Here is a 46798-nt window from a genome sequence, read left to right on the forward strand (position 1 = left end):
GTGCTGGCCGGTCCCCGCGAGGTGAAGATCAGCATGCAGCGCTCCTCGGTGCTGTTCACCGTGCTGAAGGTGAAGGGCACGCTGACCGAGCGCCTCGCGCCGCTCGGCTTCACGCCGAGCTGGCACCTGTTCACCAGCGTGATCGAGCCGATGACGGCCGGCGCCGTCGACATCCACGCCGACGTCGCCGACGCGGTGCCGATCTTCACGCAATCGGCCAAGGCGCCGCTGACCTTCTACGCCCGCGAGCGCGGCGCGCCGGCCGCCGAGGCGATCATCGTGCCGGCGGACTCGCCGATCCGCACGATCGCGGACCTGAAGGGCCGCACGGTCGGCGTCTCCCGGGGCTCGGGCAGCCACTACGTGCTCGCCGCCGCCCTGAAGCGCGTGGGCCTGAGCTTTTCTGACATCAAGCCGGCCTACCTGCAGGCGCCGGAGGGCGCGGCCGCCTTCGAGCAGGGCAGCCTCGACGCGTGGTCGATCTGGGACCCGTTCCTCGCCTTCGCGCAGGCCAAGCGCCCGGTGCGGGTCGTCGCCGACGCCACCGGCCTGACGAGCTATCACCGCTACTACCTCGTCAACGACAGCTTCGTCGCCGCGCAGCCGGAGGTCGTCGCTGTCGTCTACCGGGCGCTGGTCGAGGCCGGCACCTGGATGCGGGCAAACCCGGAGGAGGCGGTGGCGCTGCTGGCCCCGATCTGGGGTGACTTGCCGCCCGCGGTGGTGGCCGCCGCCAACAGCCGCCGCACCTACGCGGTCGAACCGGTGGACCGCGCCCAGTTCGGCGAGCAGCAGGCCATCGCCGACGTGTTCTACGAGGCCAAGCTCATTCCCCGCCGGATCGCCGCCACCGACGTGCCGATCTGGCAGGCGCCGGCGGAGCGGGGCTGAGGCCATGGCCGGACCCACCCACGCGCCCCGCTTCGGCATCTGGGCGGCCGTTCACGGCTCCCGGGCCTCCCACCACGATCCCGACGAGCCGGACGACGCCAGCTGGGAGCGCAACCGCGCCCTGGTCCTGGAGGCGGAGGCCCTGGGCTTCGATTCCGTGCTGGTCGCCCAGCACACGATGAACCCCTACGACCCGACGCGCGACCAGCTCGAGGCCTGGACGGGGGCGGCGGCGCTCGCGGCGCTCACCCGCCGCATCGAGATCATCGCGGCGATCAAGCCCGGGCTCTACCATCCGGTGGTGCTCGCCAAGATGGCGCTCCAGATCGAGCATATCAGCGGCGGCCGCTTCGCCCTGAACCTCGTGAATGCCTGGAACAAGGCCGAGTTCGAGCGGGCCGGCCTGCCCTTCCCGGCCCACGACGACCGCTACGCCTACGGCCGCGAGTGGATCGGCCTCGTGGACCGGCTGATGCGCGGCGAGCGGGTCACGTTCGCGGGGGCGCATTTCCGGGTCGAGGATTACCAGCTCCGCCCCGCTGGCACGTTCCGGAAGCGGCCGACCATCTATCTCGGCGGCGAGTCGGAGCCCGCCCGGGCGCTGGCGGCCGACCACGCGGATGTCTGGTTCATCAACGGCCAGCCGCTGGAGGACGTCGCCGCCCTGATCGCCGACGTCGCCCGCCGGCCCGCCGCCAACGGCCCGATGCGCTACGGCCTCTCGGCCTTCGTGATCGCCCGGGAGACCGACGCGGAGGCGGAGGCCGAGCACGCGCGGCTCCTCGCCCTGGCGCAGCGCGACGCCGACCTGCGCGCCGGCACCCGCGCCCGGACCGACACGGCCAGCGTGATGTTCGCCAAGACCGACGCGGCCGCCGCCCGCCACGTCGGCACCAACGGCGGCACGGCCGCCGGGCTGGTGGGCAGCTACGCCACCGTGGCGGAGCGGATCCGGGCGTTCCACGCGGCCGGCATCGACCTGTTCATGCTGCAGTTCCAGCCGTTCGAGGCGGAGATGCGCCGCTTCGCCGAGCAGGTGCTGCCGCGCGTCCGCTGACCCGGAGATCCACGATGAGCAGACGCACGCTGCATCTCAACGTCAACCTGCTGCACTCGGGCGTCTACCCGTCCGCGTGGCGGCTGCCTGACAGCCGGCCTGACGCCTTCGTCGACATCGACCACTTCGTGCGCGTCGCCCGCGTCGCGGAGCGGGGCAAGCTCGACGCGATCTTCCTGGCCGACACGCCGGCGATCAACGACCGGATCGACTACCGTCCGTTCAATGCTCTCGAACCGACCATCGTCCTGGCCGCCGTGGCGGCAGCGACCAGCCATGTCGGCCTCGTGGCCACGGCCTCCACCACCTACAACGAGCCGTACAATCTGGCCCGCCGCTTCGCGAGCCTCGACCTCATCAGCCGTGGCCGGGCCGGCTGGAACGTGGTGACGACGGCGGACGCCGCCGCGGGCCGCAATTTCGGCTTCAGCGGCGCCTCGGAGCACGGTGCCCGCTACGCCAGGGCCCGGGAGTTCACCGATCTCGTCCACGCCCTGTGGGACAGCTGGGAAGACGATGCCTTCCTTGGCGACAAGGCGAGCGGCCGGTTCGTGGATCCGGCCAAGGTCCACGCCGTCGACCATCGGGGAGCGCACTACGCTGTCGCGGGGCCGCTCACCGTGCCGCGCAGCGCGCAGGGACGCCCCGTCACCTTCCAGGCGGGTGGCTCGGAGGACGGGCGGGAACTCGCCGCCGCCACCGCGGACGCGGTGTTCTCCCTGGCTCAGACGATCGAGGACGGCACCGCCTATGCCCGTGACCTGCGGGCTCGCGCCGCGCGATACGGACGCGCGCCGGACGCACTCGTCATCCTGCCAGGGCTCGCCACCGTGATCGGCTCCACCGAAGCCGAGGCGCGCCGCCGCCAGGACGCGCTCTGGGATCTCGTGCCAGTCGAGTACAGCCTGGCCCGGCTCGCCGGCACGCTGCGGATCGACCCGGCCCGGCTCGATCTAGACAAGCCGCTCCCAGACCCGCTGCCCCTGCCGCCCGACGCCAACCACACGATGTTCCTCGGCACTGTCGCCCTCGCGCGCCGGGATAAGCTGACCGTACGCCAGCTCCTGCGGGCACTAGGCGGCGGCGTCGGCCACCGCATCGTGGTCGGCACGCCGGAGACCATCGCGGACGACATCGAGGCGTGGTTCCGCGCCGGCGCGGCGGACGGCTTCAATCTGATGCCGGACGTGCTGCCGGAGGGCCTCGAGACCTTCGTGGACGCGGTCGTGCCGATCCTGCAGCGCCGCGGCCTGTACCGGTACGACTATTCCGGAGCGACCCTGCGGGATCACCTGGGCCTGGCTCGGCCCGCGAGCCGCCACGCCGTGACCGGGCACTCACTCTCAGCGTGATCGGGCTTGTTCCGGCCTGACCGCGACCATCATCCGGCCTCAACGCGCGTGGAGTTCCTGCGTAGCCATGCCGAGGAGCATCGCCGCCACAGAGACGAGGAAGGGGGCAGCGCCGGTCGAGAGGGCGGCTACGGCCGGGCCGGCGCAGAAGCCCGAGAGGCCCCAGCCGATCCGAAGCCGCTTCCAGGTGAATGATGGCCGGGTGCTATCCGCCGCGGCGATGGCAGGCCACTGCATCGTCCTGCAACCTGAAGCCGTCTTACGGGACGCCATGGAGCGAGGGGCTCTCGTGCCTGTGCTCACAGACTATCGAGTCTCTGAGCGATCGATGTTCCTGATGTTCACGGCCGGCCGCCCTCAGCCCCCCAAGCTGCAAGCTCTCGTCAATGAGGTTATCAAAGCATTTCCCTCACCGACGACACGTCTAAGCTTTGATAAGGCCCAGCATGGCCGGTGCGGCCAAGCTCGTTCGTTGGAGATCCGTCCGTTCTGCCGGTGTACCTGCTCTGAAGCGGACCAGCTGCTTCCGGCCAGCTCCAGCCGTGTGAGCGGGCGCCCTCGAATAGCTGGGTTGGGTGGTTTCCCGCCTGTCCGGTTTTGTGCAGCAACCCAATGGGAGCGGACGTCGCTACACCCAGCAGCTCGCGACTAGACCACTCCAGCCACGCTCCGCTTGACAGCGGCTCCAGCCGACGTTTTTCTGGCTGCGGTCAGTGCAGCCTGCCGCTCGCGCCGCAAGGTCTGGTGAATGCACTCATGCGCTCGAACAGGTCTGACCTTCTGGGCGGTCCCGTCGGCAATGCGAGCCCCGATATTCGCGATCGCCCGGTTCAAGGATCGGACGCATGCATACCCCCCGTGACCCGAAGGCGATGGCGAAGAACCTCCGCCAGGCGCTTGCCGAACGGCGTATCGAGATAACCCACAGTGACAGCTTGGAATGCGTGGCACGCCAGTTCGGTTGGCGTGACTGGAACACGCTCGCGGCCCAGCTCGACCGTCCGCCTCTGCGGTTACCAGAGGGGTGGAACATCGGTGGCTCGCGCAGCGACGACTACGAGATGGGGTTCGATCCCAAGGAGAGCTGCGCGCTCATCCGCTACAGCGTCGCTTATGCGGAGCCGATACCGGGCCACCGTGGATCCGGCTTTGGGACGCTGATGCAGAATTTTCGGGCGGATGCCTACCTCGGCAAGCGCCTTCAGCTCCAAGCCGAGCTTAAGGCAGAAGCGGTGACGGGGGCAGCCACGATTTGGCTTCGAGTCGACGGCGACAAGACCCGAGCCCTCGCCTTCGACAACATGGAGGGGCGCGCAAGCGAAGGCCCGCTTACCGGCACCGTCGATTGGCAGGGGAGGTCCATCGTTCTCGATGTCCCGTCCGACGCTCGGTCGATCCACTTCGGGTTTTATCTTCGAGGCGGCGGAAGCGTCTGGGCTCGGCGGTTCCGCTTCGCGGAAGTGGATGCATCCGTGGACGTGACCGATGATCTCACGCCACGAAGGGTCGCCCCGATGAACCTCGATTTCGCGGTCGTGGCGTAGAACTCGCGCTGTCGGCTTGGCGGATGCAGCGCCAAGCCGATCCGGCCGCGCTGAGGGCCTGTCTCGGGAAGCGCTCATGACAGCCAGGACGACTGGCATGGGTGGATCTGCGACGGTCTGCTTTCGGGCGCAGAATTTGTGAAGCGGACGCTTGGCGGCCGTCCAAAGCTGACCGTGACTTCAGCCGTTCGGTCTACAGTTGACAGTCCTCATCAACAGTCGCTGCTCACTGGCGGTCTATGCGGAGTAGGCGATACGGCTCAAGCGAACCGCGTGCAGTTCGACGGGCTTACATCGGCACCGAATGGTCTGCCCCCGGACCTGCGGCGTCGTATAGGCGCGTCGCGCAGCCGGCGTAGAACAGGTTCAAGGCTGTGTTGACGACGCGCTCCACCTCTTCGCGAGCCGGCCGCGCCCTTACGCCCAGGCTGAGGTCGCGCACGTAGGGGCTGACCACCATGCAGGCCAGCATGTCTGCGGCCAGCCCCGGGTCATCGACCCTCAGCCGGCCGAGTTCGTTCTGCCGACCGATCCAGGCGGCCAGGGGCTCGATGACGTAGGCGTTCAGGGCGTGCTTGTAGACTTGCGCCATGTTCGGGAACTGACGCGCCTCTCCGATAGCAAGCCTATGGGCGGTCACCCCGTCCTCGGAGGTCGAGAGCAGGCAGAACTCTATCAGGCAGCGCGCTATCTCCGGCCGGGCCAAGTCGGCGCCACCCGACCTGAAGATCGGGCTGAAGAGTTCCTGACAGGCGTCCGAGATGACCTCGTACATGAGCGCCTCCTTGGAGGCGGCGTACTGGTAGACAGTCTTCTTCGAGATGCCCGCGCTCGCTGCGATGGAAGCTACGGTCGCACCGGCAAAACCCTGACTCAGGAATTCTGCGCGGGCCGCGGCGACGAGCCGGGCATAGGTCCGGTCGTTCCTGTCCGCGCGGGCAACGGCAACGCTGACGTTCGGACCGGACATCAAATCGCTCACCTGCAGGTCCTTCACCGGCCTCTCTGCCTCACCCAAATCACCACCTCGTGAAACCGTTTGGTTTCCAGACACACGCTTCCGAGTGGGCTGCGGGCAGACCCGCGCGACCAGAACCGTTCCTGTCAAGCGACAGCCAGCCAAGTATATAGGTGGCTAGCTCGCGACCATCAATTTCTGGCGCCACGGCGGGGGTTCACGCCAAAAGGATTTCATGCCGACCGCGCTTGCCATTCCGCGTTAGGAAACCATATGGTTTCCATCATCACCGGCGGCGGAGCTGCCCGAATCCGGGCACCGACGTCTTCGCATCGCCCCACGAAAGGTCCCTCGACAATGCCGACCGCCACCAAACTCGCGTCCGCACATCTTTTCGGGGCGGCGGCCTTGGTCGCCGCCCACATGACCCTGATCCCCGCGGCAGCCTTGGCCGGCGATGACGACCCGCATCGCGAGACGATGCAGGAGAGGCAGGCTTGCACGCCTGACGTGCTGCGTCTCTGCCGCGCCCTCGTCCCGAACCGGAAGGCGATCACGGACTGCCTCGTCGCGAACGTCGAGCGCCTGAGCCCCGCCTGCCACGAGGTCATGGCCCATCGCCCGTAAGCCACCCCGAGCGCGCGTCCCACCTTTGAACGAGACATGCCATGAGTTCCTTCGTCCTGCCCGACACTTCACGCCCGACCGCCGTGATCGGCAGCGGCACCCTGGGACAGCGCATCGCCCTCATGCTGGCGAGCGCGGGCAGTGAGGTCCGCCTGTACGACCCGAAGGCTGAGCAGGCCGAGGCTGGCCGCCTGTACGTCGAGCGTGAGCTCGGGAACGTCGTCGGCGCGCGCCAAGGCGCGACGGCTGGCCGTGTCAGGGTCGCGGCTTCGCTCGAAGACGCGTTGGCCGATGTCTGGATGGCCGTCGAGGCGGTGCCCGAGCGACTCGACCTGAAGACGAAGCTGTTCGGCGACCTCGACCGGCTCGCGCCCGCCGACGCGGTGCTGGCCAGCAACTCGTCGTCCTACCCGTCCAGCCAGTTCATTGGGGAAGTCACGCGGCCGGAGCGGGTGGTCAACACGCACTACTACATGCCGCCCGAGCAGGCCGCCGTGGAGATCATGTCCTGCGGCCGGACCGACGACTCCGTGATCGCGCTGCTGATGAAGCGGCTGCCCGCCTACGGGCTCGTGCCGTTCCACGTCCGCTCCGAGAGCGTCGGCTTCATTTTCAACCGGATCTGGGCGGCGGTGAAGCGTGAGGCGCTCGCCGTCGTCGCCGAGGGTGCCTCGACCCCCGAGGACGTCGACCGCATCGCGCATGTCCTCACCGGCGCGCCCGGCGGGCCGTTCCGGATGATGGACAAGGTCGGCCTCGACGTCGTGCTCGACATCGAAGAGCACTACGCCGCGACCCGACCGGGGATCCCTGCCGGACCACGCGAGCTGCTCAAGACTTACGTCGGGCAGGGCCGCCTCGGGGTTAAGTCCGGCCGGGGCTTCTACGACGATTACCGCTGAACGCGGACCGCCTTCGGAGCCCTGACAGGCCGCCGCACAAGACGCTGGATCCTGGGTTTCGCCTCTCTCCAGGAATCCAGCCAGCAGGCCGCGTGGAAACCAAGCTCGATCACCCGCGCGGCCTGCGCCTGAAATCGAAGCGAGGACGGCTGGCCGAGCCACCCACCGGAACCGAGAGCCTGGCATGACAATCAAGCGTTCCACCCGCCAACCACCCGTGGTCATCGTGACGGGGGCGCCGTCCGGCCTTGGCAAGGCGACTGCCTTGCTGTTTGCCCGCCATGGCTGGTCGGTTGGCCTGATCGCGCGCGGCATCAACGGCCTTCGCGCGACCCATGATGAAATCCGGCGGCACGGCGGCCGCGCGGCCATCGGCGTCGCGGACGTCGGCGACCGGGATGCCCTGGAACGCGCGGCGGCCTCGGTCGAGGCTGAACTGGGCGAGATGGATGTCTGGGTCAACGTCGCGGGCTCTGGCACCTACGCCTTCTTCGACGAGGGCAGCGCTGAAGACTTCGACCGCGTCCTCCTCACCAATCTCACGGGCAGCGTCAACGGCACGCGGATCGCGTTGCGGCGCATGGTGCCGCGCGACCGGGGCACGGTGGTGCAGGTCGGATCGGCCATCGCCTACCGCGGCATCCCCCTGCAGTCGGCCTACGCCACGACGAAATGGGGGCTGCGCGGCCTGCACGAGTCTGTCAGGGCCGAACTGGCCCATAAGGGGTCGGCCGTGGTGCTGAGCCTGGTGAGCCCGCCGGGCATGGACACGCCCTTCTTCTCGCATGCCCAGTCCGAGCTCCGGGGCGCGGTGCCTCACGTCCCGAGCGGGGCCTACGCGCCGGACGACACGGCGGAAGCCATCCTGCTCGCCGCGACCAGCCGTCGGCGCGAATGGAACGTCGGCGCCGCCAGCGTGGCGCTGCTGCTGGCAGACCACTTCCTACCCAAGACGCCGATGGACTGGATCGTGGGCAAGCTCGGCGTCACGGGGCAGCGCACCACCAGTCCGAAAGCCGTCGCCGCGCGCGATCCGACGCTCCACGCCCCGAGCGAGCATAGGTCCGGCACCCGAGGCGTGTTCGGGGACGAGGCCATAGCCACGAGCCTCGTGTGGCAGGCGACGAAGCGACCCGCACTGACGGTGGCGGTGTTCCTGGCCGCGGCCGTCGGCGTCAGCGCCCTCGTCGCACGCCGTCAATCTCCCCCGAGAATTCACTGAACTCCCAGCGCCCTGCGACCCGCGCGGCGGACGCTACGAAGCGCCGGACCAATCCACGCAATCTTTCTCGGAACTCGCCATGACCGCCGAACGCACTGCTCCCGATACGGCGCCATCCTCCGACGGAGACCGCCTGTACGCCCTGCAGGCTTTCCCGCAGCGCCTACTCGTGATGAACGCCGACGGCTCGGACGTGCGGACGCTGGTGGACAACCTCGGCGGGACCCCGGACGGCATCACCGCCGACTTGGAGCGCGGTCATCTCTACTGGACGAACATGGGGGCGAAGTTCGGCGAGAACGACGGCTTCATCGAGCGTTGCGACCTGGATGGGGGCAACCGCACGGTCATCGTCCCGAAAGGCGGGACGTTCACTCCGAAGCAGATCGAGTACGACCCCGTCACGGACCGCCTGTACTGGTGCGACCGGGAGGGCATGCGCGTGATGCGGGCCCGCCGGGACGGAAGCGAGGTCACCGTGCTCGTCCAGACCGGGGCCGGCGACAGGCAGCGCCGGGACCAGCGCCGTCACTGCGTCGGCATCGCCGTCGATCCGTACAACCGCTACCTCTACTGGACCCAGAAGGGGCCGAACAACGGCGGCGTCGGGTGCATCATGCGCACCTCCCTCGACCTCGGACCGCGGGATGATCCGGCGGAGCGCGCCGACGTCGAGGTGCTGCTCGATAGGCTGCCCGAGCCCATCGACCTGATGTTCGATGACCGGACCGACACGCTCTACTGGACGGACCGTGGCAAGGGCCCACGAGGCAACACCTTGAACGCCGCACGGGTCGAGGCGCAGGGGCTGACCGAGCACCGCATCCTGATGAAGGGGCTGTGGGAGGGCATCGGGGTTTGCGCGAACGCGCGCCGCGACACGCTGTGGGTCACTGACCTTTTCCTGGGACACGTCCGCAGGTTCGATCTTGCGAATGGCGAGGCGCGCACGATCCGCCGCGGATGGCCGCTGACCGGCATCGTCTGCACTCCCGCCATCACCTTTGGAGGCCGGTGAACTCATGGCGAGCCTAGCCGCACGTCTACTTGCAACAGCAATCCGTCTGTCGGGACAGCGCAAAGCGCTTGCGAGCGCGTCTATCGCTCCCGAAGACGTCATTGCCTCCAGAGCCCCCACCGCTCGTCCGACGGTTTCGATGCGCCGGCGTCTGCAGGTCGGCTGGGACACGACAGAGGGTTGCGAGGTCTACCGGATCGCGCCGCGCAATCGGACGTCGGCGGGACAGGTCCTCTATCTCCACGGTGGGGCATACGTTCATGACATCACCGCCCCTCACTGGCGGTTTATCACCCGAATGGCCGAGGCGACCGGGCTGACCTTCACCGTGCCCCTCTATCCCCTTGCACCGGTCCACACCTGCGCCGATGCCAGTCGGGCCGTGACCGCGGTCTATCGGCGCCTGCTCGACAAGCATCCCGGATCGCCGGTGGCAGTGATGGGCGATTCCGCTGGCGGTGGGCTCAGCCTGTCGCTCGCGATGCAGCTCCGTGACGCTGGCTTGCCGCCCCCGCGTTGCTTGGTCCTACTCTCGCCCTGGCTCGACGTGACGATGTGCGACCCGCCGCAGGCCTCCATCGAGCGCTCGGACGTCATGCTGATGCGCCCAGGCCTTGAGGCGGCCGGGCGCTGGTACGCCGGGGCTTGGTCTCCCCGGGATGCGCGCGTCAGCCCCCTCTTCGGTAATCTTGCCGGGCTGCCGCCTATCCTGATGTTCTGCGGGTCGCACGACATCCTGGTCGCGGATGCGCGCCGGCTTGCCGAACGAGTCGTTCATGAGGGCCCAGGCCGAGGCCTTCATGGGCGGCTCGACCTCGCCTACCACGAGGAGCCCGGCCTCATGCACGTCTACGCGATCCTGCCGCTGCCCGAGGCGCGCCGAGCCCAGGCGAAGATCGCGACGTTCCTGCGCGAGCGCATGGCCAAGCCATCCGCCGGTACCGCCATCTAGTGCTCAGCGCGTCCGCTTTAAGGCAATGAACGACGCGGCCTCTACGACCGCGTTGGGTCGGTAGGAGGCCGTCCGCTTTTTCGGTCGCACTGCTCCGAAGCGGACCGACAGCTTTCGGCCATTTCCTGCCCGTCCGCTTCCGGCTTGCAGATGCGTCGAAGCAGCCAAAGCTCCGTGGACAGCGCGCGACCCAAAGCAAACCCGGCAAGGCCTGTTTTCTGCCGCTCGGCACAGCTGGTCTACAGCCTGACCGTTGGTTCGCCGTTCAACCGTTGCCGGAGCGCCGCATCTTGGCGTGCTCCAGCTTCCCGGCGTGATCTTGGACCGTCCGAGGGCCTCTAACGGAGGGACACCACTGACTCCTCCGCTCGGAGTGCTCGCTCCAACAACGGCTTGCCTGGGCCAGAAATCCACTCGTCAAAGCTTGTCAGCGCGCCGAACTCCTGCCGCAGCGCGCCGACGTCGGCGTTGCCCGCAAGACGTCCGTCATCGACTAGGGACGCTAGTCGGCCGAGGAACGCGTCCCCTTCGAGGACGACGTCGGGAAAGCGCAGGTAACTGATTGCCTGACCTGCCGCGTTGCTCAGCCTCTCGCCAAGTTTTGCGCCCGTCATTTCGTCGCCGGCGATCTCGAGGGTTCGTCCGGCGAAGCGGTCCGGCGCGGCAAATACGGCCGCGACGATCGTCCCGATGTCCTGCACGGCGATGATCTGCGCGGCTTGGTCCGGCCGAAGGAAGAAGCTGAAGTATCCTTGGTCGAGCCCCATGCCCGGGAGCATGAGCAGTTCCATGAAGGCTGCGGGCCGGATGATCGTGCTGCGCAGGTCGAGGCTACGAATATACTCCTCGATCTCGAACTTGCTGTCGAAATGACCCATTCCGGTGGGACCTCTGCCGACCGCGTTGACCGACGTGTAGACGAGGTGCCGGACCCCTGCGGCCAGGGCGGCGTCAGCGATGTCCTTGCCCCAGCGGATCTCCTGCTCGTCGGTGACACCGTGGGCAGGGCCTTGGCCTGAGCTTGGCTGCACACTGAAGACGCCGTGGACACCCGCCATTGCCGCCCGGATCGAAATGGGGTCGTCGAGGTCCCCTCGGACTACGTCCACGCCCCCTAAGGAAAGCCCCCGGGCCTTCTCGCCACCTGGGTTGCGCACGAGTGCCCTGACCGGCCAGCCGGATGCACGAAGGGCGTCTGCGACGGCGCCGCCCTGCTGCCCAGTGGCCCCGAGCACGAGCACGGTCTTCTTCTCGTCCGTTCGGTCGTTGGTTGTCGGTCGGATCTCGGGTGACGTGAACGGCACGGCGGCCTCCTGTGTCTGAGGAGGCGACATCGGTATAGTAATTATACCTGTATGCAATTAGGTACCATGAGGCGACCTGGTAGCCTGGAGTATCCCGCTGATGGCGGCATCGTCCCCCGACGACCTTGAACTGAACCGCGTGATTTTAGAGCACATCACGAGCAAATGGACGTTGCTGGTGCTGGCCAGCCTCTGCGACGGCCCCATGCGATTCAACGCGCTGCGCCGGGCGCAGAAGGGCATCACTCAGAAGGCGCTCACGCAGTGCCTTCGCAGGCTAGAGGCGAATGGGTTCATCAAGCGGTCCATCGTCAGCACAGCTCCGGTCGCCGTCACCTACGAGATCTCGCCGCTGGGGCGGTCGTTGGAACCCCATCTCCAAGCTATCCTGTCGTGGGCGGCGGAACACGGAGATGAGGTCAGGGCGGCGCAACAGGCATTCTCCGCTGCCAGCGTGTGAAGCCGCGGCTGGGTCTGGTCTCACGACCTTTTTGCCAAGCGCCACGACCGGCAAAGGAACGCCCACTCCCGGCCGCCATTCCAACTGCTACGCCCTACCCTGACCTGAAGATGCGGGCCGGATAAAGACCGTCCATTTTGGAGAAACGCGGACAGCCTTCCTGACAGCTAAGTTGGGTCGCAAGCCGTAGGACCGCTTGGGGTGGATTTCCGCCGTTCCGGTTTCTGGAGCGGATCCGACGGAAGCGGACGCTTGGCCATTGGCTGGAACCGGCCGAAAGCAGCCAGCTTTAAGAGATTGCTCGGGAAGCTGACGCGCCCCTATCGACAGAACCTCGACACCCGAATTGTGGCCGGCGTCTGTGGCCTTCGGTCGTTGGATGTCACGAAAGTGGCCGCATTAGACGCACGCGGTAGTACAGGTGGCAGGCGAAATTTAAACATCCACAAACAGATGCTCTCAATCGTGAAGGTCCATCGACTTCTGCGACTGGTCGCCCTCTGTCAGGGACGTCGAGGGACGTCCATCAGGCCAAGTCGGATCGCCAGCACCAAGACCACAGAGCCGCTGACCGCGTCACGGCCATCGATGCAGTAGCGATCCGCAACGCCAGGCACCTCCTCGACGCGGTGGCCGGCCGAGCGCAGGGCTGCGACGGCCTTGGTAATGCGCTCAGCTATCATGGTGGTGTGCCATCCCCGGGGCTGAAGACAAGGCCTTGTCTTCCAAGCAATTACAGCACGCGCTGCGACCGACTGTTCTTATATGGTGTACGACGACCATGCCTGTTCCCCCGCGCTCTTGGCGCGATAGATCCAGATTGTTGTCGGGGTGGCGGCGGCACGGTCATCGCGAGAGGGCGTGGGAGTTGGTCACGCTTCCCATGGCGAAAGCCAGCGTGGCGGCAGCGATCTGCGCCGTGCCGTGGGCCTGGCCCCGCGCGTTCCGGGCCGCCAGGAGGGCCCTCTGCGCCTCCAGTGCCGCCGTGATCGTCCCGGCGCCGCTGCGATAGGCTGACAGGGTCGCGTCGTAACTGACAGCGGAAGCCGCCACGAGCGTGGTAGCGGCGCGGAACGCGGCGAGCGCACTCTTCAGCGCGTCGGCCGACACCACCACCTCCCGCGCCGCGTCCTGCTGGAGGCGGATGAACGTGTCCTCGGCCTGAGCGGTCCGGGACTTCGCCTCCTCAAGGCGGGCGGCACGTATGCCTCCGTCGAAGATTGGCACGGAGACGCCGCCGAGCACGGTGATGTTGCTGTTGCCCGGCGACGTGCCGAGGGCGGAGCTCCCGACGTTCCCCACGATGGGCAACGACGTCACGCTGAGCCGGCCGTTCACGGAGTTCCCCGAGACCGACGTGAAGACTTTCGGCAGGAAGTCGGCTTCCGCCGCGGCGACGCCGGCGCGGCTGGCCTGTGCGGTCGCGACCGCGACCTGCAGGTCCGGCCTTCGCCTGAGCGCCGTTCCGACGAGCGTTTCCAGCGGGGCGCCGACCAGTGGGGGCAGCGGGTGGACGGACGCGTCCTCGACGCGGATCTGCGTGACCGGCGACACGCCCATCGCGCCGATGAGGCCGTTGTAGGAATCCCGCTCCGCGTTCCGGCCCTGGACCAGGTCGAAGTCGGCCTGGGCGAGCATCTGCTTGGCCTGCGCGACCTCGACGGTGGTCCCGACGCCCTGGTGCAGGCGGCTCTCGGCGGCGTCGAGGACGGCCCGCGCGTCGCGCTGCGACGCCCCCGCGATGCGGACGCGCTCGCGGGCGGCTCCGAACTCGTAGAACTGCCGCCCGACGTCGTAGATGATCTTCTGGTGGACGGCGTTGAACGAGATGTTCGAGGCGAGCGACAGCTTGCCGGCCGCCTTCGCAAACGCGTCACGCTGACCGAAGTCGAACAGGAGCCACTGCAAGGCGGCCGTCGAGACCGTGCCGGTGGCCTCGGTCCCGAGGTTGCCGGACTGGCCGGTGAGCGGCAGCGTCTGGCTCGACGAGGTGCGTTGGTACCCGCCGAGGACCGTCGCGGTGACGACCGGCAGGTAGCTCGCCTTGACGATGCCGACCGCCAGCGCCGCCTGCCGTGCCTGCTCCCATGCGATGCGGGTCGTCGGGTTCGTGGTCTGCGCGATGTCGATGAGTTCCGGCAAGGTATGGACCCGGATGGGGTCTGTGGGCGGCGGCGGTTGAACGACCGCGAGTCCAGGCCGGGCCGGGAGCCCGAAATCGACTTCGGTCATCTCGATGGGCGCTGGTTCGCCCGGCGGCACGAAGGGCGTGCCGGGCGTGGCCGGGGCGAGGTCCAGGGACGACGTCGCGCATCCCGCCGTGAGGAGGACGGTCGCCAGACCGGAGGCGCGACGGAGTATCCTAAGCATGTGCGTGACGCCTCGCTGCGTCCGAACGGAGCGTCCGCCACGCCTCGGCGAACCCGGCCACATCCGTTCCCCCCCTTGCGGGCGCCTCGGGGTCGTCCGCCTCGTGCATCGCCTCGTCGACGGCGGCCGCCATGGCGCGGGCATCGGCCACGGCGGGGGGGCGGTGCTCCGCGGCGAGCGATCCGATGCGGGCCGCGCGCTCGTAGAGACGCTCCCCGGCGTCGAGTATGTCGGTGGCGGCCCGCGTCCGTTCGGGGCCGTCGCCCGGCTCGTAGGCCAGGGCGTCGATCTGGTCCCGCAGGCGCTCCAAGGCTTCCACCGCGCCGGGGTCGGGGTGCTGGCCGACGGGACCGGTCTCCTCCCTCGCCACGAGGCCGCGGATGCCGGCGAGGAAGCGGTGCACCGTCGCCTCCAGCTCCGGCAGGATCGGAACGGGGTAGAGCCGGGTCGCCACCAGGAAGATCACGAGGTCGCCGAAGACGATGCCGATGATCCTGTCGCGGGCGACGGTGAGATCCGTCTTCAGCGCGAAGCCCTGCAACACGCACAGGCAGAACGCGAAGGCGATCTGGATGCCCATGTACGAGATCCGCTCGCTGCCGACGACGACCCAAGCGCTAGGCAGAACGACGGCGGCGACGACGACGAGCAGGCCGGTGATGCCGTCGATGTGCGGCAGGACGTACACGAGGGTCGCGAGGCCGAGCGTCGCGCCGATCAGGCAGCCGGACAGGCGCAGGACCAGCTTCCGGTTGGTCTCGCCGACCGTGAGCAGAGACCCCACGAAGCACGTGATCATGCAGGTGTGGATGCCCGGCCAGTCGAGGATGGCGTAGATGAGGTAGCAGGCCATCGCCGCGAAAGTCGTCTTCAGCGCGTAGCGGACGTGGTCGGGGTTCGAGAACGCGTCGGGTTTGAGGAACCCCGATTTCGCAGTCTTCGGCTTCGGTGCGGCCCGGCCGCTCGCGAAAGCGTCCTCCGCCTCCGTGACCAGATCCCCGAGGGCGTCTCCCGGCTGGGCGGCCGGCCCTGCGACCCCTATCGTCGGTCGCCCGTGCTCGACAGCCTGCGCCAGGTCCCGGCACCGGGCGCCGAGGTCGGCACGGTCCACGGTCTGTTGGGCATCCCCACCGGCGGCAAGCCTGATCAGGAGCGCCCGACTGACGGGCGTCAGGGCGCCCAGCCGCGCCGCCGACGTCCGCTGCAGGCGGCCCAGGAGACCGGCCAACCGTACCAGCTTCCGGATCGCGCCATCGTCCAGGTCCACGACGCGAATGTCATCCGCGCGGCTAGGATTCTCGAAACACGCGGCGGCGAGCCTGAGGCGGTCCGCCAGCGCCTTCCTCGCGAGACGCTCCGGGTGCCGGCCGAAGGGCAGGTTGAAGGCGACCAGCACCGCGAGCGGCATCATCGAGAACTGCAGGGCATAGAGCAGGCCCCGGGTCACGAGCTCGCCGTTGTTGCCCTTGCCGAGCAGGTCGAGGCCGTAGGCGAGGACGAGGCCGATCGTATTTCCCAGGGCGCCGAGCTTGCTCGCCGAGGCCAACCAGAGGATGCCGAACGACAGCAGGACCATCGCGGCGACCCGCGCCTGGGGAAAGTCGAGAGTCAGGATCGCGGCGGCGAAAATGATCCCCACGATGGTGGGCAGCAGCACCGACAGGGCGATGGACATCAGGACGGTGGTCGCGCTGTCGGGCTTCTGCAGGAAGAGCACGAGGAAGACGCTGACTGCGGTCTCGGGGACCTTGAAGGTCATCGATGTCAGAACGACGAGCACGGACACCGCAGTCATCCGCAGCGCCATTCCGGTGCGGCCCGGGAAGGGTGCCAGCTCGGCGAAAAGGGGCGCTAGGCTACGTGCTTCAGCAGTCGCCATCGCGGGGTATCCTCACGATGGCGCTGGCGCCCAGCCGGGCGAGATCCTCCGGCGGGTTCTCCAGCTTCACGCGTACGGGGAACCGCTGGGCGACGTGGACCCAGTCGACGGAACGGACGACGATGGGGACCGAACGCGGCAGGTTCACCCTGTCCTGTCCCGAGACGCCGTAGCCGATGCTGTCGACGCGTCCCTTGATGGGCACCGTCCGGTCGATCATCGAGTACACGACCGCGCACCCGCCACTCGGGATGTGGTCGAGTTCGGTCTCGCGGAAGTTGGCAACGGCGAACCACTCGTCGGTGACGATCAGGGTGAAGAGCGACTGGCCGGGGGCGACGAACTCCCCCGACTTGACGGTCAGGCCAGTGACGCGGCCTTCGTGGGGCGCCTTGACGACCGTGTTCGCGAGGTCACGCGCCGCCAGGGCCGCCGTGGCCTTGCGGGTCTCCAGGTTGGCCTTCGCCGATTCCGTGTCACCGACCGCGCCGCGGGCGGCGGCGGCCTGCTGCATCGCCTGGGTCAGGCTCGTCTCGGCGTTGCGCTTGGCCGTGGCGGCGTCGTCCACCTGCTGGTCCGACACGTACCCCTTCGGATGCAGCGGCCTGATCCGCGCCAGGGTGTTCGTGGCCAGTTCGAGGTTGGAACGGGCGCGCACGACCTGCTGGTCGGCGATCTCCACGTTCGCGCGCTCGGTGGCGACGGCCCGGGTCTGGCTCGCGAGCAGGCCCTCGCCAGCCTTCACCTCGGCCAGGGCCGCCTCCAGGCGCAAGCGGTAGGGCTCCGGGTCGATGCGGAACACCACCTCGTCCTTCCGGACCAGTTGGTTCTCCTGCACCGGCAAGTCGACGATCCGTCCGCCGACCGAGGCGGCCATATGGACCACGTCCGCATCGATGGAGGCATCGTCGGAGGTCGGGTTGCGCTGCGTCGCGCGGTAATAGCTCCAGCCCAGGCCGACCGCCGTGAGGATGATCGCGAGGGCGACGAGCCTGCCGAGAAGTGCCTTAACCATGCGGCCGCATATCGCTCACGGGCCGAACAGCAGCAGCCAGAGGCCGCAGTCGATGGCCAGGGCCGCACAAGTGTAGGTCAGCAGCTTGAACGGGATGCGGTCGTCGAGGTGGATGACGGCGAATGCCACCCTGAGCACCAACGCGCCGACGATCCCCGCGACTGCACAGACGAGCCATGCAGGGAAGAAGGCCCCGAAGAGGCTGAAGGTCGGTGCCGCGGCCTGCGTCACTGCCGTCGTCCGGGAAGCCGGCACATTCACTGAGCCCCCCGGCCGATGGTGCTTCGGTCCTCGGACCGGAGCGGAGACGCTAGGGGCTGGCGGCACTGAACGCTTGAACGATACGACTGAGTTGCCGTCGCTGGCGGCAACCGGGACGAGGTTCTCCACCGCGATATGAAGCGATGGGTTCGAGATGCTTCGAACCGATGACGGCCCGGGCACGCGGTTAGCCGATAATCTTGCCGTGGCTGGGTTTTGGTTCGCCGGCACCGGGGAGGGCATTCCTTGCCGTAGGCCGGCCCCCGGAAGTGAGCGAGGTCGCAGGCCGCACGGGGATCGGGTTCATTGCCCGCGCGGCCTGCTGGCTGGACTTCCGGCGAGGGGGCAAAGCCGAAGGCCCAGCGTCCGATGCGGAGGCGTGGTCGGCCTCCGTGAAGGGATTGACGTCGATCAAAGATGAGCGGCATGGCGGCTCTCTTCATTTTCACCGTCGGGCTCGGGACGGCTGGGGCTGCGGGCGTCCCGTCCAGCACAGGGGCGCCCCCCTAGGCCGCCCCCCTGGGCCGCATCGCTTGGTCCGGCGCCGTCGACGTCGTGACGTGGCTCGTTGGGTCAGGCGGGCCGGTGAAGCAGCGATGCGACCACGGTCTCGGCCATGCGCCTGCGCGCCTCCTTGACGTCGATGTCGGGCGCGAGCCGGTTCAGCATCGCTGGGAAAGCGGGCGGCTGGCCCACGGCGCCGTTGAGCAGAGAGAAGAACAGGGCCGGATGGCTGCTGCGCACGATCCCGGCCTCGATGCCGGCGGCGAACAGAGGACGGCAGGCCTCGTAGGCCGGCCTGAGGAGGCGCTCCGTGACCATCACCGCTCGCTCGGGGGCGTCCGACCCGTGGTGGAAGACGAAATCCCTTACCTCCGGATGGACCGCGTAGAAGTTCGCGACCGTGGTGATGAGATCGCCCAGACGGTCGTAAAGAGGTCTATCCAATTGCGTGGCAAGCTTCCTGACCTCGTTGATGACGGGCGTCGTCGCCGTCACGATCAAGTCGAGGCAGGCTTCCCAGAGCTCCGCCTTGCTGCCGAAATGCACGCGAACGAGGTTCGGGCTGACCCCCGCCGCCACCGAGATGCTTCGGATGTCGGCCCGGTCGAACCCGTCATTGGCGAACGCGAGGGTGGCGGCACGGAGAAGGGTCTGCCGACCGTTCGGCATGTCCTTGGTCCTGCGGCCGCGGGGACGGTTTCCCGCCTCGGCCGGCCCTTTCGCTTCGGAAGCCATCTCACCCGATGGATATATGATTTCTCGTACATATAAAGGCGGATGACGACGCTGCAAGGAGATGCGGCGGCCCACCGTGGACGAACGATCGTGACGGTCATGGCCTTTCAGGGATGGCTTCGCGTGGGGGCTCATGGATGGAAGCGCATCGCTCACCGCTTCATCCCTCATGGGCCGGTCGAGTGAGGCCATGGTCATCGACGGCTTGCGATCACGGTGCGGCAGGCCGGGCTGAGGTGATCGATGTTCTCGACCAGGCAGTTGGTGATGGCGGTCCGGTTCGGGATGAAGGCCCGGCAGAGATGCATGACGTCCGGGGTGCATGCCTGACGGTCGTGGATCGTCTCCGACCGGGTGTCAGGAAGATCCTGTGCCTGGGCCTGCATGACTGAACCGACGAGGCAGCCCAGCACCAGCCCGGCGAGCGCGGTGCAATCGTTCCTTCTACGGTGGCCTACGACTCTCATGGATTATCTCCGTGTTGCCGCAAGAGCTCCGCGTACATGCGGACACCGGACGTAGGGGCTTTCGCTCCCGACCCGGTCTTGCGCTGGAAGCCCTACATCTGGGCTGGGTGACGGGAATTCCTTGAACGATACGACGGTCTTGCGTGACCGGGCCGCGTCCTAGTTCGGCCGGGGCCGCGGCGAGATCGGGTGGGTTTCATTCGCGACGATCCTCATGTTCGCGAGCGACGAGGGCTTGCATCCGAAGGTCGCCCGGAAGACCCGGCTGAAATGCGCGCCGTCGGCGAAGCCGGCCTCGACCGCGGCCGACGTCACCGAAGCTCCGTTGCCGAGGCGCCGAATACCGAAGAGCAGGCGTCGCCACAGGAGGTACTTCCTGAGCGGCATGCCGACTTGTTGGGTGAAGATCGCCGAGAACCAACTGGGGGAGAGGGCGACCTGGCCGGCGGCCTCGTAACGATTGGCCAGTGGTACCGGCGCGGAATCGATCAGGTCGAGAACCTCCGTCACGCGTCGGTCCACCCGGGGCAACTGCGGCAGTCCTTCAAGCCAGATCGAGCGCCAGAGATCGAGCAGCCCCCATGCCTCGTCGTGGGTCGGTTCCGAACGGTCCATCTCGCGCAGCAGGGACACCAACCGCTCGTGCCGCTTCGCGTCCACGGAGGGGCGGACTTGCGCCCAGGCGCGGGCTGAACGGGTTTCCGGGTCCACCCAGAGAAAGGCGGTCCTTCCGTTCGCGACGATGCGATGGTGTTCAAGGGGTGCGAGGACGCATGCCTCGGGACCGATGCCCGGGGCGCGCGCGGTCTCGATGCGCAGATGGCCGTCGAGTGGGATGGCGATCTCGAACGCCCGGTGGCTATGCAGCCGCTGGTCGCTGGCCCGACCGAGGAACAACGCGGCTCCGGGGAAAAGGAAAGCCTGTCGCGACGTCTGTCGAGCGACGATTGACCCTTCAGCCAGCATCTTCCTCGTCCAATATATGCTCACTCGTACATATACGGGTTGCCGCAGGTTTCAAGGTCCTTATTGCGGCGCAGCGGCCCGTATGGGTTCCTGATGCGGGAAGGCAGAGCTCAGTCACCAGCGCACTTTCGCAGGCGGATCGAGCGTCGACCGTCGGTTGCAGCGGCCGCATCGGTCCGGGGAGCAGATGCCCGCGGATGGCTGCAACACAACCTCCCGAACGAATGGCGGCCACGAAGAGTGGGCACTGAGACGTGCCTGTGAAGCGATCTCACAGCATCATGCGCCAGTGCCTCCCCCAATCGAGCAATGGAAGCTGTCGCGGCGAAGCTGCGTGCATGCATGTCCGCTTCCGTCAGCCGCGCGGTCGCACGGATACGGCTGCGTTGGGTCGTTAGGAGGCCGTCCGCTTTTCCGGCCGACCTTCTCCGAAGCGGCCGTTCTGCTTACGGCCAAACTACGTCATGCCGGACCACTCCCGCGCGCAGAAACGGACGTTCGGTTTAGCGCCCATCTCGGTCATGCGGCACGGTTTGAACATATCTCCGAAGCGGACATCACGGGAGCTGGATCGATGTCGGAGTTAACAACGCTATGGGACCTTCGACAAAACGGCCCGGGCTTACATCTTATCCTTTGAATGTGACTCTTGACCGGCGTCCGGCATTGCCCTGTGCCGTAGGAGAGCAGAGGCAACCCGCCTCCGTTCGTGTTCTCAAAACTTCGATCGCGTATTGGATCGCGCCGGCGCCGAGCCCCACACCGTCGCCAGGAAGGTGGTGAAAGCTTCAAGACTGGTGGATCGGGCCGGCTTCATCCAAGTGGCGTAGGTTGCGATGGTATCGGGGACATCGTCGAGGGAGCGGATCACGATCCCACGCCGCTGCACGTTGCGCACACAGCTCGCATAGGTGCTCACGCCGGTTCCCGCCGCGACGAGGCCAAAGATACCCTCGCTCGACGAGGCCTCCTGGCCGATGGTCGGGTGAAAGCCGCGCCGATGACAGATCGTGAAGAAGGCCTCGCGATAGGCGCTCCAGCTCCCGCCAGACCCCAGCACGAACGGCTCGTCGGCGAGATCCTTGAGGGTCAGGCTGCGCGCGTTCGAGAGTGGATGGGTTACCGGCAGCAGGGCCACATAGGAGTCGCGGTCGAACAGCAGGCTCTCAAAATGCTCGTTCTCGACCGCGCTGAGGGTGAAGCCGACGTCGATGCGGTCGTTGAGTAGGGCTTCGCGCTGGGATTGCGAGGGCACGTGCGACAGCTCCAGCCGGATCGCCGGTCGCAATTCGCTGAACGCGCGGACCAGCTCCGGCAACCGGCCGTTGATCGCGAAATCCATGTAGCCGACGCGCAGGACGCCGGCCATGCCGGTCGCCGTGCGCCGCGCAAGCGTCACGGCCCGCTCCAGATGGTCGATCCCGATCCGGCACTCGGCCAGGAAGGCACGCCCGGCCTCCGTCACCTCGACCGTTCGGGTCGTACGGCGGAACAGCTTCACACCGACCTCGGCCTCGAGTTCCGCAACGAGCCGGCTGAGGCCCGGCTGCGTCGTCGCAAGGCGCTGCGCGGCCCGGCCGAAATGAAGCTCCTGCGCCAGCACGAGGCAGCTCGAGACGTGCCTGACGTCAAACCGCATTGATGTCGAGTCCTGCATTAATCACGCCAAATTCATCATTTCACACTGGAGGCGGTCTGCAACATCCTCTCCCCGTCCCCGCTGCGGCGGGCTGGAACGAACGATGCAAGGGACGAGACAGATGGCCTTCAACACCGAACTCGACAGCGCCCTCGAAGCCGCCTTCGCCGAGGCGCGCGCGCTGTACAAGGAGCGCGGTTTTCAGCGTCGGGTCGGGTTCGGCCGGCGTCCCGCCCTGATCAATGTCGACCTCGCCAACGCCTGGACGCGGCCAGGCAATCCCTTCACCTGCGAGAACATCGACGAGCAGATCATCCCCGGAGTCCAGGCGCTTCTGGCTGCCTGCCGCCGCAACAATCACCCGGTAGTGCACGTCACCACCTGCTACCAGGTCACCGACGTCGACAGTCCCAAGACCGACATGGGCCTGTGGCACCGTAAGATCCCGGTCGAGGTCGTGGATCAGAACAAGCCCGAGCTCTGGGCGATCGACAGCCGCATTGAGCCGGTGCCGGGCGAGCAGGTCCTGGTGAAGAAGCGGGCGAGCGCCTTTCACGGGACCTACCTCGCCGGGTTCCTGCGCGCCAACAACGTCGACACGATTCTGGTCACGGGCGTGACCGCCTCGGCCTGCGTGCGCACGACGCTCTGCGATGGTCTCGCCGAGGGCTTCCGGACCATCGCGGTGCAGGAGTGCATCGGCGACCGTGTGCCGGGCGCCGTCGCCTGGAACCTCTTCGACATCGACGCGAAGTTCGCCGACGTCGAGCCGCTGGAGCGCTGCGTCGCCTACCTCGACGAGGTCGGCCTGCGCAACGCCGCCTGATGACCTGAGCCATCGCCCGACGCGATCCGATCTTCGACCCGCCGCCCCTCCAGGAGTCTGAGCCGATGCGTGCTGTCCGGTCCCTCGATCGATTCTCGCCGACGCGCCGGCAGGCGCTTCTCGGCAGTGCGGCGGCCATCCTCACGGCGGGGGCGGGACGCGAGGCGCACGCGGCTGCCGGAACGGTCGTCGTCTCCAACTGGGGCGGCGACTGGAACCAGCGGACGGTGCGCTTCGTCGAGGCTCCCCTGGTGGAGGCGCAGGGCCTGACCGTCGTGCGCGATCTCGGCATGGAGCCGGAGCGCAAGGCCAAGCTTCTCGCCGAGCGCCGCCTGCGCCGGGGCAGCATCGACGTGATTCATCTGAACGACTCGGATGGGTTCGAGATGATGAACCAGGACGTGCTGGCAGATCTCGATCGGGCGCGCATCCCGAACTACGGCGACGTGGTTCCGGCCCTGCGCAAGGATTATTTCGTCCCGTGGCTCTACAGCGGCGTAGTAATCATCTACAACAAGGATAAGATCAAAGATCCTCCGAAATCCTACGCGGAGCTCTGGGACAAAAAGTGGGCCGGCCGCCTCGGTCTGACCAATCAGCTCTACTTCAATTACATGATGATGTCCGGCCTGATCCAGGGCGGCAACATGACGAGCGTCGAGACCGGCCGCGAGCGGCTCGTCGCGCTCAAGGAGTTGGTCCAGCCCCGGCTTTACGCCGCACATCAGCAGCTCGGCGCGGCGCTGGCCACCGGCGAGGTCGACATCGCCCTGAACTATAAGGCCCGCGGCCTGCAATGGATCAACGAGGGCTCGCCACTGGCCATCCAGTATCCGAAGGAGGGCGCGATCGCGATCACCTTCGGCGCCGGGATGCCGAAGCGCGCGCCGAACCCGGACGGAGCCTACGTCTACCTGAACGCGATGCTCGACCGGAAGGCGATGGCCGAACTCGCCGCGGCGAGCTTCTACGCGCCGGCCAACGGCGCGGCCGAGCTGAGCCCCGAGCTGCGCGCTCGGATCGACTTCTCCCCCGAGGAGCGCGAGCACCTCAACTTCCCGGATTATGCCTACGTCTCGAAGAACACCGCCGAGTGGCTCGAGTGGTGGAACAAGACGATGGCGCGCTGAGCCGATGGCAACTTTCGCACGCTCGGAGGTCCTGGCGCCCGATCGCGCGCCCCGGGCCCGGCCGCGAATCCCCCCGGGGGTCGGCGATGTCCTGCCGGGCACGCTGTTGGTCGTCCTGGCGCTTCTCGGGCCGCTCGCCCTGATGCTCCGCTACAGCTTCAACCGGTTCGTCCCCGGTGAGCTGATGGTTGAGGGGCTTACCCTCGCCAACTACGCCAAGTTCCTGCACGATAGCTTTTATCGGGATGTCCTGCTGACGACCCTCTGGGTGGCGGCCCTCTCGACTCTGATCTGCCTCGTGCTCGGCTTCCCCGTCGCCTATGCCCTGGTGCGGCAGGTCGGGCAACGCTGGAAGTCGAAGCTCCTGATCCTCATCATCCTGCCGCTCCTTATGGGCAACGCGGTCCGCACCGCCGCCTGGATGGTCATCCTCGGCGACAAGGGCCTTCTCGCCGCCCTGCTCTCCGGGGTGGGGCTCACGCCAACCCGGCTGATGTACACCCCCACCGCCGTGGTGATCGGCCTCGTCTCGGTGACGCTGCCCTTCATGATCGTGACGCTGCAGAGCGTGCTCGAGCGGATCGATCCGGTCCTGGAGGAGGCGGCCGAGAGTCTGGGCGCCGGGCACCTCACGATCCTGCGGCGGGTCGTGCTGCCGCTCGCGCTGCCCGGGCTGCTCGCCGGCACGATGCTGTGCTTCATCCTGTCGATGAACGCCTACGCCACGCCGGTGCTGATCGGCGGCCCGCAATTCCACATGATGGCGCCCGAGGTCTACCAGCAAGTGGCCAAGGCGATGAACTGGCCATTCGGTGCAGCCCTCGCCTTCGTGCTTATGAGCGTCACCCTCGTGCTGACCACCACCGCCAACGTCCTCGTGCAGCGCCGCTACCGGCGCTGGTCGGAGTAGGGCCATGTCGCGCGCAGGCATCCGCCGGACCTACGGCGCCATCTCGGGCGCGGTCCTCGCCTTCATCGTGCTGCCGCTGGTGGTCATCGTCTGGGTGTCGTTCTTTGCCAACCGCATCCTCGCCTTCCCGGCGAGCGGCTACACCCTCGACTGGTACACGCGCGCCCTCGAAACGGACGCCTTCCGAGACGGCTTCGTCACGAGCGTGCAGACGGCGCTGTTCGCCACGGCGGCGAGCCTCGCCCTCGGCGTGCCGGCGAGCCTCGGCCTGGTGCGCGGCCGCTTTCCCGGTCGCGACGCCGTGCAGGCCCTGCTGCTCGCGCCGATGGTTGTGCCCGGCATCGTCGGCGGCGCCGCCCTGTTCATCGCTTTCATCGAGGTCGAGGCGCTGCTCGACATCCAGGTGGCCGGCACGCTCGGTGGCCTGCTCGTGGCGCATACGCTGATCGCGCTGCCTTGGACCATCCGACTGGTCAGCGCGTCCCTCGCCTCGGCCGACAGGGCCATCGAGGAGGCCGCCGCGAGCCTCGGTGCCGACCCGCTCACCGTGCTGCGGCGCGTGACTCTTCCCGCGATCCGGCCCGCCATCGTCGCGGCGGCCCTGTTCTCCTTCGTGATCTCGTTCATCGATCTGGAGAAGTCGATCTTCCTCGTCGGCCCGGGCCGCACGACACTGCAGATCGCCCTGGTCAACTACCTCGAATGGAACCTCGACGGGACGGTCGCGGCCGTCGCCGCCGTCCAGATCCTGATCGTCGGGACAGCGCTCCTCGTCAGCGACCGCTACGCGCGTCTCGCCCAAGCCTTCTGAGCCTGCCTTCTGAGCCTGCCTGCTGAGACTGCTACCTGACAGCCCGGAGATCGGACCATGTCGACGACGGTCGCCCTTCGCTCCCTGATCAAGCGCTACGGCAGCTTCACGGCCGTGGACGACATCACCCTCGATGTCCCCGAGGGCCAGCTCGTCGCACTGCTCGGACCCTCGGGCTGCGGCAAGACCACCACGCTGCGGATGATCGGCGGATTCGTCGAGGCGGATGCCGGCAGCATCCTGATCGGTGGCCGCGACGTGACCCGTCTGCCGCCGGCCAAGCGCAATATCGGCTTCGGTTTCCAGAGCTACGCCCTGTTCCCGCACATGAGTATCGCCCAGAACGTCGCCTTCGGCCTGGAGATGCGTCGTCTGCCCCGGGCCGAGATTGCGTCGCGCGTCGCCCGGGCGCTCGACCGGGTGCGCCTGTCGGCGATGGCGGACCGGCTGCCCAAGCAGCTGTCCGGCGGCCAGCAGCAGCGGGTTTCCCTGGCCCGCGCCCTAGTGATCGAGCCCTCCGTGCTGCTCCTCGACGAGCCGCTCTCCAACCTCGACGCGCAGCTGCGCGGGGAGATGAAGCTCGAGATCCGCCAGATCCAGAAGGCGATGGGCATCACCACGATCTTCGTCACGCACGATCAGGACGAGGCGCTCTCGATCGCCGACCGGATCGTCGTGATGCGCGCCGGGCGGATCGAGCAGGACGGCAGCCCGGAGGCAGTGTTCGGTGCGCCACGCTCGCGCTTCGTGGCGGAATTCATGGGCGTGACGAACCTCCTGCCGGGGACGGTCGAGGGACCGGGCACGTTCCGGCTCGACGACGGCAACGCGATCCGTGTCCCAGGCGCGGTCGCCGGCCGCGGGACGGCGGTCCTGGCGATCCGGCCCGAGCGCGTCCAGATCACGCCCTCCGGCGCGGACATGGAGCCCGGCGCGCTCGAGGCCGAAATCGAGGCGGCGACCTACCGGGGTCTCTCGGTCGAGTACCGGCTGCGCACCACCTCTGGCCTGTGCCTGACGGCGCGTCGGGCGACCCCTGCCACTGGCGGTCCGGCCATGCTCGAACCCGGCGCGCGCGTTCACGTCGCCGTCCAGCCAGACGCCTGCCACTTCGTCCCTGCCGAACTCTGAAAGGGCGCACCATGACCATCCGGCACGACGACCTGATCGTGATCGACGGGCTGATCGTCTCCGACTTCGGGCCCGAGGTCTTCGCCGACATGCGCCGCGGAGGCATCACGGCGGCCAACTGCACCTGCTCCGTCTGGGAGGATTTCGCCACGACCATGCGGACGATGGCACGCTGGCGAGGCTGGTTCCGCGAGCACGCCGACCTGATCACCCCGGTCCACGGCGTCGCCGACATCCACCGCGCGAAGGCGGAGCGGCGCACCGGCATCATTCACGGCTGGCAGAACACCAGCGCGATCGAGGACCGGATCGAATACCTGGAACTGTTCCACACGCTCGGCCTGCGGATCGTCCAGCTGACCTACAACACACAGAACCTCGTCGGCTCAGGCTGCTACGAGTCGCGCGACGGCGGGCTGTCCGATTTCGGCCACGACGTGCTGGCCGAGATGAACCGACTCGGCATCCTGTGCGACCTCTCGCATGTCGGACCGAAGACCAGCGAGGATGCGATCCGCGCCTCGCAGCGACGCGTCGCCTACTCCCACTGCCTGCCCGCCGCCCTGAAGGACCATCCGCGCAACAAGACGGACGCGCAATTGCGCTTCATCGCCGAGCACGGCGGCTTCGTGGGCGTGACCATGTTCCCGCCATTCCTGGCCCGGGGCGCGGCCTCGACGATCGAGGACTATCTCGACGCCATCGCGTACGTGATCGATCTCGTCGGCGAAGAGAACGCCGGCATCGGCACCGACTTCACGCAGGGCTACGGGCAGGCCTTCTTCGACTACATCACCCACGACAAGGGTGACGGCCGCAAGCTCACGGATTTCGGTGAGGTTCTGAACCCCGAAGGCATTCGCGTCATCGGCGACTTTCCGAACCTCACCGCGGCGATGGAGCGGCGCGGCTGGCCGGCCTCCCGCATCGAACGCGTCATGGGCGGCAACTGGCTCGCCCTGCTCGGCGACGTTTGGGCCTGAGCACCTCTCGGGCAACTCCGGAGATCTCGCGATGTCAGCGAACACCTACGACGTCATCGTCCTCGGCGTCGGCGGCATGGGCTCGGCCGCCTGCTGGCACCTCGCCCGCCGCGGTATCCGGGTGCTGGGGCTCGAACGCTTCGACATCCCGCACGCCATGGGATCCTCACACGGCTTCAACAGGATCATCCGCCTCGCCTACTTCGAGGATCCCTCCTACGTGCCGCTGCTGCGGCGCGCCTATGAGAACTGGCGGGAACTGGAGGGACGGTTCGGCGAGCAGCTCCTCTTCATCACCGGCTCGATCGATGCGGGACCTGAGGGCAGCGCCATGGTCGAGGGCTCGGTCGCGGCCTGCCGGACGCACGACCTCCCGCACCGTCTGCTCGACGGCGCCGAACTGCGGCGTGTGGCGCCCGGCTACAACCTGCCCGACACGCATCGGGCCGTCCTTCAGCCGGATGGCGGCTTCGTCTCGGCCGAGCGCGCGATCGTCGCGCACGTCATGCAGGCGCAGGCGGCCGGCGCCGAGATCCGGGCGCGGGAGCCGGCGCTGAGCTGGGAGCCGACGGCCTCGGGTGTACGCGTCCGGACGGAGCGGGGCACCTACGAGGCGGGGCACCTGATCCTGTCGGCGGGCTCGTGGATGGGCGAATTCGTACCGCAGCTCAAAACCGTCGCTGTGCCCGAGCGGCAGGTGCTCGGCTGGTTCCAGCCACGGGAGCCGGCCCTGTTCGCGCCGGACCGCTTCCCGGTGTTCAACATGGAGGTCGAAGAGGGCAAGTTCTACGGCTTCCCGGTCTGGCACGTGCCGGGCTTCAAGATCGGCCGTTGGCACCATCTCGGCGAGACGGGCGGTGCCGATACCTTGTCGCGGGAGTGCGAAGCCGAGGACGAGGCGGTGCTACGCCCCTGCGTCAGCCGCTACTTCCCCCAAGCAAACGGTCCGACCATGGCGATGCGGGCCTGCTTCTTCACCAATACGCCGGACGAGCACTTCGTGATCGATACGCTGCCGGACCTGCCGCAGGTCGTCGTCGCTTCCCCCTGCTCAGGCCACGGTTACAAGTTCTGCAGCGTCGTGGGTGAAGTTCTCGCCGACCTCGCCTTGGGCAGAAAGCCGGGATTTGACCTCAGCCTGCATGCGCTCAACCGCTTCGCACCACGTTCGTATGCGAGCACTGATTAAAGCTCCATATGATCTAATTCTAGGACCCGTTCAGCTCCAGTTCTGTTCGCCTTGGCTTGCCAGGCCACAAGATGATGGGTTGGCACTCGCTGGCGCTTTACGTCTGTTCTTACAATATGCGGGCGTACGAACAGACCGGCGGGTTTCGGCCACGTGCCGTCGGCGCCCAAAGCATTCGACAATGCACACGGCACCGGCCGCTTTCAGCGGCCGGGCCGCCGTGCCGAGGTGGTGGCCGATCTCGTCCCAGAGGACCGCCCGCTGCATGTCAACCACCGCTTGGAAGTCGACCGAGCGCATCAGGATGTCGGCCGAGCGCCAGCGGCCGAGGCGCTCGCGCACCGCCTCGTTGATCATCCGGTACTAGACCCCGGCAGCACATCATACGGTCGCGTTCACGAGATGGTCCGATACGGTCGAAATGAACGCACGAAGACGCCGAAGACGCCGCAGATCTCGGTGGTATCCCATCCAGATATCTCGGGCTGGCGGTTGCGTCGGCGTTTCCAGCCTGCGGATACCGGGGATCTGAGTGCCGACGACGCAGGGCAAGACCGCGATGCCGACGCCTTGCTTGCACATGCGCCCTTGGACGTTGCGGTTGTTCGATCGCAGGACCGGTCTTGCGTTGGGAAAACTCTCGATGAGCCACGCGATGTCCGGGAAGTGACCCGTCGATGTCTCATGGGTGATCAGCCGGAAACCCGTCCCATCGCCGTATCCGGGGTCTGGCGCCTCCTCGGCGATGTAGACGCCGTATTCGAGCCTGAAGAGCCGCCGCTGTACGACATCGGCAGTGTTGAACGGCACGATACGAAAAGCGACGTCCGCCTCCCGCTGTGCGAGGTTGAACAGGCGCGTGCCGGTCAGGATTTCAACGTCGACATTGGGGTAGGCCCTTGAGAAATCCGCCAGGATGGGAGGCAGGACATACGCCCCAAACCAGTCCGCCGATGAGATGCGCAGACTGCCCTTGAGGTTCTGCTCCTGCCCCGCGAGCCGGCGCTCCATGGCCAGCGCGCCTTCCTCCATCTGCTCCGCCAGCGCGATGATCCCGTGGCCCTCTTCGGTCAGGACCAGACCGTCCGCAGTCCGCTGAAAGAGCGTGTGACCGATCGCCTGCTCAAGCGCGCGCAGACGCCTGCCGACGGTCGGATGGCTTGTCTGAAGGGAACGCGCGGCGCCGCCGAGCGTGCCGGATCGCGCGACAGCGAGAAAGACCCTGACGTCACTCCATTCCATTGCGGCACCCGAACAAAACTGAACGCTAGGAATACAGTTTCGTCACTTCAAGAACAAATCTGATCGTATAAGTTCCTGCCGAGATTTGAAGGCGCAGGTCTCAGCCCGATGGTCGCTCAACGGCCTGCGTCCGATCCCGAGCACAGCTCTCATCCGAACGGCAGGAGATGGATCATGCAGATCGGATTCATCGGTCTAGGCAGTATGGGTTCAGCCATGGCCATGAACTTGGTGAAGGCAGGCCATGAGGTGCGGGCCTGGAACCGTAGCAGGATCGTCCAGGATCGCGTTCACGGGATAACGCTGGTCCCGCTCGTGGCGGATGCATTCCAGGCCGACGCAGTCTTCACGATGCTGTCCGACGATCCTGCCATTCGGGAGGTCATCCTCGATGCCGGCGTGCTCGCTAGGGCGCGACCGGGCCTGACTCATGTCATCACATCGACGATTTCCGTCGCTTTCGCGCGGGAACTGGAGTTGCTGCATGCAAAGGCGGCCCTCGGCTATGTGTCAGCGCCGGTGCTCGGGCGACCGAACGTAGCGGCGCGCGGCCAGCTCAACATCCTGGCAGCTGGGAAGGCCGATGCGATTGACGCGGTTGAGCCGTTGCTCGCTTCGATCAGCAAGAAGGTTTGGAAGTTGGGGGAGGATCCTGTGCGCGCGAACGCCGCCAAGATCGCCTGCAACGCGATGATTGCCATGGCTATCGAGGCGATGGCTGAGGGTGTCGTGTTGACCGAGAGCGTCGGCTTGGATCGCGCGGTCTTCTTTGAACTCATCCTGGGCACTCTTTTCTCGGGCCGCGCCTATGAGAGCTACAGCGCGCAGATCACGAACCGATCATTTGAGCCCGGTTTCAAATCCAAGCTCGCGCTCAAGGACATGCGCTTGGCGATCGAGGCCGGCAACCAGATCGGGCGCACGCTCCCGATGCTTGAGGCTGTCCACGAGGGACTCACCAGAGCTGTCTCGGCGGGCCTCGGAGAGAAGGACTGGTCGATCATGGCCGATATGACGGTTCGTAACATGGCGATCGCCGCCGCTTATAGCGAGCGCTGAGGGGTAAAGGTGAGCTTTGCTGGACCGTCACCATCGATTGGGGAGCGATCATGATCGCAACTCTGAAGGGGTTTACCCAGCAGCTGGTGCCGGTGAATGGCATCATGATCAACGCCGTTACCGGAGGCTCAGGCCCGCCGATCCTCCTCCTTCATGGTTGGCCGGAAACATGGTGGGAATGGCACCACGTGATGCCGCTGCTGGCCGAGCATTTCAGCGTGGTGGCCATGGATCTGCGCGGCGCGGGCTTTTCCGCCTGCCCGCGCGACGGCTACGACAAGGCGACGATGGCGCGCGACGCGTACGAGGTTATGGTCACCCTCGGGCACGACCGCTACGCCGTGTGCGGACACGACATCGGCGGCATGGTGGCCTTGTCGCAGGCAGCCCGTCATCGAGAGACTGTCACGCATCTCGCTGTCCTCGACGTTCCGCTTCCCGGCTGGACCGGGTGGGAGGCGACGATTGCAGGGCTCTGGCATTTCAGCTTTCATATGAACCGGGATTTGCCCGAGCGTCTGATCCATGGCCGCGAGTACGACTATGTTTCGACGTTCATGGCTGAGCGGTTCTACGATCACAGCACCTTCAATCCGGCGGACATCGAGATCTACGCGAAAGCGATGGCGCTTCCCGGCCGCACCCGCGGCGGCATGGAATGGTATCGCACCTTCGGCGCCGACCATGCGGCTGCGCTCGAGTACAAGAAGCAGCCGCTCGAAATGCCGGTCCTCGGTCTCGGCGGAGACCACCGATTCGGTGCGCAGATGGTGCCGATGCTCAAAGAATTCGCGATCAACGTGACGGGCGGCTCGATTGCGCGATGCAGCCACTATGTCGCGGATGAGCGGCCGGACGAAGTCGCGGCCGCCCTGATCGAATTCATCAAGACCAATTGAAACTCCACGCCCGTGCCGTCGTCGGCCGGGCAGATCGCGATCGATCACGAAAGGAAAGCCGACATGACCGCACCTGTCCCTCGCGGGATCAATCATATCGGCATCACGGTGCCCGACCTCGAAGCAGCAAAATCGTTCCTGGTAGAAGCTTTGGGCGGCCAAGTGATCTATCAGTCCTTCGGACCGCAGGATTCGCCGCGGCAGGGGCCCGAATTCGAGCGGGCCGTCGGCGCATTCCCTGGGACAGTTGTGCGTGGGCAGGCGATGGTCAGGATCGGAACCGGACCCGATATCGAGCTCTTCGAGATGCACGGCCCCGAGCAGGCTCAGCCGGTCCGAGCGAGCGATTTCGGCATCACCCACTTCGGTCTCTACACCGACGACATCGACGCCTCGGTCGAGCGCTTCGAAAAGGCCGGTGGTACCCCGCTCACCGCACCACGCGCCATTCCCTATGCGACTGAGAAAGGTCCGGGAAACAAGGTCTGCTACTGCCGCATGCCCTGGGGCACGACGGTGGAGTTCATCACGACGCCGGACCGCATGGCCTATCATGACCAAACTGATTTGCGCAGATGGCAGGACGAAGATTGAGCAGGCGGACGAGCGGTTTGCATCGGGAAGGCTTCCGCAATCCCAAGGTCGATGAAGCGACGCGCGCATCGATCCTGGGGTTCGCCCAGGAAGTTCGCGGCGGCCCGTGCCTCAAGCCACGGCCTGCGTGTCCCCGTTGGAAACGCGGGGGGCCCAGCCGGCGAGTTTGGCCCGCGGCAGCCCCCTACCGGTAAAGCACCGTCACTTTGTGAGCCGGTGGGCGACTCGAGTGACGGTGAGGGCAGAGAACTGCGCCGCGCAAGGGCCGTAGCCCGGGTCCGAGCTCGACGCCACGTCCTGCTCGCCCCCTCCCGACACTTTGCCCTCTGTCGGCGCGAAGGCTGAAGACTGCAGCGGGCCTCGATGTCGACCATCGGGGCCACGATGACCCGCGCCTCGCCGAGCACGCCCGTCGACTGCTCGAAGCGGCCGCTTCACGCGTAAGCGGCGCAGACGTCTCCAGAGATGGACGCGAGATCTCCGTCTCGTCTAAGCTGTCAGGATCAACGCACTGCCAATGCAGCTTTCATGCTGAACCGATGATCGTTTTATGTAAATGATCCCCTCTTAAAATTCTTTGCATATCTTTGTGCTTGACTTCGGCGCAGCAGAGAAATGTGTCGGCCATTGAATAAGCGTGACGCTATGACTGGACATGGGCGCAGAGCCATGACGAAGTACCTCCCCGACGGCCTCCACCCGTCCCGTACCCGAGCGCTGCGCGGCGCTTCCGTGCTGTCGCTCACGCTGCTGGCGGCGGGTTGCATGGCGACCGATCGTGACGTTGGGGCAATCGCCAGCGTCGCGCCGATGCACCCGAGCTCCCTCGCCATGTACAGGGCGAACCCCACCGAGCGCTTCCCGCTGCCGGCGACCGACATCAGCGAGGTCAATCCGCGCTACTTCCGCCAGGAGGTCGCATACCCGCGCAGCGAGCCGCCGGGTACCGTGGTCGTCGATCCGGGCAACAAGTTTCTCTACCTCGTACGCGAGAACGGCAGGGCCACGCGTTACGGCGTCGGCGTCGGCAAGGCCGGTCTCGCCTGGAACGGGACCGCCGAGATCAGGCGCAAAGCGGAATGGCCGCGCTGGACGCCGACCGCCGACATGATCCGGCGTGAGCCCGAGCGCAACGGCCCTTGGCGCAACGGCATGGCGCCGGGCCTGACGAACCCGCTCGGCCCACGTGCGCTTTACCTGTTCGACGGCGACCGGGACACCCTCTACCGGATTCACGGCACGACCGAGCCGCATACCATCGGCACGAACATCTCGTCCGGTTGCATCCGGATGTTCAACCAGGACGTCATCAACCTCTACGAGCGCGTGCCCGTGAACACCAAGGTCGTGGTGCTGCGGCCCGACGAGCACGTCGAGCCACTCGAGGCCGTCGCGACAGCGCGCGAAGAAGAGGAACCCGACGCGGGCTGACCAGACGAGATCATGCCAAGCGGCCAGCGCACGGCGAACTCGACTCGGCCGACATCTCACGAAGCGCCGCTTCGTGGATGCTCCAACGTCAACCTTTGTGGCAGCCTTCGATGAGCAGAGGTTTGTCGGTCTTTGCAGCCGCCCCTCTCCGAAGCAGGCTTTCCGCTTTCGGCCACCATCGGTCGCTCGTACCGCCTATCAGAATGCCCGGAAGCAGACCTTCCGAGGGTCCGGGAAGGGTCGGGAGCGGACCCTCGCAATCGGGCCACCGAGCGTCAGCTTTCGACCTCTCACACCTTCGATCGCCACTTGTGCTCATCCGGCTAGGGATAGTCGCCTAACCGCTGCTCCTGCTCTAGGTTGACCGCCTAAACGGGAGGTTTCGTTGTCGATCGCTGACATAGGTGATGAGGAATTCCGGGCGATCATCGCGGCGAACTTCACCCCATCCGAGGAGATCAAGACTCCAGAGCGCCTGTTCGGCCGAGCCCGCAACCTCATGGCGATCGACCGAGCCTTGAACTCGCCGGGCCGCCAGATCTTTATCTACGGCGACCGAGGCGTGGGGAAGACCAGTCTCGCTCGCACGGCCGCTCAGATGCACAACGCGAGCGGCGCTGCGCCGATCTACGTCCCCTGCGGTCAGGCGACGACGTTCGCCTCGGCGATCCAGGCGATCGGCCTAGATACCGTGAGCGTCATGAGCCGGATGGAGCGCGCGGCTTCAGGGCGTGGCCTGAACTTCGGCATACCAGTTCTCGGAAGCGTCGGCGTCAGCACGGGCACACCGGCCTCGGTCACCATCCCCGCGCCGGCCACAGTCACCGAGGCTCTGGACATCGTCCGCTACGTCGCGGGCAAACGCACCGGCCGGCTCGTAATCGTCATCGACGAGATGGAGCGCATCGAGTCCACGGCCGAGAGGGACAAGTTCGCCGAGTTCATCAAGAACATCCCCACGATCGAGCGGGACGTGCGCTTCATCTTCTGCGGCATCGCGTCGGACGTGACGGAGCTCTTGAACTCGCATCCCTCGGCCGGCCGCATCCTGGAGACCATCCCGCTGGAGAAGCTTCGTCACGACGATCTCTGGCGCATCATCACCGCGGCCGGCGAGAAGCTTGGGGTCGAGATCGCCCGCGAGATGCTGGTGCGCATCGGCCAGATCTCGGACGGGTTCCCGCACTTCGTGCACTTGATCGGGGACACGATGTTCTGGGAGATCCAGGATGACCCAGAGCCGGTCTCAACGGCCCATCACAGACATTACCGGGCCGGTATCAAAGGCGCTCTGGAGCGTAGCGAGGCGTTGCTCCGGGTCCAGTACGACAAGGCGACCAAGAAGACCAAGAACACCGAGGATTACGAGGAGGTCCTCTGGGCCATGGCCGACACAACCTCCGACCGCCGTCAGCTCCAGGAGATCTACGACGCCTCCTACGCCCGGATCATGCTGAAGCGCGGCAGTCGCGCCGCCTTATCCAAGGAGGTGTTCAACCAGCGCCTCCTCGCGCTGCGCAAGGAGAGCCACGGTCGCATCATCGTCGGCTTCGGCTCGGGTTGGTTCGGCTTCAGGGAGAAGATCATGCGCGGCTACGTGCGATTGAGCGCCGAGGAGAAGCATGTGGTTCTCGGTCGCGAAGGCTGACGACCTGCGAGGAACCGTTCAAAGCCACGGCAGCGAGCGGTAGAAGGCCCGGGCGATCTCGAACGTCTCATTGAAGGGAGGTAGCCCCGAAGGTAGCTCGGTGCTGAGGGTATTCCAGCGGGTGGCCGCTCGGCGGGCCACCTCGGGATCATCCATTGATGCTGCTGTGGGGTTGATCCCGCGAGCTGCGGATTTCTGGATGAGCGCGCCGAGGATGTTCTGGCGCTCCTGATCGCTCAAGGTGTCTGCCGTCATTCGGGCGAGCCAAGCAAGATCGAAGACATCCTGCCGGCGCTCCCGGTTCCGCTCGGGCTGCTGGAGCAGGGCACGGAATTTTTCCGCGACCACTTCCTCCAAAGCGTAAGTGCGGATGTTCACGGCGGGCTTCTCCAGTTGCGCCTCGCCCGCGTTGAAGATCGGCTCCTTGAACGAGAGATCGACCTGGAGCACGCCCGTGGCCTGTCCCGCCTCCAACCGCTTCACCTCGTTGGTGCCGATCCTGGCATGAGCGATCGTTATCTTGAGCGCTGGCCCTATCCCATCCTCGAACATCTCCGCTCGTGGTCGCCGCTCCACCTTCTGGATGCGGCAGAGAAGATCAGCGTAGCCCAACGTCGCTGCGGCGCTTCGCAAGGCGGGGTTCAGACGTTCAGCGAGTTCGGTCGCGAACGGTTCTGGCGAAGCCTCGACTGTGAAGTCCACGTCCTGAGTGCCGCGCGGGCTGGCGAAGGCGAGCATCATCAGCACGCCCCCCTTGAGCAGCATGGTGTCCCTCAGCGCAGGTGTCAGGCCGACCGCGGAGAGCAGGATGTGGGTCACTTGCCGGTTCCGGTGGGCGACTGGATCGGCCTTGGACGCCTCGACCCACGAGACGATCGGCAGGTTGAGGGGCACGCTAGTCGTGGAGGTCATCGGAGGATCAGACGTTGAGGGAGATCATCCAGTCCTCAGAAAACACGGGTTCATACGGACTAGAGGGGTCAAGCTTACGGGAGCCACCGCGCTGCGCGAAGCGCTTCCACGCGTCGATGCGCGGGTCTCTCAGACCGAGCCGTTCGGCAAGGATGTACCCGGCGCGGACCCTGATGATGTTGGTTGGCGCCTCCTCGACCGCGGTGATGATGAGGTCGAGGTAGTTCTCGGCATGCTCCTCCCACGTCTCCAACACGTGGGCCATGCCGCCGCAGAGTTCGGGGTCGTCGAGCATCTGGACGAACAGATCGCCCACCGTGATCAGGCGCGCGACCCCCTCGGCGAGCACCTGGGAATGGTAGGTGCGCTTGGTGTGACGAACGCGTGTGTCACGACCTCGTAGGGACGTGGGGATGTCGATCGCCTGAAGAGGCTTGAAGTACGAGAGATCGGCCTCTTTCGGATCGAAGCCGTAATCCTCTCGCATCATGGCATCCCGCCGACGTGCCCAGAGCTTCGGCTCCGGGGTCGCTAAGGTCAGCACGACGGGCTGCCGGACCGTGAGGCCATAGCGCTGCATCGCGGACAGGTAGCCGATGAAGGCGAACGGATCGGCTAGGCAGGCCACATCCTCGGCCGGCGCATCGGGAACCTCGACCACCCGGAAAACGCGAGCACGAACATCCATCGACGGAAAGTCGCCGAAATCTGCGTCGGGCCGTAGTACGCGCTCGTAGCCCAACTCCTGGATCACCCTGGCGTACTGCGTTCCGCCGGGTGCGCTCACCCTGCGGATGACCTTCACCGGGTAGCGGTCCGGGTGCTCGTAGATGTCCCAGATCAGGCGGAACAGCGCATAGCTCGTGATGATAGGTTGAGCTCGATCGCGTAAGGTCTCGGTGACCGCTAGAGACAGTCGCGAGAGCAAATCAACCTCAACCGATGTGGCGGCATCACATGTCCTCAGGACATGTGATGCCGCCACTCTCGTTTGTCAAGAGCGTATCGACTCCTGCAAACCATTGATGACACTTGACATATCGCCTTGTTTCGGGTACGGCCTACGGCTCGTCCTAAGGACGAGCCGTAGGCCGTACTGAAGCTGAGTTGACATTTCGACTGAAGCAAAGCGGCGAGGCCATCAATATGACAGCGATGACGGCGCGGGAGTTCGCCGACCTGATCGCGGTGCCGAACGTCTATGAGTTCATGGAAAAACCGTCTCAGCGGTGCGGCTACAACGCATGTCTCGCAGTCTACCACGTCGGCGACTACCTAAAACCGATCGGGCGCCGACGCGCTGATGATGTCCACCAAGCGATGGAGCAGGAACTAGGCGCGCCATTTCTGGCTCTCCAGCGGATGGCGGACGCGGTGAAACACCGCGAGAAGATCCAGGGAAAGACCGGCGCCGAGATCCTGTTGATGCAGTCTGGATCTGACACGGAGCGTCCTGCAACTGGCTTCGGCATGAGTGAGATCGATGGCAAGATGAACCCTGGGGATGGTCGTCCCGGCAACCCGCTGCGGTTCGACGATCACGGAGGGCGCTACATCGAGGACAGGGGCGTCTTCTACGACATGCTCGACCTGTGCGTGATCGTACTACGGGCCTACGCCAAGCTCTATCCCTCGGAGCTTGCTGGGTCGGCGATCGACGGGCTCCGGTACAATCCGGCTGAGTATGCGCGGTGACTCCGGCCGAGTTCATGTCCGAGATCGTGCTGCCGACCGCGCTGGAATTTCGCCGGCACCTCCACTCCCGCAGGCATGCCTATCTCACCTGCATTGCCGTCTTCCACGTGAAGGATCACCTGTCGAAGGCAGGTGTGCAGGGTATCGAGGCTGCCGTTCGTAGCCGGACGGACAACATGCTCGACGTGGTGCGGGGTGTCTGCAACGGCACAAAGCATGTTCAGACGGATGCTCGTCACCGCGTCGCCTTCCCGGCCGGCGACGACACCGATCAACCCGATTTAGGATTTGGGGCCGGCGGTTTCGGAGTTGGCCGGTACGGGGGCATCGGCGGCCGAGAGATCGAGGTTGATGGGCGGCAGGTCGATTTGTACGATGCGTGTGCTGCCGTGCTGCGGGCCTACGTGGCGCTCTACCCACAGCACTTCATTGGGTGCGATCTGTCGGGCTTGTAGGTCTGCACCGGGGTGAAGCGGCCGGGCTTGCTGCGCGGCGCCCATCCGCTCGGTCTCGGGGTCAGCCCGTCATCTCGCAAGCGCTCGATGCCGGGTGATCCCTTCGCCGAGGTGTTGGTGTAGTAGATCGTGGATCATCAGGGAGTGATCTCGGAACTTAATGTTAGCCCGTCCGGCTCGGACCCACGTAGATCGAGGCATAGACCTATCCCCCGCCCTCACCGAAAGCTTGTAGATCAGCGGTCCAATGCTGTTCGTCTTTCGATGAGGGCGGGGGTAGTCGTGTCGAGTCCCACTTGAGTCTCGGCAGGGGAACGGAGAGCGGTGTACCTGTTCTACGAGGACCGGGCGGCTCCCTGGCGGGACCCGGCTTTAACCGCCCACTACGAACCCCGAAGGGTTCAGCGGGTGCCTTGCGGCGCATCCTTGCAAGCCCGTTCCACATGACCGGCAAGGATTGACGGGTGAGGCATACTCAGAGCCGTCGCTTGTGGAGGACTTCGGCAGCATAGCTGCGGACGACCCTCCAACGTCCCGGCTGTCGTGCCGATTTCACCCCCGGTCTGAGTCCCAGTCTAAGTGTTTCGGGCCGGTCCGGCCACCGAAGTCCCCGCTGAGACTGCCCTCGACTTGATCCTATATTTAGTTATGGGCGTAGCTGCGGGTCTATTTTTTTTTGGTTCCTTCCTTAATTTTGTTCAGGGCCGCGGTCTTGCGCCGCCGATGTTCGATCACCGTAGCGGGGATGTTCGGGTACTCGTCCCGCATCTCGCGCATTTCCGAGAAGGTCGGCCGGGCCTCGGGCTCGGAGGTCTCGGCGCCGGTCGCATCCAGGTGATCCGTCGCCCTGATCAAGCGCACCTCGGCCTGGAACGGTTCGCGGGCCTCGCCGGCCACGTAGCCCGGCCGGCGGCGCATCTCGAACATCTGGCGGCGCGCGGCGGCCTCGACCCTGGCCTCGCGGGCGAGCGCCCTGCGGTCCTTCTGCGCCTTGATGCCCAGGCCCTCAGCGGCGAGGCGAGCATTGAGTTGGCGGGCCAGCAGCTCGGCGCCGGCCTTGTCGTCGGGGCTCTTGGTCATCGGGATCTCCAGCAATGCGGCCTTGTGCGCCCTTGAAATGCGCGGACGCGGCCGACACCCGGTCTGGCATACGGGGCCCGATGAAGTCCAAATTGGAATGGTCTCCTCCGTCTAAAAAAGTTCGATGGACACGGTTCGGTTTTAATTCGACTTTCCCGATCGCCGACCTGTAGACCGAGATCACCCCGCCGTTGCGGCGCGGCTCACCACCACCTTTTCAGCCCCATCATTCTTTTACCGAGACGCATCATGTCCAACGATAATCCCGTCACGACCTTCAGCGACGCTGATGGCGCCGCCGGAGCCGCGCGGGCGGCCTACTACATCTTGCAGGCGTACACGGAGTTCGGAGACCACGATCTTCTCGCGACGATCGAGGACGCGGAGGAGGAGGGTGGGTTCGCCATCCACGTCGGCCTGCCGGATCGGCCCGACAATCGCTACGCTGAGCGCTACGACACCTTCGCGGATGCCGTGGCGCGCTTGGAAGCCCTGAAGATGGAGCGCCCCTCCGCCGGCCAGTGGCTCTCGACCTTCTGGCAGCAGATCGAGATCGAGGGCGACGATGTCTGGCGCGGCGTTCTCGCTGCGCAGGCCGGCTTGGACCTGGGCGATGACGAGTGCCCGTGGGTCCAACTCTCGGAGATCGTCGCGCAGGCCGACGCCGCCGGTCAGCCGGTCAGCGCCTTCATGGGCCGCGTGCCCTCTGCCCTCACGGCCTTCGCCGCGCACCTCTGATCACACCATTGCAGCGGCGGATCGGGGCCTCTCGTGACCCCGCCTGTCCGCTTACCCCGGGCATACCGACGACCACCGCGCCGTTGCGGCGCGCCTGACCCTTTTTAAGCAATTCTTTTCTAGGAAATCTTTCCATGCCCAAGCTCAAGAACAAGAACCGCTCGACCAAACCCGTCTTCTCCGAGATCATGCACATGGATGGCGAGTCGATCCTCCACATTCGCCATATCACCGAGACTGATGAGGTGTTCTCCTCCGAGGACGGAGAGACCTTCGAGCGCGCTGACGTGTGGCTGCGTGCGATGATCACCGGCATTCCCGGCCGTGATGCGGCCACGGTCGATCCCCTGTTCCCCGTGAACGCCGATCGCGATCCGATCCTTCGGGTGGCCCATGAGGCCAAGGTCAAGGACATGATCCTCTACACTGCCGATTACTATCGGCCCGACTTGGCACGGAAAACCTCCAACCTGCCGATGCTCGCCGAGGCAATGGTCACGGTGATCCTGCGGTCTCAGGAGCGGCTCGCCGCGCTGCCCACCCCCTATGCGCGCTGGGACATGATCATCGAGAACTTCACCGAATGGCTGATTAAGCCGCCGAAGCTCGTGCCGGTCGGTCCGCGCAAGTAGCCCGAGAGGGCAGGCAGTGGTCGTCCCCGGCCTCGGCCTGCCAGACCGCTTTTTATCCGATCCCTTTTCATTCCTCCCCGATTTCGAAAGACCACCATGCTCAACGACGACGCCTCGATCACGCCTACCGTGACTCCGCCGCTCAGGCTCATCACCTACGACGAGGAAACGGGCGTTCCCTACTACAACATGGGCGATCTCGCCCCGCTGGGCTCTTCAGCCGTCCGGGGTAACCCGGTCGCCAAGGCGGGGCACGATGCGAAGGTGCGAGCCATGCTCCTCCGTCTCTTGGAGGACGGCTGGCCCGATCTGATGGTGCACCCGCGTCTCGCGGACGTGCTGGACAGTGCGATCCACCTCAGCGGTGATCGTGCTCTGTGGGTCCGCAAGCTGCCCGACGCTCAGGCCCAATGGGGCAAGGTCTTGGGGTTCTGCATCAGGTGCCTCGACCGCTGACGATGCGGCATCCCTCGTGTCTTCCAGGTCGAACCTGCGCACGTCCGAGAGGAACCCATAGCACCACCCGAACCCAGGCAACGACCAGCGGCGCTTGGCCTCCCAGAATGTTCGCGATGGCGTCATGGCAGGCAGGCCAGCGCCGGGCGAGCCGCATAGGACCACCGCCGGCCACGTGATCTGATCAGCGCGAGGCGAGCCATTGAGCGATCACTCGCGGCTCGCCGAGGGCACGCCAGCCATACTGATCGCTGGCCGGCCGGCGGGGCTGGCGAAGGTCGCGCACATTTTGCGCCGGCCAGCAGACCACAACACCCACCCTTTCTTCTCGAACAGATTGCTGAACATCGATGCCTTTCGACCCTACCGACCCGCTTGCCTCTAGTGACGAGCGCATGTCGCGGCCCCTCAAACATCCGCACGGCTGGCGGCAGCAGGGGGCGGCCGTCGTCCCTTATCGAAACCCGGCCAAGATCGACCCGCTGCCCACGGCCACTGTTCGAAACGACCCCATCCTCATGGCAAGGCACGAGGCGCAGGTGCGGGATATGCTGCTCGCCCTCATCCCGTGTTGTCGCCCTGACCTCGCTCGGCACCCGCAGTTGAGGGGTGTCGCAGAGAGCTTGGCCGCCCTGATCGAAACGACTCGGAGTCAGATCAGCGAGCTTCCCGACAACGATGCCCGGTGGGCGGTGGTCCTGGCCGTTCTCGCCGCGATGCTGGACGCGGCTACGCTTAAGAGGCGCACTAGGACCAAGCGCGCCAGCGCTACGGGCTGACCTGCGTCGAGCGGCTATTCCTCGTGAACCCTGGCGCGGCTGAACCAGCGGCGTCTGGGGTTGTTTCGGATCAGGAACTTCCTGCGCTGGCCCAGTTCTCGGGCATCGCGATCTTGGCCTCGACACCTGCATGCTCGGATAGCAGGGACAACAAGTTGCCGCCGCTGATCAGCTCGATCGGCTTGCCGTTGGCGAACTCGAAGGCGGCTTTGCCGTAGCCGCTGGTGCTCACCAGGATGCCCTTCGAAGCGCCCTCGTTCATCATCGTTCCGTACAGGTCACGCACGGCGCTCACCCCGACCGTGTCTCGGTAGCGCTTGGCCTGGATCACCACTTTACCTCCGAAAATCGGGCGTTTGTCGAAGGCGATGCAATCGACTCCGCCGTCCCTGGACGCCTGGGTTAAGCGTGCTTCCAGCCCCATCGCCTCGAACAGGTTGGTGATCAGCGCCTCGAACTCGCCGGGCGTTAGCTCCAGGAGGTTGGGCCGACCGTCGAGGGTCGAGAGGATATCGGCTTCCTCGATGAACCGGGGATCGACGGTGTTGATGTCGATGATCGGTTTGACCGCCACGAGCTCGGACGGGTGCCCCGAGACGTGAGCGCGCAGCTGCCGCAGACACACGGCCGGATCAACGAGGGCAAGGTTTAAGTCCTCGAATTGGTCCTTCGAAACGCGAACCGAGACGAGGCAGGGCCGCACCGGCTTGCCGGTGGCACGGTCTATGGTCGAGACGAAGACGCTGACCACCGCGATCTCGACCACACCCGCGGCGTCCGAGTCGAAGATCTCGTGCAGGATACGCAGCGTCGTTTGAGCGAGAATGTTGGCGTATAGAAGCTGGCGCCCCTTCTCGGCGCGCTTGGTCTCGATGATCTGATCGCTGGCCTTGACGTAGCGGTACTTTTCGACGGTAGGAACGAGATCGTCGATGACGGGAATTTCGGCTTCTACGACAAGCTGCTTCGACTCAGGCGCGAAGGCGATATTGTGGTCCTGCGGAAAGGCGTCGGGATAGACCGAGCTTTGGAAGATGGCTTCGAAATACGCCACGACGCCCTCGGCTTCGGCGGTCTCGTAAGACCGTCTAAATTCGGCGATTTCGGCATTATGAATTTCGGCTTGATCCTTCATCTCTGCCAGAGTTACTTTTCGAAGGCCCTTGATGGTCTCGAAGTCTGCGAGCAGGCGAGCGTGGGAGGTTCGGGCATCCTCGATCAGCTTACGATGCCGCCCCTGTGCGCCGGGCATCAGGCGTGCGAAGAAGCCGAGAGGCTTCGGCAACATGGTGTCGAGCATCGGCACCTGCGGCAGCCTCAGTTTGGTATCGGCGTCGAGATCTCTCTCGGCCACGGACTTGGCGAGCCGGTCAAACTTAATCGACAGGTCTTTAGATAGGGCGGTGGCGAGGATGCCGCCGAGCTCGTCGAGCTGCTCCGCTAGTTGATCGTTCTCGTCTTGCGCCTCCTGCTGACGCCCTTCTAGGTAGGCTTGCCGTTCAAGCCGTTCTAATTGCTTCGCTTCTTTCGCTTCGAGCTTCTCCAGCTGTCGGGTTTCTCGTGCAGATGCAGCCGCGTGCCTTGCTCGGGCGCGTTCTTGTGCTCGACGTGCCCTCTCGCTCTCTCGCGCTATCCTGTTGATGGTGCTGACGAAGCTTCGACCCACCTCACCCTCCCTTATTGAGGCGATGATGCAATGCTCAAGCTTAAGTTGTCGAGCGGGAGTTGGGCTGCCGTGATCCAGTGACCGACCCGGCCGTTCTGCGAGAGTCTCCGATCAGGCTGGCCCGGCATCTGGACTGGTCCGAATGGAAAAACGGTCATGAGCGACCGAGCGGCCGGGGCATTGGTCACTGGCCGGCGGAAGATAGCGTCAGATCAGGATGCGCTCGATCTCATCGAGGTTCACTTCGTCTGATCGGCGATCGTAAAGCTGCGTCGTGCGGGTCGAGGCGTGGTTGGCGATGGCGGCGGCGCGCTCCAGGGTGCCGCCGTTCTTGAGGTAGGCGGTGATGCCGGTCGCGCGGAAGGTATGGTTGCCGATCTGCGTCCGGATACCGGCAGTTTGGGCGCGACGCCGGACCATCGCGTAGGCGTTCGCGGTCGGCAGAGGGGTTCGGGTAAGCCGGCCGGTGCCGCGTCCGATGGTGCGAAACAGAGGGCCATCGCCGTCATTCTGGATGCTGGTTCCATCCAGGTAGGCGTGGAGGTAGGCTTCCAGGTTATGGTGGCAGGGCAGATCGACCGCCTTGCCACCCTTCTCGTGCAGGCGCACCCACAGACGACGGTTCTGCACGTAGGCGTCCTGCACCTTCATGGCCGTGGCCGCGCCGATGCGGGCGAAGGTGTACACCATCAAGGCGATGAGCGCTCGATCACGCAGGCCGGCCTGCGTGGTGATGTCGATCCCGCTCAGGATGGCGCGGGCCTCCTCGGGGGCGAGGACAGGGGTCTTACCGCGCTTGACCACGTGCTTCGGTCCCCGAACGGCGGTAGCCGGATTGAAGGGTAGAACGCCGCCAGTCGCCAACCAGTCGAACATCATCCGGATGGCAGCGAGGCGCTGCTTGACGGTCGGGGGCGAGCAGGCACGTCCTAGATGCTCGACGTAGGCGGCGATGTGCACCGAGTTCACGGTCGTGATTAGAGAGACATTTCGACTCTCCAACCAGAGGCAGAACTCGCCCACCGCCTTGGCGTAGGCGCGCCGGGTATGCGGGTTGCGGATCTGCGCGGTGAAGAACTCCAGGAAGCGGTAGGCGGCTCGCTCACCCGCCGCTGTAACAAGCGCCGGAGCAGGCAGGTTCGTCGAACCCAAGACCAGTGGGTTAGCCGACATCGAACCCAGTCCGCCGTTTGACCTCCGCCTTCGCGATCTCCTTCGCGATCCCCCACACGAATTCGATCGCGCCAGTGCCAGCCTTCTTGGCTGTCTGTTTGGTCTGCGCCCAGACCTCGTCGTCTCGGATGGTATCGAGGAACTCGTGGCCCCACCAAGTCAGACGATCCACGAGAACGCTTCCACCTCCCATACGACCTTCGACAACGATGAAATCTGCTTCTTCGAGTAAAATCAGGTGCCCCGCGATCTTATCAGCATCTTCCTGGCTTAACACTGTGTCAGGCTCGAAGCCAAGAAGTTCCGCATCCTCGCTGGAGGCAGTTTCAAATACTTTCTGCCCATCTTCGACCTTGAGCAGCAAGTCGCGCACCATATCCATGTCGCGCTTCATCACGCATCCCTCCCGTGGCAGTGCTTGAACTTGCCACCGCTGCCACAGAAGCACCGTTGGTTGCGGGTCGTGTACTTCATGCCGATCTGGTAGGAGACGCGCTCCTTGGCCTCTGCAATCTGATCCAGCTCCATGGCGAGGCGCGCTGGCACGCTCACCATCCCGACGCCCGGGATCTGGCTCATGATCTGGTTCTGACGCGCGGCTAATGTGAAGAGCTGGCCGATTAGGGGATCGGTCACGAGCGGCATACGGTGGTTCTCCCGCCGCTTCCCTTCGTTCTCGAAATCGTAGATCGCGTCGTCATCCGGCAGGAAGACGCGTGTGGTATCGTCGTCCACCCCGGGCGTCACATCGATCCAGGGACTACCGTCCGGCGGCACGTAGACGGCATGGTGCTCGGCCTCGACGTAGACTCCGGGCCATTCCCAGATCGACCATCCGAACTGGATGCGACCGCCGTGAGCCTCCGCAAACTGGCGGGCGTTGTTGAAGCAGTCGAGAGGCTGGCTATCGGCCGCGGGTCGGATCGGCATCATTCGGGGTTGGGCGCCCGGAACGATCATCTCACAGAAGCGGCGGATGTGTGGGGCGGTTGGGTCGGGCGTGCGGGTAGCGCTCATCGTCACTCATACATTTGATAAAGGACATTATCATATATAGCGCCAGCGCGCATCCTTGGATTCAGGTGCGGTTGGTCGATCGAGGTTGGGCCGGCCGGCTGGCCAGCGCGCGGCTAGGACTGGCGGTCGTGTCCCCTGGGGTGGTGTAGCTTCGGCGTGGCCACCACGATCACCGGCTTGGGCCGGATTGATCAGGCTGCCAGGGTCGGCAGGCTGACG

47 protein-coding genes (1 of these 47 cut by a window edge) are annotated in these 46798 nt (G+C 65.9%); 27 read left to right on the plus strand and 20 right to left on the minus strand.

What is annotated here, in order from left to right; all coding sequences use genetic code 11:
• The 3 genes in view from C4T42_RS19520 to C4T42_RS19530 are tightly spaced (at most 14 nt apart) and all read left to right on the plus strand, a layout consistent with a single transcriptional unit that may run on beyond the window.
• Nucleotides 1-891: the 3' portion of an ABC transporter substrate-binding protein gene (locus C4T42_RS19520; protein ID WP_103985664.1), read on the plus strand. It extends 99 nt beyond the left edge of the window; 891 of the gene's 990 nt are visible here — the last part of the coding sequence; the start codon falls outside the window, past its left edge; the stop codon is at nt 889-891.
• 4 nt (nt 892-895) lie between these two features.
• Complete coding sequence (locus tag C4T42_RS19525; RefSeq protein WP_103985665.1) at nt 896-1948, plus strand: LLM class flavin-dependent oxidoreductase; 1053 nt, start codon at nt 896-898, stop codon at nt 1946-1948.
• 14 nt (nt 1949-1962) lie between these two features.
• Nucleotides 1963-3300, plus strand: a complete 1338-nt coding sequence (locus C4T42_RS19530) for an LLM class flavin-dependent oxidoreductase (RefSeq protein WP_103985666.1) — start codon at nt 1963-1965, stop codon at nt 3298-3300.
• A 39-nt stretch (nt 3301-3339) separates the two neighbouring features.
• Here C4T42_RS19530 and C4T42_RS32865 read toward each other — a convergent pair whose 3' ends face one another.
• Nucleotides 3340-3573 carry a DUF6691 family protein gene (locus C4T42_RS32865; RefSeq protein WP_348529872.1) on the minus strand — a complete coding sequence of 78 codons (234 nt, stop codon included), beginning with the start codon at nt 3571-3573 and terminating at the stop codon, nt 3340-3342.
• Nucleotides 3574-4145: 572 nt separating this feature from the next.
• Here C4T42_RS32865 and C4T42_RS19540 point away from each other — a divergent pair.
• Nucleotides 4146-4844, plus strand: coding sequence for a glyoxalase superfamily protein (locus C4T42_RS19540; RefSeq protein WP_103985668.1), 699 nt, complete (start codon nt 4146-4148; stop codon nt 4842-4844).
• A gap of 289 nt (nt 4845-5133) precedes the next feature.
• Here C4T42_RS19540 and C4T42_RS19545 read toward each other — a convergent pair whose 3' ends face one another.
• On the minus strand, nt 5134-5841 hold the full coding sequence (locus tag C4T42_RS19545; RefSeq protein WP_103985669.1) for a TetR/AcrR family transcriptional regulator: 708 nt from the start codon (nt 5839-5841) through the stop codon (nt 5134-5136).
• A 384-nt stretch (nt 5842-6225) separates the two neighbouring features.
• Between C4T42_RS19545 and C4T42_RS19550 the strand changes: the two genes are divergently transcribed.
• The 5 genes from C4T42_RS19550 to C4T42_RS19570 all read left to right on the plus strand — a co-directional run bounded on the left by C4T42_RS19550 (nt 6226) and on the right by C4T42_RS19570 (nt 10523).
• Nucleotides 6226-6429 (plus strand): hypothetical protein, encoded by a 204-nt coding sequence (locus tag C4T42_RS19550; RefSeq protein ID WP_053621185.1) that lies wholly within the window; start codon nt 6226-6228, stop codon nt 6427-6429.
• 41 nt (nt 6430-6470) lie between these two features.
• The gene (locus C4T42_RS19555) at nt 6471-7331 is read left to right on the plus strand and encodes a 3-hydroxyacyl-CoA dehydrogenase family protein (protein ID WP_103985670.1); all 861 of its coding nucleotides are present in this window, start codon (nt 6471-6473) and stop codon (nt 7329-7331) included.
• 184 nt (nt 7332-7515) lie between these two features.
• Nucleotides 7516-8553 carry an SDR family oxidoreductase gene (locus tag C4T42_RS19560; RefSeq protein WP_103985671.1) on the plus strand — a complete coding sequence of 346 codons (1038 nt, stop codon included), beginning with the start codon at nt 7516-7518 and terminating at the stop codon, nt 8551-8553.
• A 79-nt stretch (nt 8554-8632) separates the two neighbouring features.
• Complete coding sequence (locus tag C4T42_RS19565; RefSeq protein ID WP_103985672.1) at nt 8633-9571, plus strand: 3-hydroxyacyl-CoA dehydrogenase; 939 nt, start codon at nt 8633-8635, stop codon at nt 9569-9571.
• 139 nt (nt 9572-9710) lie between these two features.
• Nucleotides 9711-10523 (plus strand): alpha/beta hydrolase, encoded by an 813-nt coding sequence (locus C4T42_RS19570; protein ID WP_053621143.1) that lies wholly within the window; start codon nt 9711-9713, stop codon nt 10521-10523.
• 338 nt (nt 10524-10861) lie between these two features.
• Here the strand turns inward: C4T42_RS19570 and C4T42_RS19575 are convergent, their stop codons facing one another.
• A complete protein-coding gene (locus C4T42_RS19575) occupies nt 10862-11827 on the minus strand; it encodes an NmrA/HSCARG family protein (protein ID WP_244603232.1) in 966 nt (321 codons plus the stop codon).
• A gap of 100 nt (nt 11828-11927) precedes the next feature.
• Here C4T42_RS19575 and C4T42_RS19580 point away from each other — a divergent pair, with 100 nt between their 5' ends.
• Nucleotides 11928-12287, plus strand: a complete 360-nt coding sequence (locus tag C4T42_RS19580) for a helix-turn-helix domain-containing protein (protein WP_103985674.1) — start codon at nt 11928-11930, stop codon at nt 12285-12287.
• Nucleotides 12288-13133: 846 nt separating this feature from the next.
• Here C4T42_RS19580 and C4T42_RS19590 read toward each other — a convergent pair.
• The 8 genes from C4T42_RS19590 to C4T42_RS19630 form a co-directional block, all read right to left on the minus strand.
• A complete protein-coding gene (locus tag C4T42_RS19590; RefSeq protein WP_244603233.1) occupies nt 13134-14429 on the minus strand; it encodes a TolC family protein in 1296 nt (431 codons plus the stop codon).
• Between the two features lie 220 nt (nt 14430-14649).
• On the minus strand, nt 14650-16452 hold the full coding sequence (locus C4T42_RS19595) for an FUSC family protein (RefSeq protein WP_181049190.1): 1803 nt from the start codon (nt 16450-16452) through the stop codon (nt 14650-14652).
• Nucleotides 16453-16522: 70 nt separating this feature from the next.
• A complete protein-coding gene (mdtN, locus tag C4T42_RS19600) occupies nt 16523-17551 on the minus strand; it encodes a multidrug transporter subunit MdtN (RefSeq protein WP_103985678.1) in 1029 nt (342 codons plus the stop codon).
• 15 nt (nt 17552-17566) lie between these two features.
• Nucleotides 17567-18055 (minus strand): YtcA family lipoprotein, encoded by a 489-nt coding sequence (locus C4T42_RS19605; RefSeq protein WP_103985679.1) that lies wholly within the window; start codon nt 18053-18055, stop codon nt 17567-17569.
• 330 nt (nt 18056-18385) lie between these two features.
• Entirely contained in the window at nt 18386-19243 is an 858-nt protein-coding gene (locus tag C4T42_RS19610) for a TetR/AcrR family transcriptional regulator (protein WP_244603234.1), read from the minus strand.
• A 2-nt stretch (nt 19244-19245) separates the two neighbouring features.
• Nucleotides 19246-19518: a hypothetical protein gene (locus C4T42_RS19615; protein ID WP_244603235.1), complete on the minus strand. Its 273-nt coding sequence runs from the start codon at nt 19516-19518 to the stop codon at nt 19246-19248.
• 159 nt (nt 19519-19677) lie between these two features.
• Nucleotides 19678-20484, minus strand: coding sequence for an AraC family transcriptional regulator (locus tag C4T42_RS31530; protein WP_146074011.1), 807 nt, complete (start codon nt 20482-20484; stop codon nt 19678-19680).
• A gap of 715 nt (nt 20485-21199) precedes the next feature.
• Nucleotides 21200-22141, minus strand: a complete 942-nt coding sequence (locus C4T42_RS19630; protein WP_103985683.1) for a LysR family transcriptional regulator — start codon at nt 22139-22141, stop codon at nt 21200-21202.
• A gap of 85 nt (nt 22142-22226) precedes the next feature.
• On the opposite strand from C4T42_RS19630, the gene C4T42_RS19635 reads away from it, so the two are divergent.
• From C4T42_RS19635 to solA, 7 genes are all read left to right on the plus strand, one after another.
• Complete coding sequence (locus tag C4T42_RS19635; RefSeq protein WP_244603237.1) at nt 22227-22949, plus strand: isochorismatase family protein; 723 nt, start codon at nt 22227-22229, stop codon at nt 22947-22949.
• 65 nt (nt 22950-23014) lie between these two features.
• A complete protein-coding gene (locus C4T42_RS19640; RefSeq protein ID WP_103985685.1) occupies nt 23015-24079 on the plus strand; it encodes an extracellular solute-binding protein in 1065 nt (354 codons plus the stop codon).
• A gap of 4 nt (nt 24080-24083) precedes the next feature.
• Entirely contained in the window at nt 24084-24989 is a 906-nt protein-coding gene (locus C4T42_RS19645) for an ABC transporter permease (RefSeq protein WP_103985686.1), read from the plus strand.
• Nucleotides 24990-24993: 4 nt separating this feature from the next.
• Complete coding sequence (locus tag C4T42_RS19650; protein ID WP_103985687.1) at nt 24994-25800, plus strand: ABC transporter permease; 807 nt, start codon at nt 24994-24996, stop codon at nt 25798-25800.
• 57 nt (nt 25801-25857) lie between these two features.
• The gene (locus C4T42_RS19655; RefSeq protein ID WP_103985688.1) at nt 25858-26931 is read left to right on the plus strand and encodes an ABC transporter ATP-binding protein; all 1074 of its coding nucleotides are present in this window, start codon (nt 25858-25860) and stop codon (nt 26929-26931) included.
• A gap of 11 nt (nt 26932-26942) precedes the next feature.
• On the plus strand, nt 26943-27914 hold the full coding sequence (locus tag C4T42_RS19660) for a dipeptidase (protein ID WP_103985689.1): 972 nt from the start codon (nt 26943-26945) through the stop codon (nt 27912-27914).
• Between the two features lie 31 nt (nt 27915-27945).
• A complete protein-coding gene (solA, locus tag C4T42_RS19665; RefSeq protein ID WP_103985690.1) occupies nt 27946-29103 on the plus strand; it encodes an N-methyl-L-tryptophan oxidase in 1158 nt (385 codons plus the stop codon).
• A 30-nt stretch (nt 29104-29133) separates the two neighbouring features.
• On the opposite strand, the gene C4T42_RS31535 is transcribed toward solA, so the two are convergent.
• Both C4T42_RS31535 and C4T42_RS19675 read right to left on the minus strand, forming a co-directional pair.
• On the minus strand, nt 29134-29460 hold the full coding sequence (locus C4T42_RS31535) for a hypothetical protein (RefSeq protein ID WP_146074012.1): 327 nt from the start codon (nt 29458-29460) through the stop codon (nt 29134-29136).
• Nucleotides 29461-29484: 24 nt separating this feature from the next.
• Complete coding sequence (locus C4T42_RS19675) at nt 29485-30345, minus strand: LysR family transcriptional regulator (protein ID WP_103985692.1); 861 nt, start codon at nt 30343-30345, stop codon at nt 29485-29487.
• Nucleotides 30346-30519: 174 nt separating this feature from the next.
• On the opposite strand from C4T42_RS19675, the gene C4T42_RS19680 reads away from it, so the two are divergent.
• The 5 genes from C4T42_RS19680 to C4T42_RS19700 all read left to right on the plus strand — a co-directional run bounded on the left by C4T42_RS19680 (nt 30520) and on the right by C4T42_RS19700 (nt 35976).
• Nucleotides 30520-31404, plus strand: a complete 885-nt coding sequence (locus C4T42_RS19680) for an NAD(P)-dependent oxidoreductase (RefSeq protein WP_103985693.1) — start codon at nt 30520-30522, stop codon at nt 31402-31404.
• A gap of 50 nt (nt 31405-31454) precedes the next feature.
• A complete protein-coding gene (locus tag C4T42_RS19685) occupies nt 31455-32303 on the plus strand; it encodes an alpha/beta hydrolase (RefSeq protein WP_103985694.1) in 849 nt (282 codons plus the stop codon).
• A 63-nt stretch (nt 32304-32366) separates the two neighbouring features.
• Nucleotides 32367-32897, plus strand: coding sequence for a VOC family protein (locus tag C4T42_RS19690; RefSeq protein WP_103985695.1), 531 nt, complete (start codon nt 32367-32369; stop codon nt 32895-32897).
• Nucleotides 32898-33566: 669 nt separating this feature from the next.
• Complete coding sequence (locus tag C4T42_RS19695; RefSeq protein ID WP_103985696.1) at nt 33567-34328, plus strand: L,D-transpeptidase; 762 nt, start codon at nt 33567-33569, stop codon at nt 34326-34328.
• A 385-nt stretch (nt 34329-34713) separates the two neighbouring features.
• Complete coding sequence (locus C4T42_RS19700) at nt 34714-35976, plus strand: ATP-binding protein (protein ID WP_103985697.1); 1263 nt, start codon at nt 34714-34716, stop codon at nt 35974-35976.
• 18 nt (nt 35977-35994) lie between these two features.
• Here C4T42_RS19700 and C4T42_RS19705 read toward each other — a convergent pair whose 3' ends face one another.
• Nucleotides 35995-36888 (minus strand): nucleotidyl transferase AbiEii/AbiGii toxin family protein, encoded by an 894-nt coding sequence (locus C4T42_RS19705; protein ID WP_103985698.1) that lies wholly within the window; start codon nt 36886-36888, stop codon nt 35995-35997.
• Nucleotides 36889-36895: 7 nt separating this feature from the next.
• Nucleotides 36896-37816 carry a hypothetical protein gene (locus tag C4T42_RS19710; protein ID WP_103985699.1) on the minus strand — a complete coding sequence of 307 codons (921 nt, stop codon included), beginning with the start codon at nt 37814-37816 and terminating at the stop codon, nt 36896-36898.
• Between the two features lie 179 nt (nt 37817-37995).
• Here C4T42_RS19710 and C4T42_RS19715 point away from each other — a divergent pair, with 179 nt between their 5' ends.
• The gene (locus C4T42_RS19715) at nt 37996-38583 is read left to right on the plus strand and encodes a hypothetical protein (RefSeq protein WP_146074013.1); all 588 of its coding nucleotides are present in this window, start codon (nt 37996-37998) and stop codon (nt 38581-38583) included.
• Nucleotides 38584-38597: 14 nt separating this feature from the next.
• Nucleotides 38598-39038: a hypothetical protein gene (locus C4T42_RS19720; RefSeq protein WP_146074014.1), complete on the plus strand. Its 441-nt coding sequence runs from the start codon at nt 38598-38600 to the stop codon at nt 39036-39038.
• Between the two features lie 666 nt (nt 39039-39704).
• Here C4T42_RS19720 and C4T42_RS19725 read toward each other — a convergent pair.
• The gene (locus C4T42_RS19725) at nt 39705-40118 is read right to left on the minus strand and encodes a hypothetical protein (RefSeq protein WP_103985702.1); all 414 of its coding nucleotides are present in this window, start codon (nt 40116-40118) and stop codon (nt 39705-39707) included.
• A gap of 249 nt (nt 40119-40367) precedes the next feature.
• On the opposite strand from C4T42_RS19725, the gene C4T42_RS19730 reads away from it, so the two are divergent.
• From C4T42_RS19730 to C4T42_RS19740, 3 genes are all read left to right on the plus strand, one after another.
• The gene (locus C4T42_RS19730; RefSeq protein WP_103985703.1) at nt 40368-40856 is read left to right on the plus strand and encodes a hypothetical protein; all 489 of its coding nucleotides are present in this window, start codon (nt 40368-40370) and stop codon (nt 40854-40856) included.
• Nucleotides 40857-40990: 134 nt separating this feature from the next.
• On the plus strand, nt 40991-41488 hold the full coding sequence (locus C4T42_RS19735; RefSeq protein WP_103985704.1) for a hypothetical protein: 498 nt from the start codon (nt 40991-40993) through the stop codon (nt 41486-41488).
• 96 nt (nt 41489-41584) lie between these two features.
• Nucleotides 41585-41944: a hypothetical protein gene (locus C4T42_RS19740; protein WP_103985705.1), complete on the plus strand. Its 360-nt coding sequence runs from the start codon at nt 41585-41587 to the stop codon at nt 41942-41944.
• A gap of 849 nt (nt 41945-42793) precedes the next feature.
• On the opposite strand, the gene C4T42_RS19750 is transcribed toward C4T42_RS19740, so the two are convergent.
• The 4 genes from C4T42_RS19750 to C4T42_RS19765 form a co-directional block, all read right to left on the minus strand.
• On the minus strand, nt 42794-44389 hold the full coding sequence (locus C4T42_RS19750) for a restriction endonuclease (protein ID WP_146074015.1): 1596 nt from the start codon (nt 44387-44389) through the stop codon (nt 42794-42796).
• Between the two features lie 207 nt (nt 44390-44596).
• A complete protein-coding gene (locus C4T42_RS19755) occupies nt 44597-45562 on the minus strand; it encodes a tyrosine-type recombinase/integrase (RefSeq protein ID WP_103985708.1) in 966 nt (321 codons plus the stop codon).
• Nucleotides 45552-45956: a DUF2513 domain-containing protein gene (locus tag C4T42_RS19760; RefSeq protein ID WP_103985709.1), complete on the minus strand. Its 405-nt coding sequence runs from the start codon at nt 45954-45956 to the stop codon at nt 45552-45554. The genes C4T42_RS19755 and C4T42_RS19760 overlap by 11 nt, the downstream gene beginning before the upstream one ends.
• Complete coding sequence (locus tag C4T42_RS19765) at nt 45956-46579, minus strand: SEC-C domain-containing protein (RefSeq protein WP_103985710.1); 624 nt, start codon at nt 46577-46579, stop codon at nt 45956-45958. The genes C4T42_RS19760 and C4T42_RS19765 overlap by 1 nt, the downstream gene beginning before the upstream one ends.
• Nucleotides 46580-46798: the final 219 nt, after the last annotated feature.

Origin of the sequence: Methylobacterium sp. 190mf (assembly GCF_900107945.1) — a bacterium.
Classification (GTDB): Bacteria; Pseudomonadota; Alphaproteobacteria; order Rhizobiales; family Beijerinckiaceae; genus Methylobacterium.

Bases quoted from the DNA above. Each gene is read 5' to 3' on its own strand.
- C4T42_RS19525 (WP_103985665.1), top strand. From the start codon at position 896: ATGGCCGGACCCACCCACGCGCCCCGCTTCGGCATCTGGGCGGCCGTT.
- C4T42_RS19530 (WP_103985666.1), top strand. From the start codon at position 1,963: ATGAGCAGACGCACGCTGCATCTCAACGTCAACCTGCTGCACTCGGGC.
- C4T42_RS32865 (WP_348529872.1), bottom strand. From the start codon at position 3,573: ATGGCGTCCCGTAAGACGGCTTCAGGTTGCAGGACGATGCAGTGGCCT.
- C4T42_RS19540 (WP_103985668.1), top strand. From the start codon at position 4,146: ATGCATACCCCCCGTGACCCGAAGGCGATGGCGAAGAACCTCCGCCAG.
- C4T42_RS19550 (WP_053621185.1), top strand. From the start codon at position 6,226: ATGACCCTGATCCCCGCGGCAGCCTTGGCCGGCGATGACGACCCGCAT.
- C4T42_RS19555 (WP_103985670.1), top strand. From the start codon at position 6,471: ATGAGTTCCTTCGTCCTGCCCGACACTTCACGCCCGACCGCCGTGATC.
- C4T42_RS19560 (WP_103985671.1), top strand. From the start codon at position 7,516: ATGACAATCAAGCGTTCCACCCGCCAACCACCCGTGGTCATCGTGACG.
- C4T42_RS19565 (WP_103985672.1), top strand. From the start codon at position 8,633: ATGACCGCCGAACGCACTGCTCCCGATACGGCGCCATCCTCCGACGGA.
- C4T42_RS19570 (WP_053621143.1), top strand. From the start codon at position 9,711: ATGCGCCGGCGTCTGCAGGTCGGCTGGGACACGACAGAGGGTTGCGAG.
- C4T42_RS19580 (WP_103985674.1), top strand. From the start codon at position 11,928: ATGGCGGCATCGTCCCCCGACGACCTTGAACTGAACCGCGTGATTTTA.
- C4T42_RS19595 (WP_181049190.1), bottom strand. From the start codon at position 16,452: ATGACTGCGGTGTCCGTGCTCGTCGTTCTGACATCGATGACCTTCAAG.
- mdtN (WP_103985678.1), bottom strand. From the start codon at position 17,551: ATGGTTAAGGCACTTCTCGGCAGGCTCGTCGCCCTCGCGATCATCCTC.
- C4T42_RS19605 (WP_103985679.1), bottom strand. From the start codon at position 18,055: ATGCCCTCCCCGGTGCCGGCGAACCAAAACCCAGCCACGGCAAGATTA.
- C4T42_RS19610 (WP_244603234.1), bottom strand. From the start codon at position 19,243: ATGGCCTCACTCGACCGGCCCATGAGGGATGAAGCGGTGAGCGATGCG.
- C4T42_RS19615 (WP_244603235.1), bottom strand. From the start codon at position 19,518: ATGAGAGTCGTAGGCCACCGTAGAAGGAACGATTGCACCGCGCTCGCC.
- C4T42_RS31530 (WP_146074011.1), bottom strand. From the start codon at position 20,484: ATGCTGGCTGAAGGGTCAATCGTCGCTCGACAGACGTCGCGACAGGCT.
- C4T42_RS19630 (WP_103985683.1), bottom strand. From the start codon at position 22,141: ATGCAGGACTCGACATCAATGCGGTTTGACGTCAGGCACGTCTCGAGC.
- C4T42_RS19635 (WP_244603237.1), top strand. From the start codon at position 22,227: ATGCAAGGGACGAGACAGATGGCCTTCAACACCGAACTCGACAGCGCC.
- C4T42_RS19640 (WP_103985685.1), top strand. From the start codon at position 23,015: ATGCGTGCTGTCCGGTCCCTCGATCGATTCTCGCCGACGCGCCGGCAG.
- C4T42_RS19645 (WP_103985686.1), top strand. From the start codon at position 24,084: ATGGCAACTTTCGCACGCTCGGAGGTCCTGGCGCCCGATCGCGCGCCC.
- C4T42_RS19650 (WP_103985687.1), top strand. From the start codon at position 24,994: ATGTCGCGCGCAGGCATCCGCCGGACCTACGGCGCCATCTCGGGCGCG.
- C4T42_RS19655 (WP_103985688.1), top strand. From the start codon at position 25,858: ATGTCGACGACGGTCGCCCTTCGCTCCCTGATCAAGCGCTACGGCAGC.
- C4T42_RS19660 (WP_103985689.1), top strand. From the start codon at position 26,943: ATGACCATCCGGCACGACGACCTGATCGTGATCGACGGGCTGATCGTC.
- solA (WP_103985690.1), top strand. From the start codon at position 27,946: ATGTCAGCGAACACCTACGACGTCATCGTCCTCGGCGTCGGCGGCATG.
- C4T42_RS31535 (WP_146074012.1), bottom strand. From the start codon at position 29,460: ATGATCAACGAGGCGGTGCGCGAGCGCCTCGGCCGCTGGCGCTCGGCC.
- C4T42_RS19675 (WP_103985692.1), bottom strand. From the start codon at position 30,345: ATGGAATGGAGTGACGTCAGGGTCTTTCTCGCTGTCGCGCGATCCGGC.
- C4T42_RS19680 (WP_103985693.1), top strand. From the start codon at position 30,520: ATGCAGATCGGATTCATCGGTCTAGGCAGTATGGGTTCAGCCATGGCC.
- C4T42_RS19685 (WP_103985694.1), top strand. From the start codon at position 31,455: ATGATCGCAACTCTGAAGGGGTTTACCCAGCAGCTGGTGCCGGTGAAT.
- C4T42_RS19690 (WP_103985695.1), top strand. From the start codon at position 32,367: ATGACCGCACCTGTCCCTCGCGGGATCAATCATATCGGCATCACGGTG.
- C4T42_RS19695 (WP_103985696.1), top strand. From the start codon at position 33,567: ATGACGAAGTACCTCCCCGACGGCCTCCACCCGTCCCGTACCCGAGCG.
- C4T42_RS19705 (WP_103985698.1), bottom strand. From the start codon at position 36,888: ATGACCTCCACGACTAGCGTGCCCCTCAACCTGCCGATCGTCTCGTGG.
- C4T42_RS19720 (WP_146074014.1), top strand. From the start codon at position 38,598: ATGTCCGAGATCGTGCTGCCGACCGCGCTGGAATTTCGCCGGCACCTC.
- C4T42_RS19725 (WP_103985702.1), bottom strand. From the start codon at position 40,118: ATGACCAAGAGCCCCGACGACAAGGCCGGCGCCGAGCTGCTGGCCCGC.
- C4T42_RS19730 (WP_103985703.1), top strand. From the start codon at position 40,368: ATGTCCAACGATAATCCCGTCACGACCTTCAGCGACGCTGATGGCGCC.
- C4T42_RS19735 (WP_103985704.1), top strand. From the start codon at position 40,991: ATGCCCAAGCTCAAGAACAAGAACCGCTCGACCAAACCCGTCTTCTCC.
- C4T42_RS19740 (WP_103985705.1), top strand. From the start codon at position 41,585: ATGCTCAACGACGACGCCTCGATCACGCCTACCGTGACTCCGCCGCTC.
- C4T42_RS19755 (WP_103985708.1), bottom strand. From the start codon at position 45,562: ATGTCGGCTAACCCACTGGTCTTGGGTTCGACGAACCTGCCTGCTCCG.
- C4T42_RS19760 (WP_103985709.1), bottom strand. From the start codon at position 45,956: ATGAAGCGCGACATGGATATGGTGCGCGACTTGCTGCTCAAGGTCGAA.
- C4T42_RS19765 (WP_103985710.1), bottom strand. From the start codon at position 46,579: ATGAGCGCTACCCGCACGCCCGACCCAACCGCCCCACACATCCGCCGC.